Annotated in this window: 44 protein-coding genes (2 of these 44 cut by a window edge); 16 read left to right on the top strand and 28 right to left on the bottom strand. The window is 65.2% G+C overall.

Features of this window, described 5'->3' with window-relative positions:
• From EPN59_RS07750 to EPN59_RS07735, 4 genes are all read right to left on the bottom strand, one after another.
• Window positions 1-765 carry the 5' portion of an alpha/beta hydrolase gene (locus EPN59_RS07750; RefSeq protein ID WP_293036669.1) on the bottom strand. Its footprint begins 18 nt before the window's first position, so only the first 765 of its 783 coding nucleotides appear in the window; the start codon lies at window positions 763-765; its stop codon lies beyond the left edge, outside the window.
• A 390-nt stretch (window positions 766-1,155) separates the two neighbouring features.
• Window positions 1,156-1,575: a type II toxin-antitoxin system HicB family antitoxin gene (locus tag EPN59_RS07745; RefSeq protein ID WP_293036671.1), complete on the bottom strand. Its 420-nt coding sequence runs from the start codon at window positions 1,573-1,575 to the stop codon at window positions 1,156-1,158.
• A gap of 97 nt (window positions 1,576-1,672) precedes the next feature.
• On the bottom strand, window positions 1,673-1,858 hold the full coding sequence (locus tag EPN59_RS07740; RefSeq protein WP_293036672.1) for a type II toxin-antitoxin system HicA family toxin: 186 nt from the start codon (window positions 1,856-1,858) through the stop codon (window positions 1,673-1,675).
• Window positions 1,859-2,068: 210 nt separating this feature from the next.
• Window positions 2,069-2,722: a dienelactone hydrolase family protein gene (locus EPN59_RS07735; protein ID WP_293036673.1), complete on the bottom strand. Its 654-nt coding sequence runs from the start codon at window positions 2,720-2,722 to the stop codon at window positions 2,069-2,071.
• Window positions 2,723-2,954: 232 nt separating this feature from the next.
• On the opposite strand from EPN59_RS07735, the gene EPN59_RS07730 reads away from it, so the two are divergent.
• On the top strand, window positions 2,955-4,499 hold the full coding sequence (locus EPN59_RS07730) for a DHA2 family efflux MFS transporter permease subunit (protein WP_363928550.1): 1,545 nt from the start codon (window positions 2,955-2,957) through the stop codon (window positions 4,497-4,499).
• A 60-nt stretch (window positions 4,500-4,559) separates the two neighbouring features.
• Here the strand turns inward: EPN59_RS07730 and EPN59_RS07725 are convergent, their stop codons facing one another.
• The 3 genes from EPN59_RS07725 to EPN59_RS07715 form a co-directional block, all read right to left on the bottom strand.
• A complete protein-coding gene (locus EPN59_RS07725; protein ID WP_293038940.1) occupies window positions 4,560-5,678 on the bottom strand; it encodes a 3-deoxy-7-phosphoheptulonate synthase in 1,119 nt (372 codons plus the stop codon).
• Between the two features lie 220 nt (window positions 5,679-5,898).
• Window positions 5,899-6,903: a sterol desaturase family protein gene (locus tag EPN59_RS07720; protein WP_293038938.1), complete on the bottom strand. Its 1,005-nt coding sequence runs from the start codon at window positions 6,901-6,903 to the stop codon at window positions 5,899-5,901.
• Between the two features lie 45 nt (window positions 6,904-6,948).
• Window positions 6,949-8,019, bottom strand: coding sequence for a YncE family protein (locus tag EPN59_RS07715; protein ID WP_293038934.1), 1,071 nt, complete (start codon window positions 8,017-8,019; stop codon window positions 6,949-6,951).
• Between the two features lie 195 nt (window positions 8,020-8,214).
• Here EPN59_RS07715 and EPN59_RS07710 point away from each other — a divergent pair, with 195 nt between their 5' ends.
• Both EPN59_RS07710 and zwf read left to right on the top strand, forming a co-directional pair.
• Window positions 8,215-9,531, top strand: a complete 1,317-nt coding sequence (locus EPN59_RS07710) for an Nramp family divalent metal transporter (RefSeq protein WP_293045820.1) — start codon at window positions 8,215-8,217, stop codon at window positions 9,529-9,531.
• A 260-nt stretch (window positions 9,532-9,791) separates the two neighbouring features.
• The gene (zwf, locus tag EPN59_RS07705) at window positions 9,792-11,267 is read left to right on the top strand and encodes a glucose-6-phosphate dehydrogenase (RefSeq protein ID WP_293038161.1); all 1,476 of its coding nucleotides are present in this window, start codon (window positions 9,792-9,794) and stop codon (window positions 11,265-11,267) included.
• Between the two features lie 180 nt (window positions 11,268-11,447).
• On the opposite strand, the gene EPN59_RS07700 is transcribed toward zwf, so the two are convergent.
• Entirely contained in the window at window positions 11,448-11,864 is a 417-nt protein-coding gene (locus EPN59_RS07700) for a MarR family transcriptional regulator (RefSeq protein WP_293038159.1), read from the bottom strand.
• A 263-nt stretch (window positions 11,865-12,127) separates the two neighbouring features.
• On the opposite strand from EPN59_RS07700, the gene EPN59_RS07695 reads away from it, so the two are divergent.
• The 6 genes from EPN59_RS07695 (at window position 12,128) to EPN59_RS07670 (ending at window position 19,731) form a co-directional block, all read left to right on the top strand.
• Window positions 12,128-14,122 carry an acetoacetate--CoA ligase gene (locus EPN59_RS07695; protein ID WP_293038156.1) on the top strand — a complete coding sequence of 665 codons (1,995 nt, stop codon included), beginning with the start codon at window positions 12,128-12,130 and terminating at the stop codon, window positions 14,120-14,122.
• 254 nt (window positions 14,123-14,376) lie between these two features.
• Window positions 14,377-15,114 (top strand): DUF3348 domain-containing protein, encoded by a 738-nt coding sequence (locus EPN59_RS07690; RefSeq protein ID WP_293045817.1) that lies wholly within the window; start codon window positions 14,377-14,379, stop codon window positions 15,112-15,114.
• 12 nt (window positions 15,115-15,126) lie between these two features.
• Window positions 15,127-17,223: a DUF802 domain-containing protein gene (locus EPN59_RS07685; RefSeq protein ID WP_293036731.1), complete on the top strand. Its 2,097-nt coding sequence runs from the start codon at window positions 15,127-15,129 to the stop codon at window positions 17,221-17,223.
• The gene (locus tag EPN59_RS07680) at window positions 17,220-17,879 is read left to right on the top strand and encodes an OmpA family protein (protein ID WP_293036732.1); all 660 of its coding nucleotides are present in this window, start codon (window positions 17,220-17,222) and stop codon (window positions 17,877-17,879) included. Before EPN59_RS07685 ends, EPN59_RS07680 begins: the two co-directional genes overlap by 4 nt.
• Window positions 17,872-18,495 (top strand): DUF2894 domain-containing protein, encoded by a 624-nt coding sequence (locus EPN59_RS07675; RefSeq protein WP_363928549.1) that lies wholly within the window; start codon window positions 17,872-17,874, stop codon window positions 18,493-18,495. Before EPN59_RS07680 ends, EPN59_RS07675 begins: the two co-directional genes overlap by 8 nt.
• 177 nt (window positions 18,496-18,672) lie before the next feature.
• Window positions 18,673-19,731: an alcohol dehydrogenase gene (locus EPN59_RS07670; RefSeq protein WP_293045862.1), complete on the top strand. Its 1,059-nt coding sequence runs from the start codon at window positions 18,673-18,675 to the stop codon at window positions 19,729-19,731.
• A gap of 974 nt (window positions 19,732-20,705) precedes the next feature.
• Here the strand turns inward: EPN59_RS07670 and EPN59_RS07665 are convergent.
• Together EPN59_RS07665 and EPN59_RS07660 are read right to left on the bottom strand one after the other, a co-directional pair.
• On the bottom strand, window positions 20,706-20,924 hold the full coding sequence (locus tag EPN59_RS07665; RefSeq protein WP_293045814.1) for a hypothetical protein: 219 nt from the start codon (window positions 20,922-20,924) through the stop codon (window positions 20,706-20,708).
• Between the two features lie 115 nt (window positions 20,925-21,039).
• A complete protein-coding gene (locus EPN59_RS07660) occupies window positions 21,040-21,504 on the bottom strand; it encodes an RbsD/FucU domain-containing protein (RefSeq protein WP_293036405.1) in 465 nt (154 codons plus the stop codon).
• A 266-nt stretch (window positions 21,505-21,770) separates the two neighbouring features.
• On the opposite strand from EPN59_RS07660, the gene EPN59_RS07655 reads away from it, so the two are divergent.
• Window positions 21,771-23,213, top strand: a complete 1,443-nt coding sequence (locus tag EPN59_RS07655) for an NAD-dependent succinate-semialdehyde dehydrogenase (protein ID WP_293045811.1) — start codon at window positions 21,771-21,773, stop codon at window positions 23,211-23,213.
• A gap of 255 nt (window positions 23,214-23,468) precedes the next feature.
• Here EPN59_RS07655 and EPN59_RS07650 read toward each other — a convergent pair whose 3' ends face one another.
• Genes EPN59_RS07650 through EPN59_RS07640 form a run of 3 tightly spaced genes read right to left on the bottom strand, consistent with a single transcriptional unit; the run spans window position 23,469 to window position 27,708 of the window.
• Window positions 23,469-24,959, bottom strand: a complete 1,491-nt coding sequence (locus EPN59_RS07650) for an efflux transporter outer membrane subunit (protein ID WP_293036402.1) — start codon at window positions 24,957-24,959, stop codon at window positions 23,469-23,471.
• A gap of 18 nt (window positions 24,960-24,977) precedes the next feature.
• Window positions 24,978-26,549, bottom strand: a complete 1,572-nt coding sequence (locus EPN59_RS07645) for an MDR family MFS transporter (RefSeq protein ID WP_293036400.1) — start codon at window positions 26,547-26,549, stop codon at window positions 24,978-24,980.
• 22 nt (window positions 26,550-26,571) lie between these two features.
• Entirely contained in the window at window positions 26,572-27,708 is a 1,137-nt protein-coding gene (locus tag EPN59_RS07640) for an HlyD family secretion protein (protein ID WP_293036398.1), read from the bottom strand.
• A 94-nt stretch (window positions 27,709-27,802) separates the two neighbouring features.
• Between EPN59_RS07640 and EPN59_RS07635 the strand changes: the two genes are divergently transcribed.
• Together EPN59_RS07635 and EPN59_RS07630 are read left to right on the top strand one after the other, a co-directional pair.
• Entirely contained in the window at window positions 27,803-28,516 is a 714-nt protein-coding gene (locus EPN59_RS07635) for a CerR family C-terminal domain-containing protein (RefSeq protein ID WP_293036396.1), read from the top strand.
• 68 nt (window positions 28,517-28,584) lie between these two features.
• On the top strand, window positions 28,585-29,220 hold the full coding sequence (locus tag EPN59_RS07630; protein WP_293036394.1) for a LysE family transporter: 636 nt from the start codon (window positions 28,585-28,587) through the stop codon (window positions 29,218-29,220).
• Between the two features lie 81 nt (window positions 29,221-29,301).
• Here EPN59_RS07630 and recD read toward each other — a convergent pair whose 3' ends face one another.
• From recD to EPN59_RS07605, 6 genes are all read right to left on the bottom strand, one after another.
• Entirely contained in the window at window positions 29,302-31,527 is a 2,226-nt protein-coding gene (gene recD, locus EPN59_RS07625) for an exodeoxyribonuclease V subunit alpha (protein WP_293036392.1), read from the bottom strand.
• Window positions 31,524-35,381 (bottom strand): exodeoxyribonuclease V subunit beta, encoded by a 3,858-nt coding sequence (gene recB / locus EPN59_RS07620; protein WP_293045808.1) that lies wholly within the window; start codon window positions 35,379-35,381, stop codon window positions 31,524-31,526. The genes recD and recB overlap by 4 nt, the downstream gene beginning before the upstream one ends.
• Complete coding sequence (gene recC / locus EPN59_RS07615; protein ID WP_293034506.1) at window positions 35,378-39,019, bottom strand: exodeoxyribonuclease V subunit gamma; 3,642 nt, start codon at window positions 39,017-39,019, stop codon at window positions 35,378-35,380. The genes recB and recC overlap by 4 nt, the downstream gene beginning before the upstream one ends.
• A 218-nt stretch (window positions 39,020-39,237) precedes the next feature.
• The gene (locus EPN59_RS07610; RefSeq protein ID WP_293034489.1) at window positions 39,238-40,500 is read right to left on the bottom strand and encodes an autotransporter strand-loop-strand O-heptosyltransferase; all 1,263 of its coding nucleotides are present in this window, start codon (window positions 40,498-40,500) and stop codon (window positions 39,238-39,240) included.
• 156 nt (window positions 40,501-40,656) lie between these two features.
• Window positions 40,657-40,821: a hypothetical protein gene (locus tag EPN59_RS19710; protein WP_363928548.1), complete on the bottom strand. Its 165-nt coding sequence runs from the start codon at window positions 40,819-40,821 to the stop codon at window positions 40,657-40,659.
• Window positions 40,822-41,291: 470 nt separating this feature from the next.
• A complete protein-coding gene (locus tag EPN59_RS07605; protein ID WP_293034507.1) occupies window positions 41,292-42,158 on the bottom strand; it encodes a glutamate/aspartate ABC transporter substrate-binding protein in 867 nt (288 codons plus the stop codon).
• Between the two features lie 542 nt (window positions 42,159-42,700).
• On the opposite strand from EPN59_RS07605, the gene EPN59_RS07600 reads away from it, so the two are divergent.
• Window positions 42,701-43,246, top strand: coding sequence for a nucleoside 2-deoxyribosyltransferase (locus EPN59_RS07600; RefSeq protein WP_293034490.1), 546 nt, complete (start codon window positions 42,701-42,703; stop codon window positions 43,244-43,246).
• Window positions 43,247-43,271: 25 nt separating this feature from the next.
• On the opposite strand, the gene EPN59_RS07595 is transcribed toward EPN59_RS07600, so the two are convergent.
• The 3 genes from EPN59_RS07595 to senB form a co-directional block, all read right to left on the bottom strand.
• Window positions 43,272-44,927, bottom strand: a complete 1,656-nt coding sequence (locus EPN59_RS07595) for a peptidase S1 (RefSeq protein WP_293034491.1) — start codon at window positions 44,925-44,927, stop codon at window positions 43,272-43,274.
• Window positions 44,928-45,076: 149 nt separating this feature from the next.
• Window positions 45,077-46,675, bottom strand: coding sequence for a S53 family peptidase (locus tag EPN59_RS07590; RefSeq protein WP_293034492.1), 1,599 nt, complete (start codon window positions 46,673-46,675; stop codon window positions 45,077-45,079).
• Between the two features lie 212 nt (window positions 46,676-46,887).
• Window positions 46,888-47,910 carry a selenoneine biosynthesis selenosugar synthase SenB gene (gene senB / locus EPN59_RS07585; protein ID WP_293034493.1) on the bottom strand — a complete coding sequence of 341 codons (1,023 nt, stop codon included), beginning with the start codon at window positions 47,908-47,910 and terminating at the stop codon, window positions 46,888-46,890.
• Here senB and EPN59_RS07580 point away from each other — a divergent pair.
• Together EPN59_RS07580 and EPN59_RS07575 are read left to right on the top strand one after the other, a co-directional pair.
• Window positions 47,909-49,162, top strand: coding sequence for an SUMF1/EgtB/PvdO family nonheme iron enzyme (locus EPN59_RS07580; protein ID WP_293034494.1), 1,254 nt, complete (start codon window positions 47,909-47,911; stop codon window positions 49,160-49,162). The genes senB and EPN59_RS07580 overlap by 2 nt on opposite strands.
• A gap of 87 nt (window positions 49,163-49,249) precedes the next feature.
• Window positions 49,250-49,753: an isoprenylcysteine carboxylmethyltransferase family protein gene (locus tag EPN59_RS07575; RefSeq protein WP_293034495.1), complete on the top strand. Its 504-nt coding sequence runs from the start codon at window positions 49,250-49,252 to the stop codon at window positions 49,751-49,753.
• 13 nt (window positions 49,754-49,766) lie between these two features.
• Here EPN59_RS07575 and EPN59_RS07570 read toward each other — a convergent pair whose 3' ends face one another.
• The 3 genes from EPN59_RS07570 to EPN59_RS07560 form a co-directional block, all read right to left on the bottom strand.
• Complete coding sequence (locus tag EPN59_RS07570; protein ID WP_293034496.1) at window positions 49,767-50,012, bottom strand: hypothetical protein; 246 nt, start codon at window positions 50,010-50,012, stop codon at window positions 49,767-49,769.
• Window positions 50,013-50,038: 26 nt separating this feature from the next.
• Window positions 50,039-50,926 (bottom strand): UTP--glucose-1-phosphate uridylyltransferase GalU, encoded by an 888-nt coding sequence (gene galU, locus EPN59_RS07565; protein ID WP_293034497.1) that lies wholly within the window; start codon window positions 50,924-50,926, stop codon window positions 50,039-50,041.
• 247 nt (window positions 50,927-51,173) lie between these two features.
• Window positions 51,174-51,317, bottom strand: coding sequence for a hypothetical protein (locus tag EPN59_RS07560; protein WP_293034498.1), 144 nt, complete (start codon window positions 51,315-51,317; stop codon window positions 51,174-51,176).
• 225 nt (window positions 51,318-51,542) lie between these two features.
• Between EPN59_RS07560 and EPN59_RS07555 the strand changes: the two genes are divergently transcribed.
• A complete protein-coding gene (locus EPN59_RS07555; protein WP_293034499.1) occupies window positions 51,543-52,700 on the top strand; it encodes an acyltransferase in 1,158 nt (385 codons plus the stop codon).
• A gap of 72 nt (window positions 52,701-52,772) precedes the next feature.
• Here the strand turns inward: EPN59_RS07555 and EPN59_RS07550 are convergent, their stop codons facing one another.
• The 3 genes in view from EPN59_RS07550 to EPN59_RS07540 are tightly spaced (at most 33 nt apart) and all read right to left on the bottom strand, a layout consistent with a single transcriptional unit that may run on beyond the window.
• Window positions 52,773-55,271 (bottom strand): glycosyltransferase family 4 protein, encoded by a 2,499-nt coding sequence (locus tag EPN59_RS07550; RefSeq protein ID WP_293034500.1) that lies wholly within the window; start codon window positions 55,269-55,271, stop codon window positions 52,773-52,775.
• A complete protein-coding gene (locus tag EPN59_RS07545; RefSeq protein WP_293034501.1) occupies window positions 55,268-56,734 on the bottom strand; it encodes a flippase in 1,467 nt (488 codons plus the stop codon). Before EPN59_RS07545 ends, EPN59_RS07550 begins: the two co-directional genes overlap by 4 nt.
• Window positions 56,735-56,767: 33 nt before the next feature.
• Window positions 56,768-57,671, bottom strand: the end of a protein-coding gene (locus EPN59_RS07540; RefSeq protein WP_293034502.1) for a hypothetical protein. The gene runs 1,283 nt beyond the window's last position; 904 of the gene's 2,187 nt are visible here — the last part of the coding sequence; the start codon falls outside the window, past its right edge — the gene reads right to left on this strand; the stop codon is at window positions 56,768-56,770.

The raw sequence follows: 57,671 nt of genomic DNA, 5'->3' as shown, positions 1-57,671 counted from the left end.
AAACCGGTCGACGATTGCATTAAACGCCGCGGGAAGCGCGAGATTCATGCCGTGCGACGCACCCATCACGGTGGCGCGCCGTGCATCCCCGAGCCATTCGTCTAGCGCTTCCACCGTGCGATGAAAGACCAGCGGACTCAGCTCGCCGTCGATGAGCAATACGGGGCACGCAATTTCAGCGGCTTTTTCACGCGTGTACGCAGGCAGCGGATCGTGGAATTGCGGCCCGAGCGTGTGTGCGTTATCCGTTGCCATCTTGCGAAACGCGCGCGTGCTGCGCGCCCAGAAGCCCGGCTGGCTGACCGAATCCACGAACAGTTCGAGCCCCGCATCGACTTCGCCGGACTCGATCAATTGCACGGCACGCGCACGCAGCGTATTGACGATCTCCGGCAATTGCACGTGCGCCTGCCCTGGCAACTGGACTGACCCGCCCGGGTCCGCCAGCGTGAGCGTACGCACGAAATCCGGATGGCGCCGTGCGAACTCGAACGACACGCTGCCGCCGCGAGAATGCCCGATCACGTGAGCCGGTCCGGCACCGAATGCTTCGATAAATTCAGCGATTTCGTCCGCGTGCCGGCTCCAGCTAAAAGGCTGATCGTGCACCGCATCGGCTGCGGGCCAATAGTGCGAGAGGCTCACGGAAACGCAGCGGTAATGCTTCGAAAGCCCCGCAAGCTGTGGCTGCCAGTAGCGGTAGTCGCACAGCGAGCCGTGCACGAACAACAGCAATGTCCCTTCGCCGCGCGCGACGAATGGCATGGGCATGCCCCCGGACAATTCAATGAACGATCCGGGCGCGGGAAAAACGGCTTGACTCACGGCACGAAGGAATGAAAGCGGAATAAAAACGGCAGAGCGGCACAGCGAAACGACGAAAGCACCGCGTGTGTCCGTCCGCGAAAAAAGGGGCTATTGTCCCACGACGGCGCGCGCCGCGTGCGACGCACCATTCATCGGATCAATGCCGCTTATCGATGCCGCCTATTCGAATGCATGCGCGAATGCGTGCGCGCCATCATCACGAAGCGGCGCATCATGTGTCCCGCAGCGGGGAAATCGGCGATTACGCCGTTGATTTGACCAGCCTGTTGTGGGGGTGCTCGTTTACGGCTCCTTGATTTTTAGGGACGTGCCCAATAAAAAGATTGCTTAGACAGCTCGAATTTCCAGGCGTTTACCTAATGCGGCAAATGCAGACTCTACCATCTCGATTTTTGAAGAATGATTAAGCTTCAATAACCTGTCCACCTGCACTTGATTTATTTTAAGCCGCTTAGCCAGATCAGATTTGCGCACTTTTTGATTTAGCATTTCATTGGCAAGCAACACCTTGGATACCACCAAGGCTGGTAACGTCACAGTGGGTTGAGCGCGCCCGGGTTTCGAAGGCATCGGAATCTGACGTTTCTCAGAAAAATAGATTTCAAATGCCGCCTCAAGTGCATCAAGTGCTTGTGCGCGCGCATCTTCTTCGCTCTCTCCAACGGTGATTGCTTCCGGCACGTCGGGGAACGTGACAAGCAGCGTGCCGTTTGAATCCGGCGTCAACACGATGGGATACGACAACATTACCTTCTCCAGTATATTTAATACAAATATATAGATTATCAGTTGATACAACCCAATACACAGCGATTTGCAAGCCAGCCCCAGCGGGGCCATACGATCATTTAATCCCGAGCTGCTTCTTGATCGCCTCAACTAACCCCGTACCTATTTCCTTTGCACCGTGGTCAGGAAAAATTGTTGATTTACCATTCAGCGTAACTCGGTAGTGGCTTGATCCGCTTCGGTGTTTTTCGAACTTCGCACCCTGCTTCTTGAGCCACTTCCGGAACTCGCTGTACTTCACCGATTGCTTCTCCTTTTGTCGCGAGGCAGAGGAGAAACTACAACATTTTTGTTGTGTACGTCAAGCGATAAATACAACATATATGTTGCATCAATACGGCCACGCATTTTCACGCTCATGGGCCGTCAGCACTCGGAGAGAGGTTGCCAAAGCCGTAACAAATTTGTTGTTTTTAGGCGCTGCTTTATTTGCCCCACCTTACTGGCGCGTTTATTTGCACACTTCGAGCGCGCGCACGAGCGCTTCGCGGCCAAGCAGCACGCCCTGCGGCGTAATCGCATGGCCCACGCCCGGCAGGACGTACGCGGCCACGGCATAGCCCGCGTCGCTGAACGCGATGGCCGCGCGCTCCAGTTCCTGTGCCGGAATCACCTCGTCGTCCTCGCCGTGCACGAGCGTGAGCGCCGTGCGGCTCTTCACCGCAACGGGCGTCACGAGCCGCCCCGCAAAGGCGACCACCACGGCGGCCCCCTCGGGCTGCGTCGCGACGTGATAAAGCGACATGATCGAGCCTTGCGAAAATCCGACCAGCCCGAGCGCGTCGTAGCCGAGGCTCCAGTGGGCCAGTTCAGCGTCGAGCCGCTTGCGCAGCACCGCAGCCGCCGCGACGACACGCTCTTCGCGGTTGTTCTCGTTGATGTCGCGCAGGCTGAACCATTGACGCCCGCCGAACCCGCCATCGAACGGCTCGCTGCCGTCGAGCGAAACGAACGCAACGCCGGGCAAGGCGTCGCGCCACGTCTCGGCTAGCGGCATCAAATCCTGTGCGTTGCTACCGACGCCGTGCAGCAGCACGACCACCGCCCGCGCAGCGCCCCCCGCTGGCGCAAGCCGCCAGCCCCCATCGAACGATTCCCAGCCCATTGGAAAATCTCCCTTGTTGGCCCGCAGGTCGCAGGAGCGCCGCGCCAGCGGCGGTCGCCGCCCGCCCATTGCGCCCCATCGCGCCCGCATGACAGCCGCAAGCATACGCCGAGCGCAAACGGGTTGGTGCGGGCATGGGCAGACGCCAACCGATTGCGGTTATGCTTGCCCCAAACCGGCGCCGCGCCGTGCACGTTTTATTGTGCAGCCAACGAATCCGCGGAGAACACGCTTGAGCAAGCCCGCCCCGCCGCCCCTCGAAGGCGGCCGCCTGATCCTCGCGACGATCGCAGTCGCGCTCGCGACGTTCATGAACGTGCTCGACACGTCGATCGCCAACGTCGCGATCCCGACCATCTCGGGCAATCTCGGCGTTTCCGTCGACGAAGGCACGTGGGTCATCACCGTGTTCGCCGCAGCCAATGCCGTCTCGATTCCGCTCACCGGCTGGCTCACGCAGCGCTTCGGCCAGGTCCGGCTCTTCGTCGCGTCGATCCTGTCTTTCGTCGTGGCCTCATGGCTGTGCGGCATCGCGCCGAGCCTGCCGTTCCTGCTCGTCGCGCGCGTGATCCAGGGCGCGGTCGCCGGGCCGCTGATTCCGCTCTCCCAGGCCATTCTGCTCGGTTCCTGGCCGAAGGAAAAATCGGCCACGGCGCTCGCCTTCTGGGCCATGACGACGACGGTCGGCCCGATCGCGGGCCCTGCGCTCGGCGGCTGGATCACGGACAGCTACAACTGGTCGTGGATCTTCTACATCAACATTCCGGTGGGTTTGTTCGCGAGCTTCGCGACGTGGTCCATTTACCGCCACCGCGAATCCGAAACACGCAAGCCGCCCATCGACGTCGTGGGCCTCGGGCTGCTCATCGCGTGGGTCGCGTCGCTGCAGATCCTGCTCGACAAAGGCAAGGATCTCGACTGGTTCAATTCGCCCGTGATCGTCGCGCTCGGCGTGACTGCGCTCATCAGCTTCTCGTTCTTTCTCGTCTGGGAGTTGACCGAGGAACATCCGATCGTCGATCTGCGCCTTTTCAGGCAACGCAATTTTCTTGGCGGCACGATTGCGATTTCGGTCGCGTACGCGGTGTTCTTCGGCAATCTCGTGCTGCTGCCGCAGTGGATGCAGGAGTACCTGAATTACCGGTCGGTGGACGCGGGCCTCGTGACCGCGCCCCTCGGCATATTCGCCCTGATTCTCTCGCCGGTGGTCGGCCGCATCCTGCCGCGCTCGGACGCACGCGTGATTGCGACGATCGCGTTCTTGATGTTCGGGGTGGTGTTTTTCATGCGCTCGCAGTACGTGATCGAAATCGACACGTTCCATCTCGTGCTGCCGACCCTGCTCCAGGGCATTCCAATGGCGCTCTTTTTCGTGCCGCTCACCGCGATCATTCTTGCGGGCCAGCCGCCGGGCCGCGTACCGGCCGCAGCAGGGCTCTCGAACTTCGTGCGCGTGTTCTGCGGCGCGGTGGGCACCTCGATTGCGACGAACGCCTGGAACAACCGCACGGTCCTGCATCACGCGCGGCTCACGGAACAGGCTTTCGCCGAAAACCCGGTATTCCGCGATTCCATCGAAAACGTGCAGACGCTCCTGCATGTGAGCGAGCCCACTGCGCGCGCGCTGTTCGATTTCCAGTTGAACGCGCAGGCCGCGATGATGGGCCTGAACGATATCTTCTATATTTCCGCGATCATCTTCGTCGCCATCATCCCGCTCATCTGGATCACGAAATCGACGACGGGCTCGGGCGGCGGCGCGGCGGGCGCGCACTAAGGCCTGAACAAGGCATAACGAGCCGGGCGGCAAGCGAATACGCCGCCGCCCGCGCGCGCCTTACACCTTTCTGCGCGCACGCACCGCCTGCGCGAGCGTATCCAGCACGGGTCCGGTCTGCGCCCAGCTGATGCAGGCATCGGTAATCGATACGCCGTACTTGAGCGGCACGCCCGGCTTCAGATCCTGGCGCCCTTCTTCGAGGTGACTTTCGATCATGACGCCGGTAATCCGCGTGTCGCCGTCGGCGAGTTGCACGGCGATATCGCCCGCCACTTCGATCTGGCGCTGATGCGCCTTGTTCGAATTCGCATGCGAGCAGTCGATCATGACCGACTCGCGCAAGCCCGCCTTGACGAGCGCTTCGCAGCAGGCCGCCACCGAAGCGTGGTCGTAATTCGGGCCGCTCTTGCCGCCGCGCAGGATCACGTGGCAGTCGTCGTTGCCGCGCGTTTCGAAGATCGCGGCCATGCCCATCTTCGTCATGCCCATGAACGCGTGGCTCGCACGCGCGGCGACGATGGCGTCGGCGGCCACCTGCACGCCGCCATCGGTGCCGTTCTTGAAGCCGATCGGGCACGACAGTCCCGACGCCAGTTGCCGGTGGCTCTGGCTCTCGGTCGTGCGCGCGCCGATCGCGCCCCATGCCACGAGGTCGGCAATGTATTGCGGGCTCAGCAGATCGAGAAATTCCGTCGCCGTGGGCAGACCGAGCGCGTTGATGTCGAGCAGCAGTTGCCGCGCGGCGCGCAGGCCTTCATTGATGCGGAAGCTGCCGTCGAGACGCGGGTCGTTGATGTAGCCCTTCCACCCGACGGTCGTGCGCGGCTTCTCGAAGTACACGCGCATCACGACGAGCAGGTCGTCTTTTAGCGCGTCGGCTTTTTCCTTGAGCCGCTTCGCGTACTCGATGGCCTGGCCGTGGTCGTGGATCGAGCACGGTCCCACCACGACGACGAGGCGGTCGTCGCGCCCTTTGACCGCGTCGGCGATCTGCGCGCGGCTCGTTTCGACGAGCGTCTGCGTGTGCTCCGGCACCGGCAGTTCGTCGAGCAGCAGCGCGGGCGAGATCAGCGGGCGCACGGCGCCGATGCGAACGTCGTCGATGCGGGTGGAGTCAACGGTGGCGTCGGCGACGCCGACTTCGTGGTCGTGCTGCGGGTTGTCGATGCGGATCAAGATGCTCTCCTGCCTCGCGCGTGGCGCGGGTCGTGCGGTCCGGAACGGATGAATTCGCGATTATCGCATCCGGCGGCGCGCAGCGTTGGCGAGCACCCGGGCGGGGTTCCAGGCGGACTACCGCATACAAGCCGGGCTTCAAGCCGGACTTCAAGGCGGCATTGCACCGCCCCGGGTGCGCGGGCCGCGCGCGAAGCATGCGGCCTGCGCTTGCCGCGCCTCAGGACGCGGCTTGCTCCCGATAACGCGTGCCGCGCAGACGCCGCGCAATGCGCACGAGCGCACGCCATTGCTGCGCGATCACGCTTTCGCCGTAGTCGCGCCCGTGGCCGAGCGGCGCGGGCAGCTGGTCGCGAATGCCGGTCGGCTCCACTTCAGCATTCCACGACGCGGTGCGAAGCAGCATGTCCCACCACGGAAACAGCACGCCGAAGTTGCAGCCGTAATGCATGCCTTCGTGGCCGTAAACGACTGCGTGATGGCGGCGGTGAAACGCCGGGCTCACGATCAGGCGCTCCAGCACCGGGCCGAACGGCAGACGCATGTTGGCGTGCTGCACGCTCTGCATGAAGTTGCCGATCGCCACGAGCACGACGAATTGCGCGGGCTCGACCCCGATGAAGAGCGAAATGCCGGCGAGAAACGCCGCGTTGAGGATGTCGTCGAGGAAGTGATTGCGGTCGTCGCACCAGAGCGACATTTGTTGCTGGCTGTGATGGACCGCGTGCAGTTCCCACCAGATGCCGATGCGATGCTGCCAGCGGTGATACCAGTAGCCCGCGAAATCGAGCACGACGAGGTAGATCAGGAACGAGACGAAGGGCTTGTCGGTGACGCCGGGCCACAGGCTGTCCACGTCGATGTTCGGCACGTTGTACATCGCCATCAGGCTCTGCCAGTGGTTGAACACCGGCTGCAGCATGAAGAAGAACGCGAGATTCAGCACGCCGAGTTTCGCGATCCACGTGTACCAGACGTCCGCGCGCAGCGCCTTGCGGTCGGCCCACGCCTCGGCGGGCCGCAGCGCTTCGAGCGGACGCAGGACCAGATACGTGAGCACGACTTCGAGCACACCGACGATCACCCAGTAGAGCGCGTCGTAGGTGTCCTCGTCGTAGCTCATGAAGCCGAATTTGTAGAAAAACGGCTGCACCACGTCGACGTAGACGAGCGTTTGCAGCCACGATACGGCGTTATCGAGTTGCGAGACGAGGGTGTCGATCATCGAGTGCCTCGAATGAGTCCTTTGATTGGTGCGGAATGCGTCCGCTCAGTCCGGATTCGGTGCATAAACCGGCGCGCGATTGGCGAAATAGATGCCGTGCGGCGAGCGGCCCACGGGGATCGTGTCGATCAGCTGGCGCGTCGCGAGGTCGATGATCCCGATCTGCTTCGCGAAGCGAAACGTCACCCACAGATAGCGTTTGTCCGCGGCAAGCTCCATGTCGTCGGGACCGGGCAAAAGACCCGTGACGTCGGCGACCTTCTCGAGCTTCCGGTAGTCGAGGATGCTGATCGTGCTCTCGACGCGGTTCGACACGGCCACATGGCTGCCATCGTCGAGATTGCGGAAGTTGTGCGCGCCGCGCCCGGTCTGGATCCGTTTCACGACCTTGCGGTTGCGCCAGTCGATCACGGCCACGTCGTCCTCGCCGGTCATGCCGGCGAGCAGGTATTTATCGCCGGGCGTCATCCACAGGCCCGCGGGCGTGTCGCCGACCGGCAGCTTCCAGAGCACTGTCTGCGTGGCCAGGTCGATCGCGGCGATCTCGCCCGTGCCCTGCAGCGTCACGAACACGGTCTTGCTGTCCGAGGTGAACGTCATGTGGCTCGGCGTCTTCCCGAGTTCGATGCGTTTCACGAGCGTGAAATCGTGGTTGTTGTAGCTGTAGATGTCCATGCGGTCGAGGCGCAGCCCGGTCGTCAGGAACCACTTGCGGTCGGGCGAAAAGGCGAGCTGATACGGATCCTCGATGCCCTCCACGCGGCGCTGCACCTTGCCCGTGACCGGGTCGAGGAACATCAGGTCGTTCGAGACCGAATCCGCGACGATCAGCGACTTGCCGTCGGGCGTGACCATCAGGTGGTGCGGCTGCTTGCCGGTCGGCTCGGTGCCGACGACGGTGCGGCTCGCCTCGTCGATGAGCGAGAGCGCCGCCTCGCCGGAATCGAGCACGATGACACGGTTGCCCGCGCTGTTGACCGCGCTGTTGGCTGCGTTATTGCCGGTGTTGACGACCCTGTCGCCGGCATGGGCGAGCGTGCTGCAGGCGAGCGCGCCCATCAGCACGGCGAAGGCGAGACGGGCCTTGTTTACGGCGATGATCGGGAGTACGGGCATTTCGTCGGACAAACAAATCGAGACAGGCGCGAACCACCGGTTTGTGCTGTGATAGCGAAATCCATCGGCGGCTCGTGCATGGATTTCCTCCTTAACGTGCGAGGGCCGCAATCCGATGACGCGTTTTTGCATGATTCGCGTTGCCGCGCGATGGCGCCCGCCGTTCCGTCCCCCCAAATTTCCGAGGAGCCGTGCATGCACCATCGCACCCGCGACGAACCCGTGCACGACGGCCTGACGAAGCGCACCATTACCGCCGTGCGCGAGGCGCTCGAAGGACGCCGCCGCGGCACCGCGCTGCTGCTGCCGCTTGCCGGTCCGGCCGTCGTGGTGTCGGTGGCGTACATGGATCCGGGCAACTTCGCCACCAATATTCAGGCGGGCGCACGCTATGGCTACGCGCTCCTCTGGGTGGTGCTGCTCGCCAACATCGTCGCGATGCTGTTTCAATCGCTCTCGGCCAGGCTCGGCATCGTCACGGGCCGCAATCTCGCCGAACTGTGCCGCGAACGCTTCCCCGCGCCGGTCGTCTGGGCGATGTGGGTCGTGAGCGAAATCGCGGCCATGGCGACCGATCTGGCCGAATTCCTCGGCGGCGCGATCGGGTTCTCGCTGCTCTTTCACCTCCCGCTCATTGCAGGCATGGCCATTACCGCCGTCGTGACCTACGGCCTGCTGCTGTTCGAGCGCACGGGCTTCAGGCCGCTCGAACTCGTGATCGGCGCGCTCGTCGGCATCATCGGGTTCTGTTATCTGCTCGAACTCTTCATCGCGCCGATCGAATGGCCGAGCGTCCTGCGCCATACCTTCACCCCGAGCCTGCCCGACGCACCGGCCGTGATGATCGCCGTCGGCATCATCGGCGCGACGGTCATGCCGCACGCCCTCTTCCTGCATTCCGGCCTGACCCAGGCGCGCGTCGCGCCGCGCAACGAGATCGAGCGCATGCGGCTATTGCGTTTCTCGAATATCGAGGTCGTGATCGCGCTCTCCATCGCCGGGCTCATCAACATGGCGATGGTCATCACGGCGTCGGGCGCGTTTCACCAGGGCTTCCCGGATGTGGCGGAAATCGAGTCGGCCTATCGCACGCTCGTGCCGCTCCTCGGCGCCAGCGCGGCGGGCATCTTTCTGGTCTCGCTGATCGCCTCGGGCATCTCGAGTTCGGTCGTCGGCACGATGGCGGGACAGATGATCATGCAGGGCTTCGTCGGCTTCCAGATTCCGGTGTGGCTGCGCCGCGCCGTGACGATGGTGCCGAGCTTCGTGGTGGTGGGCTTCGGCATGAACGCCACCGAGGCGCTCGTTGCGAGCCAGATCGTGCTGAGCCTCGCGCTGCCCGTGCCGATGGCCGCGCTCGTCTGGTTCACGAGCCGCGCCGACGTGATGGGTTCGTATCGCAATCGCCCGCTCACGGCCGGGTTCGCCGTGGCGGGCGCCATGGCCGTACTCGCGCTCAACGTGGTCTTGCTGCTCGATACCTTTGGCGTGCCGGTGCCGGGGCTCGGCTAGCGGCGGTGCGCGCTGGCCATGCACCGGCAATACGCTGGCCATGCGCCCGCAATACGCCAACAGCGCGCCAGCAATATGCCAACGGCGGCCAACGACAGCCAACGGCGGCCAACCGCGCGCGATGAATGCCGTGCGCGTGCAAAATCCCCGGAAACCATGCAGTATTAGTTCTTTTCGCCGCTCCCCGTCGCCCGTCCGACGCGGCTTTTTCGAAACCGGTGCGCCACCTGCGCGCCACCATGCGTCACATTCAATCCGCCATGACGAAACAGCCTGTCCAAGCCGTGCCCAACCTGCCCCTCGACATGATCATCTTCGGCGGCGGAGGGGATCTTGCCGCACGCAAGCTGCTGCCCGCGCTCTATATGGCGCACCTGCACAACAATCTGCCCCGCGACACGCGCATCGTCGCGGTGGGCCGCAAGAACTGGACGATCGAGGAATACCGCGCGTTCATGGACGAGCAGTCGCGCCCGTTCGTCGACGCCAAGGCGTTCAACCAGGAGGCATGGGACCGCTTCCTCGGCCTGTTCAAGTACGTGATCATCGACGTGAACGCACCCGCGGACTACGCGCATCTGCGTGAAGCCTCGCGCGCGGACGCGCTGCGCGTGTTCTACCTCTCGACCTCGCCCGAACTCTTCACGACGATCTGCGACAACCTCTCGTCGGCATCGCTCGTGGACGAACGTTCGCGCGTCGTGCTCGAAAAACCGCTGGGGCACGATCTCGCATCGGCGAAAGAGATCAACGAATCGGTGGGCCGCCATTTCGCGGAGTCGCAGATCTACCGCATCGACCACTATCTGGGAAAAGAGACCGTGCAGAACCTGATGGTGCTGCGCTTCGGCAATCCGATTTTCGGGCCGCTGTGGCAGGCGCCGTACATCCGCAGCGTGCAGATCACGGTGGCGGAGACTGTCGGCGTGGGCAGCCGCGCCGGCTTTTACGACCATACCGGCGCGCTGCGCGACATGGTGCAGAACCATCTGCTGCAACTGCTCTGCATCGTCGCCATGGAGCCGCCCGTCTCGCTCGACCCGGACGCCGTGCGCGACGAAAAACTCAAGGTGCTGCGCTCGCTGCGCCCGATGTCGGTCGCCGATATCGCGCGCGACACCGTGCGCGGCCAGTACGCGGCGGGCGCCGTGGACGGCCAGCCGGTGAAAGGCTATCTCGAAGAGGACAACGTGCCGCCCGGCAGCCACGCGGAGACCTTCGTCGCGCTGCGCGCGCACATCAATAACTGGCGCTGGGCCAACGTGCCGTTCTTCCTGCGCACGGGCAAGCGCATGCAAAAGCGCCAGTCGGAGATCGTCATCGAATTCGCGGATCTGCCGTTCTCGATCTTCCCGAGCGGCCCGCGCAATTACGGCAACCGCCTCGTGATCCTGCTTCAGCCCGAAGAGTCGATCCAGTTGCAGATGCTCGCGAAGGAACCGGGCAGCGGCATGAACATCCTGCCCGTGAACCTGAACCTCGATCTGAAGCAGGCAATTCCCGAGCGCCGCGCCGAAGCTTATGAGCGTCTGCTGATCGACGTGGTCCGCGGCCGCCTCACGCACTTCATGCGCCGCGACGAACTCGAAGCGGCCTGGACGTGGGTCGAGCCGATTCTCAACGGCTGGGAGCAGCTCGGCGACCGGCCGCGCACCTACACCGCGGGCACGTACGGGCCGGCGGCTTCGTCGGCGCTGCTGGCGCGCGAAGGCATGTCCTGGCCCGAGGAAGTCTGAGCTTGCTGAATCGCGCGCGGATCGCCTGCGGATAAAGCACGATCCACGCGCGATCCACGCACTTCAGGCCCCGTGTACGCGCGTGTCCATCATCGTCTCGAACGCGTCTGAAATGCGCTGCACGTAAGGGTTCCAAACCCGCAAACGCGATCACGCCGCCCAGCGTCGGTCATCGGCAGATCAGCCCAGCGTCGCGCGCGCCGTGCGCAAACGCGCGACCGTCGCTACGAACGCCTCGCCACCCAGCGTGCGCTTGATTCGCCCGGTCACGGCCGCGCTCGCGCCGTTGAGCGCCTCGCGAATGGCGAGCGCCCTGGCCGTCGGCACGATCGCCACTTCACGGCCGTCGCCTTCGGTGCGCTGACGCTCCACGTAGCCGCGCGCTTCGAGGCCGTCGAGCACCCGCGTCGCCGTGGGCCGCGCGATTGCCAGCAGATCCGCGAGTTCGTGCTGAAGCACGTGCGGACGATCCAGCACGGCGCGCAGCATGAAAGCCTGCGGCGGTGTGAGGTCGAAGGGCTCGAACGCACCGGACCACTCGCGTTCCAGCCGCCGCGCCAGCGCCGCGGTGTTGAAGTAGAGACACTGATCGAACATTCGCCAAGCATAGCCCCATTTCACGCACCACGTCCCCGCCCCGATAAACGGTAAAAAGCGGAAAAAAACGGGAAAAAAACGGCGATAAAGCCCGCGACCAGGCACGCAAACAATGACGCAACCGAGCACGACAAACCGCGCGGCACACGTGATCTCGGCGTTTAACCGGGTGGCGGGCCGGGCGCAAAAAATGGTACCCAATGCCATTGAGCGCGCCCGTGAATGAGCGCCGCCCCATTCGTAACCGCCAGGAAACCGAAAACGTGAGTCCGTCCCCCGAAGCAAACGCACCGCTCGCCTGGGCGCCGTCGCCCGAAACCGTTGCGAATGCACGCATTACCGAATTCATGCACTGGCTCGCGCGCGAGCGCGGCCTCGCCTTCGACGATTACGACGCGCTCTGGCGCTGGTCCGTCGACGACCTCGACGCTTTCTGGTCGGCGATCTGGGACTGGGCCGGCATTGCCTCGGATACGCCGCGCGGCCGGGCGCTCGCCGATGCCGCGATGCCCGGCGCGCGCTGGTTTCCCGGCGTGCAGTTGAACTACGTCACGCAGGCGTTCCGTCATGCGACATCCGCGCGGCCCGCCATCGTTCACCGCAACGAGGCGGGTGAGGACGGCGAAATAAGCTGGGCCGAACTGGAGCGCCAGGTGGCCGCGCTCGCGGCAACGCTGCGCGGCATGGGCGTGCAGCGCGGCGACCGCGTGGCGGCATTCATGCCCAACATCGCGCAGACGGTCGTCGCGTTCCTGGCCACCGCGAGCGTGGGCGCAATCTGGTCGGTGTGCTCGCCCGACATGGGCCGCCTCGCGGTGCTCGACCGCTTCCGCCAGATCGAGCCCGCAGTGATGATCGCAGCCGACGGCTACCGGTACGCAGGCAAGCCGTACGACCGCCGCGCGCTGCTGCACGAACTCCTCGGCGAGCTGCCGAGCGTGCGCCACGTCGTGCTCGTGCCGAATCTCGACGCGCAGGCGAATGCCGCCGAATTCCCGCACGGCGTCGCATGGGCCGCGGCCATTGCAGGCGACGCGAGACTCGAAACCGAATCGCTGCCGTTCGATCACCCGCTGTGGATCGTCTATTCGTCGGGCACGACCGGGCTGCCCAAGCCGATCGTCCACTCGCACGGCGGCATCGTGCTGGAGCAGGTGAAGATCGCGGCGCTGCATTTCGACCTGCGCCCCGGCGACCGCTACAACTGGTATTCCAGCACCGGCTGGATCATGTGGAACTGCCAGGTGGGCGGCCTGCTTGCGGGCGCAACCTTGTGTCTCTACGACGGCAGCCCCGGCTATCCCGATCCCGGCGCCTTGTGGCGTTTCATCGGCGACGCGCGGGTCGACTTCTTCGGCGCAGGCTCCGCGTTCTATCAGTCGTGCCTGAAGGCGGGCATCGAGCCGCGCCAGCTGGCCGATCTGTCCCGCCTGCGCGCGGTCGGCGCGACCGGCTCGCCGCTGCCGCCCGAGGCCTACCGGTGGATTCTCGATCATGTCGGCGACGTGTGGATCGACGCGATTTCCGGCGGCACCGATTTCGCCGGATGCTTCCTGGCGGGCGTGCCGACGCTGCCGGTTCGGCTCGGCGAAATGCAGTGCCGCTGCCTCGGCGCGCGCGTCGAGGCATTCGACGACGCGGGCAAGCCGCTCATCGACGAGGTCGGCGAACTGGTCTGCACGGCGCCGATGCCGTCGATGCCGCTGCGCTTCTGGAACGACGCCAACGACACGCGCTATCGCGACAGCTATTTCGACGTCTGGCCGGGCGTGTGGCGTCACGGCGACTGGGTGCGCATCACGGCGCACGGCGGCGCGGTCATCTATGGCCGCTCCGATGCGACCATCAATCGCCACGGCATCCGCATGGGGACGAGCGAGCTTTACCGCGCCGTGGAAGATCTTCCCGAGGTGCTCGACAGCCTCGTCGTGGACCTCGAATACCTGGGCCGTGAGTCGTACATGCCGCTCTTCGTCGTGCTGCGGCCCGATCACGTGCTCACGCCGGAATTGACGGCGGCGATCCGCGAGCGCATCAAGGTCGCACTCTCCGCGCGGCACGTCCCCAACGACGTGTTTCAGGCGCCGGGCGTGCCCCGCACGCTCTCCGGCAAGAAGATGGAACTGCCGATCAAGAAGCTGCTGCTCGGGCAGCCGCTCGACAAGGTCGCCAACCCGGGGACGATGGCCAACCCCGAGACGCTCGCCTGGTTCGATGCGTTCGCACGCGCGCTGGAACAGCGGCGGGCGAAGGGCTGAGGCGGCCAGACCGCGCGAGGCCCTTGCATCGTCTTGCATCGCGCCCGTTTCGGCGTGTTTTGAGCGGGGCTTTTTGCGGGGCTTTTTGCGCGGCTTCAATCACTGCTTCGATCAATGCTTTGGTCACTATTCCGCGCGCTCAAAACACGCTGCCCGCAACGCCAAAATGCCCCGTCAACCCCCTCCGCCGATGAGGCTCTCACGGCCCGAACCGCGCCAGCGTGTAAACTGCTGCCTTTTTTGCTTCTCGCAGCATGGTGCAAGCCCCCCGGCGACCGGCGCTGAGCGGACCAACGCTCGTACGCCTGCTCGCGCAACTCGCCGATGCCGACTTCGCCGAACCGCCGCAGTCGCTCTCGGACCGCCTGAGCCAGTGGCTTGTCTGGACCGACGCCATCGCGCTGTCCACGGCGCTGAGCGGACAGCCGCCAGCCGTCGCAACGGGTACGGCGGGCGCGCGCGCGTTCGGCGGCGACGATGCGACAAACCTCTGCACGAGCGTGCGCAGCGCGCTGACGAAGGTGATCGCCCGCGAGCACGCGCCCGCCCAGCGCGGCGTGCGTGCCGCAGCCCACGTTGCGCCGATGGACGAACCTGCCGGCCAGGTCGACTACGGCGAATATCGCCAGCGCCATCTCGCGATCCAGCAGACGCTGGAAACCGAAATCGGCCAGTTGCGCGGCCGCCTGCGTGCGATGCTGGCGGCAAAAACGCCGGCGCTCGCGCGCCTTGCGGCGGTGGACGCGATCATGGAGCGCTCGCTCGGTACGCGCGAGCGCAGTCTGCTGGCTTCGGTGCCCGCCTTGCTCGGCGCGCACTTCGAGCGGCTGCGCGCGGCACAGGCCGCGGGCGAGCCGGAAGCCGCCACAGCCACCCCGACTGGCGTGTGGCTCGACAGGTTCTGCAAGGACAGGCAGAGCGTATTGCTCGCCGAACTCGAAGTTCGGTTTCAACCGGTGGAAGGACTGCTCGCAGCCCTTCGCGCCCGCTAACCCCATAGTTTTATGTCCCGATTTCGTTTCGACCTCGTTGTATTTCTCGCCGGTTGTGCGGCGCTCTGCTGGATCGCCTTCGGCTATCTCGGCACGAATCCGCTGGCGCTCGCCGTCACGCTGCTGATCGGCGCCTGCTATTTCGCCGGCGCACTCGAACTGTGGCGCTATCGGCAGGCAACCGCCACGCTCGAACACGCCGTGACCGCGCTTGCCGAGCCGCCCGCCACGCTCGGCGCGTGGCTCGAACGGATCGATCCCGGCCTGCGCGGCCCGGTGCGCCTGCGCGTGGAAGGCGCGCGCGCGGCCTTGCCCGGCCCTGCGCTGACGCCTTATCTGGTGGGCCTGCTCGTGCTGCTCGGGATGCTCGGCACGCTGCTCGGCATGGTCGCCACGCTCAAGGGCACGGGCGCGGCGCTGGAAAGCGCCGTCGATCCGCTCGCGATCCGCGCTTCGCTCGCCGCGCCGGTCAAGGGGCTCGGCTTCGCCTTCGGCACGTCGATTGCGGGCGTCGCCACGTCGGCCATGCTCGGGCTGCTCTCGGCGCTCGTACGCCGCCAGCGCAGCGACGCGGCCCAGCAACTCGACACGCGAATCGCCACGACCTTGCGCGTTTTCTCGCATGCGCATCAACGCGAAGCGAGCTTCCAGTTGCTGCAACGCCAGGCCGAGGCCATGCCCGTGCTCGTGGATCGCCTTCAGGCGATGATGCAGGCCATCGAGCAGCAAAGCCTCGCGCTGAACGAGCGGCAGATCGCCAGTCAGCAGCAGTTCTTCGGCAAAGTCGAAGCCACCTACGCGGAACTCGCCGCATCCGTCGCGCGCTCGCTCAAGGATGGCGCAGCCGAAAGCGCGCGCGCCGCAGGCGCGGCGATCCGCCCGGCCGTGGAAAGCATGGTGCAAGGCGTCAAGGCCGAAACAGCCGCGCTGCACGCTGCCGTCACGCAAGCCGTCGAGCAGCAGATGGCCGGACTCTCGACCAGCCACGAAACGACGGCGGCCACCGTTTCGACGCTCTGGCGCGAGGCTCTCGCCGATCATCGACAGTCGAGCGCAACGCTGGCTGCCGATCTGCGCACATCGTTCGAGCACTATGCGGCAACCTTCGAAGCACGTTGCGCGGATCTGATCGATGGCGTCGCCGCCCGCCTTGATCGCTCGGCGGGTACGGCAGCCGAAAACTGGAGCGCGGCCCTTTCGCAGCAAACGCGCGCGAACGAACAACTCGCCGCCGATCATCAACAGGCCTTGTCCGTTGCAGCCGCAACATTCGAGCAGCACGCGGCTGCGCTGCTGCGCAACGTGAATGCATCGCACGCGCAGTTGCAGGCGGGGCTCGTGTCGCAAGACGAGGCGCGGCTCGACGCGTGGCGCGAGAGCGTCGCATCGATGAGCGCGACGCTCTACGCACGCTGGGACGACGCAGCCGTGCAGAACGCAACCCGCCAGCAGGCCATCTGCGACACGCTGGAGCGCACCGCGAGCGCCATCGCCGCGCAGACGCAGGCCCAGGCGCGCGACACCGTCGCCGAGATCGCGCGGCTCGTCGAAGCCGCCTCGGAAGCGCCGCGCGCCGCCGCTGAAGTGATCGCCGAACTGCGCCAGAAGCTCTCGGAGAGCATGGTGCGCGATACCGCGATGCTCGAAGAACGCAGCCGCCTGCTCGCCACGCTCGAAACCCTGCTCAACGCCGTGAATCACGCGTCCACGCAACAGCGCGGCGCAATCGATGCGCTCGTCACCACGTCGGCGGAACTCTTCGAGCGCGTCGGCGCGCAATTCACGGAGCGCGTCGAATCGGAAACGAACAAGCTCGACGGCATCGCCGCGCGGATCACACACGGCGCCGTCGAAGTGGCGAGCCTCGGCGATGCGTTCGGCGCATCGGTGCAGGCGTTCGGCGAATCGAACGCGCAACTCGTCGAGCAACTGCAACGCATCGAAGGCGCGCTCGACAAGTCGCTCGCGCGCAGCGACGAACAGCTTGCGTACTACGTTGCGCAGGCACGCGAAGTCGTCGACCTCAGCATGCTGTCGCAAAAGCAGATCATGGAAGGTCTGCAGCAGCTTGCCGCGCGGCGCGCAGCAGCGGGAGCCGAAGCCGCATGAGCGAGGACATCGACGGCGGCATCGACGGTGGTTTCGAACCTGCGACGCCCATCTGGACCGCTTTCAGCGACCTGATGTCGGCGCTGCTGGGCGCGTTCGTGCTGATCCTCGTGGCGGTGACCGGCGTGCAGCTCGAACTCTCGACCAAGCTCGACCATGAGATCAAGCAGCGTCAGCTCGAAACGCAGCGGCGCAAGACACTCGAACAGGCGCTCGCGGGGCCGCTCGCATCGGGCCGGGTCACGCTCGTCAACGGGCGCATCGGCATTAGCGGCAGCGTGCTGTTCGCCCTGAACTCCGACCAGTTGCAGCCCGAAGGCCGCACACTGCTCAAGAGCCTGGCCGGGCCGCTGGCCGCGTATCTGAAAGCGCGAGACGAGACGCTGATGGTGAGCGGTTTCGCCGACGACCAGCAGGTGCACGCGGGCAACCATCGCTTCGCCGACAACTGGGAACTATCGGCACAGCGTGCGTTGACCGTGACGCGCGCGCTCATCGACGAAGGCGTGCCCGCCTCGTCCGTGTTTGCGGCGGCGTTCGGCTCCGAGCAGCCGGTGAGTTCTAACGCGGACGCCGTTGGCCGGGCGAAGAACCGGCGCGTGGAAATCGCGCCGGTCCCGCGATCGACGGCCTCCGGCGGTGAGCGCGGTGAATAACGACGCCAGGGACGCTAACGAAGCGATGCCGGACAAGGCGTCATCGAACGAAGCGCAGCGCGGCGCGGATCGGCTCGATCCTGTGCGCGCCCGCTTCATCGAGGCGCTGGAACGGCGCACGGCAAATCAGAGCGGCAAAGCGCGCGAATTGCTGAATGCCACGCTATCCGAATTGATTGCGCAAAATTCGGTGTCCTCTGGCGACGCCGAATCTTCCGTGTCTGCCGTAGCGCCGATCGATCGCGCGCCCGCTCCGGGCCCGCTGCGCGAACTGGCCGACCTGATGAACGATCCGGCGAACTGCCGCGCGCGGCCCTCCGCGCCCGAAATGCTCGACTACTTCCGCCGGACCTGGGCCACCGTGCGCACGGAAAGCCAGTTGCGCCAGTCGCTCGTGCAGGTTCCGCAAAACGCGGGGCCGCTCAATTCCAGCAGCCTCGTGCATCGTGCGCTTTCGTTGATGCGCGAGCTTTCGCCCGGTTATCTGCAGCATTTTCTTTCCTACGTGGACGCGCTGTCCTGGATGGAGCAGCCAGGCATCGCCGACGCGGTTGCCAGCAAGGAGACGCCGCGCACGACCGGCGGCAGGAAGAGCGCGCGCAGCAAGGCACGCTAGTCCGCGCGCCCTTCAGCCGCCCGGGTGTTCGCAACACGCGTTCGCTAAACGGGTTCACGACCCGCATCAAACCACCCGGCCCCCACGCACGGGCGATCCGCTATGATGCGGATGATTCGCCATCGCTTTCCTCATCGCTTAACCGTCCTACTTTCATTCACGGAGATATCGATGCAGATGCGCTGCTTTTGCGTCACTGGCCACGGCCAGCCGCTCGAACTGATTCACCAGGACATCCCGCAACCCCAAGGCACTGAAGTCCTCGTACGCGTGAAGGCGGCGGGACTGTGCCACTCGGATCTGCATATCTGGGAGGGTTACTACGACCTCGGCGGCGGCAAAAAACTCTCGCTCGCCGACCGCGGCATCAAACTGCCGCTCACACCCAGCCATGAAATCAGCGGCGAGGTCATCTCCGCAGGCCCCAATGCGGGCCCCGTGCAAACCGGCATGATCGCCGTCGTGCATCCCTGGATCGGTTGCGGCGCATGCCCGGCCTGCCTGCGCGGCGAAGAGAATATCTGCGTGAGGCCGCAATCGCTCGGCGTCATGCGGGCAGGCGGCTTTGCCGAATATGTGATCGTGCCGCACCCGCGCTATCTGGTCGATCTCGGCGGGCTCGACCCCATCAAAGCCGCACCGCTTGCCTGCGCAGGCGTCACCACGTATTCGGCCATCAAGAAGTTCGGCGACCGCATTCATGAAACGCCGGTCGTCGTGATCGGCGCAGGCGGTCTCGGGCTCATGGCCATCGAGGTCATCAAGGCGCTGGGCGGCAAGGGCGCGATTGTCGTCGATATCGATGCGGACAAGCGCGAAGCCGCGCTAAAGGAAGGCGCGCTGGCCGCCATCGACGCACGCGCGCCCGACGCCGCGACGCAGATCGTCGAGGCCGTGGGCGGAACCTGCGGCGCGCGCGCCGTGCTCGATCTGGTCGGCTCGACATCGACCGTTTCGCTGGCGCTCGATTCATGCGCACGCGGCGGCCATGTGGTGATCGTGGGCCTGATGGGCGGCGACATAACGCTGGCCTTGCCGATCATCCCGATGCGCCCGCTGTGTATCGAGGGCAGCTACGTCGGCACGCTCGCGGAGTTGCGCGAACTCGTTGCGCTGATGCGCGACGGCAAGATCCGGCCCGCGCCGGTGACGACCCGTCCGCTCGACGAAGTCAACGACGCGCTTCGTGCGCTGCAGCAAGGCCGTGTGGTGGGACGGCAAGTGCTGATTCCCTGAGCCGCGTCAAACATTGTTCGCAGCGCTTGTCGTGCTTCGCGAGACAGGGCTGCGAATGGGGCAACGGGGCTTGCCGGTCGCAGTGATCAGGTCGCGCAGCGTACGCGAGACTTCCAATTTGCGAATTTCTTCGGCTGCGCCGGATTACCCGCATGTAAACCGGCTGTAATGTTCCGTCGATAACCTGGGTCCGCGACAAGATTCTCACAAGACGAGACATCTTGAGATTGCCGCGATGCTCCGCACTCCAAATTTTCCTAATGAACAAGAATGACCTCAATACAGAAACAGATGCCTATTTTCAAACGCCTGCGGCCATTCTTGGGGAAGTCAGAACTATAGTGTCCAAGATATTAAAGTCGCAGGTCGAATATATCCGTGCGATGCGCCTTGAACCGCCTGACTTCAGCAGCGTCATTGAGTCGAGTAATGTTTAACCTTTAATTTGATCATGGATTCTGCCAGTGCGAAGAAATTCCTCGTCCTGTACTAAATATGTCCATCGTCTCATACGTAGCCTGATAGTCATGCTTCTCGTAATTTCCGGGTTCCGAGTGGCTGCATGGTCCGCAAGTCATCCAACGCCCGAAGAATCCCCGCAAATCCCCGGATATTCATCAAAAAGCGGAAACGCCTTCGTGTACCAAAAAGTACCACTCGGCGATTCCACAGAACCCGAGTATGTGTTTGTCTGGTATTTGGGGGAAGAGTCGGGCGGTCCATTGATTCGATACCAGGATGGACCGATGACAGCCACACTATCGTGCTACGAAAACTGCCGATACGTGAGATGGAGCAGAATTTCAGAAGGCAAGGTCATATCAAGTGGCAGGATTCGTGTAATCAACGATCCCTTGATTCATTCCATCATCCGCGACGCAACATCGGGCCTGCTAAATTGACACCATCATGCAACTGCTGTCAGTGCGCCGCCCTCGCCGCCCGTCTCAGCGCCTGTTTGACATCCGGCGGTGCTAATCCCAGAAATTACGAAACGCCACCGCAACGATTACAGGCACGCAAAGCACCAGCGGGATCGCGAAATACGGAATCTCCAGATCGACGATCCAGCTATAAACCAGCCAGCCGACGCCCAGGCCGAGCGTAAGCAGCCCCACGAGCGCCGTAAGGGTGTTCAGCACCCAGGGAGGTGGCTGCTTGCGCCTGGGTTCGTTCTTCGGGGCGGGATTCATCTTGGAGGCAATAGAAAAAACGTCTTGATCCGGGCATTCGATGGCGCATATCTTACTCCGCCCGTCACGGGTGAGGCGCAACGGCGCGCCGCCTCCAGCCCGGTTTCGCGCACGGTTACTGACGTGGCTCGTCCGCTGCCAGCAGCACGCCCTTCTTGAAGACGAAGCAGCCGTAGCCGCGCTGCTCGCCGGTACCAATCACGCAATACGCGCGGCGCGCACGCTCATAGAAAGCAAAACGTTCGAGCGAAGCAAACGGCACCTCGCGTCCCTCGCCCGCATTGACTTCGTTTTGCGCCTCGCGCTGCACGGCGGGAATCGCGCCCGCATCGCCCACCACTTCCATGCGCAGCGCCGGATGATCGACAAACGTGTCGAGCGGCAACACCGAAAGCACCGCGCGCACCGCACGCGGCGCGTCCACGCCGTCGAGCCGCAGCAGCCGGCCAAGCACGCTCTCGCGCGCGAGCGCGTCGGCGGGAAAATTCGCGTCGCAGATCACGACTTCGTCGCCGTGCCCCATCGAAGCCAATGCGTGCAGCACATCGGCATTGAGCAGCGGATCCAGATTCTTCAGCACGGCGCCTCCTCCTTCGGGTTCGATTAACGACGCAGCGCGTGCGCGCCGAAGACATCGTAGCCGGGCGGCGGCGCCGTCACAAGCGGCGGTCCTTGCGCCGTCCGCCACGCCTCAGATGCGCCGCACGCCATGGCAAGCGGCACGTCGCACGCGAAGCGCAATGCGGTGGCACAATGTCCGGTCTGCATCTTCCAGCGGCCCACGCCCACGCAATCGTGCGCGTGCGCACGTCCACTACAACCACTGTCGAAGAGGATTGCCCCATCATGACGTCCAGCGTGAAGCCGTACCCGGATACCCAGATTTATGTCGACGGCGCATGGCGCGGCGGCGACCGCACGATTGCGGTGATCGACCCCGCCACCGAAGCGCAGATCGGCCGCCTGAGCCTTGCGAGCGAACAAGACCTCTCCGATGCCGCCGAAGCTGCCGCACGCGCGTTTCGCGACTGGCGCAAGGTTTCGCCGCTCGAACGCAGCAAGCTCATGCGCCGCGCCGCACAGTTGCTGCGCGAGCGCGCCGACGATGTCGCCGCGGTCATGACGCGCGAGCAAGGCAAACCGCTCGCCGAAGCAAAAGCAGAAACGCTCGCGGGCGCCGACGTCATCGACTGGTTCGCCGAAGAAGGCCGCCGCGCCTATGGCCGCGTGATTCCGTCGCGCGCCGATGCGGTTCGCCAGATCGTCACGCGCGAGCCGGTCGGCCCGGTTGCAGCTTTCACGCCGTGGAATTTCCCGCTCAATCAGGCGGTGCGCAAGGTGTCGGCGGCGCTCGCTTCGGGTTGCACCGTCGTGCTGAAGGGGCCGGAAGAAACGCCCGCGAGCTGTGCCGCGCTCGTGCAGGTGTTCATCGATGCGGGGCTGCCCGCTGGCGCGCTGAATCTCGTATACGGCGTGCCTGCCGAAGTGTCGTCGTATCTGATCGCGCATCCGGCGATCCGCAAGATCTCGTTCACGGGTTCGACGCCGGTCGGCAAGCTGCTCGCGGCGAAAGCCGGCGAACATATGAAGCGCGTCACGATGGAACTGGGCGGACATGCGCCCGCCATCGTGTTCGCGGACGCCGACGTGCCGCGCGCGGCCAAACTGCTCGCGCTCGCGAAGATCCGCAACGCGGGCCAGGTCTGCATTTCGCCCACGCGCTTCATGGTGCAGGACGCGGCATACGACGAGTTCGTCGAGCATTTCGTCGCGACGCTCCGCTCGATCAAGGTCGGCAACGGCCTCGAAGAAGGCGTGCAGATGGGTCCGCTCGCCAACGACCGCCGTCTCGCCGCAATGGAACGTTTCGTCGCCGATGCGCGCGACCATGGGGCAAAGGTGCTGACCGGCGGCGAGCGCATCGGCCGCGAAGGCTATTTCTTCGCGCCGACCGTGCTGACCGATGTGCCGCTTTCGGCCAGCATCATGAACGAAGAACCGTTCGGCCCGCTCGCGCCCGTCTCGCGATTCTCGACCTATGAAGACGCCATGACCGAGGCGAACCGCCTGCCGTGGGGCCTTGCCTCGTACGCGTATACGCGTTCGAGTGCGACGTCCGCCGCCCTTTCCGAGGACATCGAGGCGGGCATGCTGTCGATCAACCACCACGGCCTCGCGCTGCCCGAAACGCCGTTTGGCGGCGTAAAGGAATCCGGCTACGGTTCGGAAGGCGGCACCGAAGCGATGGAGGCGTACCTGGTCACGAAGTTCGTCTCCGAGCATCGTTGATCGTGGGTTGATCGTGGATTAATCACCCAGTGCGCTGCTCCGGGTGTGCATACGCACGGAGCAGCGCGGCGCCTGCGTCCGGGCGTCAAACCTCGGGATAGGCACGAGGGTATTGCGCAAGCCCATTCGCCAGTTGCACCCATGCGAGCTTCTGTGACACCCACGTATGATGCGCGGGCGGAGCGTCTTCAGGCCGGTCGAGACTGCCCGTCGTCACGTCGATTTCATTCCCGCGCGGATACGAAACCGCGCGCCCTAACTTTGTGTCGCCGGTTTCCAGCCGAGTCCCAAACTCTTCTGCAGCGCAACGAAATCCTTGAGCAGTTCCGCCTGGCCTGAGATCACGTTCTGCTGTGCAGCAAATTCGGCGCGCTGCGTATCGAGCAGATCGACAAGGCTCGACGCGCCCGCGCGATAGCGCTCGCGCATCAATGTCGCCGAGCGCTGCGCCGACGCCTGCACTTTTTGCAGCGTCACCAGATGCTCGCGCTGATAACCATAGCGCGAGAGCGCGCCATTCGCATCCTGCAGCGCACCCAGCACGGCCTTTTCGTAGCGCGCTCCGGCTTCGTCGCGCGCGGCCTCGGCGCCGTGCACCGCGCCAAGCGTCCGGCCAAAATCGAGCACGTTCCATTGCAGATAAGGCACGCCCACCCAGCTGAAATTGCTTTTACGCACCAGATGACCGGGATTGGCCGCCGTGAATCCGAGATCGCCGAAGAGCGTGAGCTTCGGCAGGAAGTCGGCGATGTGCTCGCCGATCTGCGCGTTGCTCGATGCGAGACGGCGCTCCGCCGCGCGAATGTCGGGCCGTTGCGCGATCAACCTTGCCGGATCGCCAACGGGCACGGACGCGGGCAGCGCGGGCAACGGCTGCATCGCAGCGAGTTCCGCGTCGAGCGCACCAGGCGCTTTGCCGGTCAGCACCGCAAGCTGGTCGAGCGAAATTTCCACCTCGGCGGCGAGCGGCGTGAGCGTCGAACGCGTGCTCTCCACCTGCGTCGTCAGCCGCTCGACGTCGACTTCCGCCGCCGTGCCGCCTGCGCGGCGTTCCTCGGTCAAGGTCAGCATCTGCCGTTGCAGGTCCGCCGTGTGCTGTGCAATCGCGAGGCGCTGCTGCTCGTCGCGCAAGTCGATATACGCCTGCGCGACCTCCGCCGCGAGCGACACCTGTGCATCGGCGAGTTCAGCATTGACCGCATCCGCTTCGTCGCTCGCGGCTTCCACAGCACGCCGCGTGCCGCCGAACAGATCGATCTCCCACGACGCGTCGAAATTCGCCGTGTAGAACTGCAGCGGACCGCGCCCGCTTGAGCTACTTTGGCCACCCGACCCGCCCTGCGACTGCGACGAAGCAAACGCGCTCAGATCCGGCTCGCGCATGCGCACGGCCGCCGCGGATGCAGAGACCTTCGGCAACTCCGCTGCGCGCTGCTGCTGCAACTGCGCACGCGACTCGCGCAAGCGTGCCCCGGCCATCCGCAGATCGGGGTTGTGCGCGAGCGCAGCGGCAATCAGCGCGTTCAGTTGCGCATCGTTCAGCGCCAGCCACCAGTCGTTCGGTGCAGGCACGCTCGCCATGCCTTTCGCGGGCGTACGCACGAATACGGCCGCACCCACGGAATCGGCGGCCACGGCGGGCGCCCCGCGGTAATCCGGGCCAACCGTGCAGGCAGCGAGCGCACACGCGGCTGCGACCAGGGTCAGCGACGCGAATGGGAGACGAAAAAAGCGAAAGGCCGTCATGAGCAAAAAAGTTGAACCTCAATGGCCCGCAGACGACGCCTTCGCGCCGGGCTGCGGTTTCTTGAGCAAAAGCGCGAGGGGCACGCAGGCGGCGAGCGCGATGCCGAGCACCCAGAATGTCTCGGAATACGTGATCACCATCGATTGCTGCTGGATCTGCGCGGCGATCTGACCGAGCGAGCGCAGTTGCGAATACGCCATGTCGCCGGTCTGCGCGAACCAATACGCAGCACCGGAAGCAACACGCTCCTGCCCGATCAGCGAATTCGCGCTGATCGATTCGCGCAGCATCGCGGTATGGAACGTCTCGCGGCGGTCGATCAGCGTGCCGATGATCGCGAGCCCCACCGATCCGCCCAGATTGCGCGCCATGTTGTAAAGACCCGCGGCGTCGCCGGATTCCTCGCGCGCGACGGCGGCCATCGACGCCTGATTGAGCGGCATCATCGCCAGCACCTGCGCGGTGCCGCGAACGAGCTGCGACCAGACGAAATCGTGGCCGACGCTCTGCGCAGTCAGTGAAATATCGAGCATGCAGCTCAGCGTGAACAGCAGCAATCCGCTTACCACGAGCACGCGAAAATCCATCTTGCCGAGCACGCGCGGCAGAATCGGCATCATGAGAAACGCGGGCAAGCCGGAAAGCAGCATGATCGAGCCCGACTGCTGCGCGTTGTAGCCCGCGACGAGGCTCAGGAACTGCGGCAGCAGATACGAAATGCCATACAGCCCCGCGCCCACCGCGAACACGATGACGATCACGCTCGCATAGCGCGGGTTGCGCATGAGCGACAGGCGCAGAATCGGCTTCTTCGCCGTGATCTGCGAGAGCGCGATCAACGCCATGCCCGCGAGCGAGACCCAGGTGAGCGCAACGATCATGCTCGACTCGAACCACCGTTCGCGCTGGCCCTCTTCGAGCACGACAGTCAGCGAACTGAGTCCTGCGGCAAGGCCCGCGATCCCGAGCCAGTCGGCCTTGAAAAACGCCTCCCAGTGCGGGCGGTCGGGCGCGAGGCCCACCACGAGCAGCGTGATCAGCGCCAGACACACCGGCAGGTTGATGAAGAAGCACCAGCTCCAGCTGATGTTCTCCGCGAGCCAGCCGCCCACGACCGGTCCAAGCAACGGCCCGAGCAGCACGATCAGGCCGAATACGGTCATGCCGACCGGCAATTGCGACAGCGGCAACCGGGTGCGGATGATGGTCTGCCCGGTCGGGATCATCGCGCCGCCCGTGAAGCCCTGGCCGATGCGCCCGACGATCATCACGGGCAGCGTGTGCGACCAGCCGCACATCATCGAAAACCCGATGAAAAGCGCCGAATTCGTCAGCAGAAAATTGCGCAGTCCAAAGACGCGCGTGAGCCACGCCGCGAGCGGGATCATCACGATCTCGGACATCAGGTAGCCCGTGGAAATCCACGTGCCTTCGGTGCCGGTCGCACCGATCTCACCCTGGATCTGCGGCAACGCCGAGTTCGTGATCGAGATGTCGAGCGTGGCCATCAGCGCGCCGAGCGCACCGGCGGCAACGGCAATCCAGTCCGCCGTGCTCGCGCGCGGCGCGGGCGGTACGGATTCGCTCATGGCCGCGTCACGGACGGCCGCGTCAGCCACGGTGATTCTCGGCTTCGATGCGGCGCTCGTCGTCGCGTGCCGAACGCGTATCCACGTCGACGGTCACCGACATGCCCGGCAGCAGCACACTGCGCGTTTGCGGGCCGGTATCGAGACGGATGCGCACCGGCACGCGCTGCACGATCTTCGTGAAGTTGCCCGTGGCGTTTTCGGGCGGCAGCAGCGCGAACTGCGCGCCCGTGCCCGGCGAGAAGCTGTCCACGACGCCATGCAACGTATGCCCCGGCAGCGCGTCGACCGAAAGCTCGACGGGCTGGCCCACGCGCATGCGGCCGATCTGCGTTTCCTTGAAATTCGCTTCCAGATAAGTGCTTTGCACGGGCACGACGGTCAGCATGCGCGTGCCGGGCTGCACGTACTGGCCAACGCGCACCGTGCGATCACCCACGCGTCCCGCAAGCGCGCTCCTGACCACCGTGTTGTCCAGATCGAGCTGTGCCTGCGCCGCATTCGCGCGCGCGGCTTCGAGTTGCGCGCGGGCCTGGGCAAGCTGCGCGGTAAGCGCGGTAATCTGCGCACGCGCGGCTTCGACAGCGGCCGAATCGGCGGCCAGCGTGGCCGCGGCTTCATCGCGCGTGCTCGTGAGTCCGGCCAGGCGTTCGGTGGTTTCCGCGCCGGCCGCGGCAAGCGGCGCGTAGCGCGCTACCTCGTCGCGCGCATGGCGCAGGCTCACACGCGCGACGTCCTGCTGCGCCTGCGTCTGCGCGATGTTCGCGCGCTGCTGGGCGATCTGCGCCTGTGCATGCTCGATGTCGGCGACGCGCGCGTCGACAGTCGCGCGGGCTTGATCGAGCGCCACCTGATACTGGCGCGCATCGAGCTTCACGAGCGGATCGCCCGCCTTCACCGCCTGGTTGTCGGCGACATAGACGTCGGTCACGTAGCCGCTCACCTTCGGCGCGACCGTCACGCTATCGGCTTGCAGATAGGCGTCGTCGGTCGATTCGATGAAGCGGCCCACCCTCCACCAGTGCCCGCCCCAGACCGCCCCGGCCACCACCACGGCCAGCAAGGTTCCGATCAGAAAATTCCGTTTCGTGCCGCGTCGCGCCGACGCGTTGCCCGCGTCCGCTGCATCGCGTGCGGGCACGCCTGCTGTCGTTGACATGTCTTCCGTCTCAATTTTTCCGGTTGGCGGAATTATTCCAATTGGGAAAATTGTGTCAAGTGATATATTTCCGGGCTGCCAGGCAAGGAGACCCATGAGCGAAAGCAAACGACTGCGCCGCCCGACCGCCGGAGGCTATGCACGCGGCGACGAAACCCGGCGCAAGATCATTGAGGCCGCAATCATCCTGTTCGGCCAGCACGGCTTCGAAGGCGCGTCCACGCGCGAGATCGCCGCGCATGCGGGCGTCAACGCGCCCGCGCTGCAGTACTACTTCGAGAACAAGGAAGGGCTCTACCGCGCGTGCGCCGAGTCGCTCGCGGACGAATCGTGGGAGGCTTTCGAGCCCGCCGTGATGCGCGGCCGCGAAGCGCTGGCGAGCAACGCCGGCGCCGACGCGCTCATCGAAGCCTTCATCGGCATCCAGATGGTCGTCGCGGATCGCACGTTCGTGAAGCACCGCGAACCCGACGCACGGCTCTTCTTCGCACGCGAACAAGGCGGCGGCGAACCCGAGATCGGCTCGCAGGTGCTGCGCGAGCGCGTGCGCGATCCGCTCAACGCGGTCAATGTCGCGCTCCTTGCGCGCATTACCGGCGTGCCTGCCGATGACCCGCTTACCGTCGTGCGCATGTTCAGCCTGTACGGGCAGTTTCTGCTGTTCCACGTTGCGCGGCGCTCGACGCTCGCGCTGCTGCAGTGGGACGATATCGACGCGGAAAAAGCCGAGTTCGTGAAAACGAACATCCGCGAGCAGACGCGCGTGCTGCTCGCGCACTGGAGCCGCGAACGTCTGCGAGCATCTTGATCCAGCGTGACATTTGCTCCTATTTGTCGTGCTACCGTAGCCAGTTCCTCTCTCACGAAGGCCCTGTCATGACTCCGTTCGCCGCCGTCGTCAGCATCCTCGCCGCCATTCTGCTGGGCGCCATGAGCCCCGGCCCGAGCTTCGTGCTCGTCGCCCGCAGTTCAATCGCCCTGTCGCGCCGCGATGGGGTCGCCACCGCGCTCGGCATGGGCGCAGGAGCGATCTGCTTCGCGGGCGTCGCGCTCGCCGGGCTCTATACCGTGCTCTCTACGGTCGAATGGCTCTACATGGGGCTCAAGATCGCGGGCGGCGCCTATCTGCTCTATATCGCCTCGCGGATCTGGCGCGGTGCGAGTCAACCGTTCACGGTGGGCAGCGCCAAAACCGCCGCCAGCCGCCCCGGCAAATCGTTCTGGGTGGGCCTCACCACGCAGTTGAGCAATCCGAAGACGGCCATTGCCTACGGCAGCATCTTCGTGGCGCTTCTGCCGCAGCATCCGCCGGTGTGGTGCTACTTCGCGCTGCCGCCGTTCGTCTTCATCATCGAAACCGGGTGGTACACGGTGGTTGCGCTCTGCTTTTCGAGCCAGCGGCCGCGCGAACTCTATCTGCGCGCGCGGCGCTGGATCGACCGCACCGCAGCCGTCGCCATCGGCGCGCTCGGTTTGCGTCTGATCCTGACCGCTGGTCAGCGGGGACTCTGAGTCGCGCCAGAAAAAAGGGCGGGCCGCGCTCGCGGCTCGCCCCTTTTTATCGCTCGCAGCCAAGCGCCACATCACTCCGCGTCAGGCCGCATCCGCATCGTCGCCAAGGCCCGCCATCAGGCCGCTCGCGCGCTGCACCCGGGAGACCACCGCGCGGTCGAGCACAGGCCGTCCCTCCGGTACCGCAAGCGTCAGAAACTCGCGCGCACGCGTGATGCCGGTGTACACAAGTTCACGCGTGAGAACAGGGCTATAGGTATCCGGCAGCACGAGTGCGGCGTGGGTGAATTCGGAACCCTGCGACTTGTGCACGGTGAGCGCGAACACGGTCTCGACGCTTTGCAGGCGGCTCGGCGACACCCACTTCACACCGCGCGATCCATCCATGGCGGGGAACGCCACGCGCAGCACGGCCGGCTCGCCGTCGCGCACGGGCAAGGCCAGCGCGATGCCGATATCGCCGTTCATCAACCCGAGTTCGTGGTCGTTGTGCGTGACGAGCACGGGCCGCCCCGCATACCAGTCGCCGCGCGGATCGATCAGCGCGCTTTCGTGCAGCAGCCGCGCCACGCGCTGGTTCAATCCTTCGACGCCCCACGGGCCGCGCCGCAGCGCGCACAGCAGCTGAAACTCGCCATGCGCCTTCAGCACCGCAGCGGCCCATTGCGCGAGCGCTTCAGGCGATGCGCCAGGCTCGGGCCGCAGCGCACGCATCGTCTCCAGATAGTGCCGATAGCCGTGACGGCTCACAGCCGCGCCCTTGCTGGCGCACACAACGTCCGTATTGCCCGTATTACCCGCGCGTCCCTCGACGATCAGCGCGCACAGCGGCGCGTCGTCCGCCGTCGAACACGCAACGCGCGCGAGATCGGCAAAACCGCGCGCCCAGATCTTCGCGACGCCCGCCGCATCGCCCGTATTGACCAGTTCGGCAAGCGCGCCGATGCCGCTATCGGCTGCAAAGCGATGACTCTCGCGCAGCATCGCGACCGCCTGATCAAGCGGCGTGCCGTGCGCGTCGAGCATCGCAGCGTCGATGCGCTCGCCCGTCGCCGCTTCGAGCCACGCGCGCGTGGCCTCCGTATAGTGGCCTTCGCGCGCGCGCTCGCACAGTTCGCCGAGCACCGCGCCCGCCTCCACCGAAGCAAGCTGGTCCTTGTCGCCGAGCAGGATGAGGCGCGCCGTGGACGGCAGCGCATCGAGCACCGCGGCCATCATCTCCAGATCGACCATCGACGCCTCGTCGATCACGAGCACGTCGACGGGCAGCGGATTGGCCGCGTCATGGCGAAAGCGCCGGCTGCCGGGCCGCGTGCCCAGCACGCGATGCAGCGTCGTCACGACCGTGGGAATCGCGGCGCGCAGCGCTTCGCCGTTCGGCAAAGCGTCGAACGGCAAGCGCTTCACCGCGCCCGCAATCGATTCGTTGAGCCGCGCCGCCGCCTTGCCGGTCGGTGCGGCAAGACGGATACGCAGGGGCCGTGCGCCGCGCGTGCCCGCTTGTCCGAGCGCGAGCGTCTGCAAGAGCGCCAGCAGTTTGACGACAGTCGTCGTCTTGCCGGTGCCGGGCCCGCCCGTGACGATGCTGAATGCGCTGCGCGCCGCCAGCGCGCAGGCGAGTTTTTGCCAGTCCGCACGCGGCGGCTGGCCCGCGTCGCTTACGCGCGCGGGAAACAGTGCGTCGAGCGCACGGCGCGCCGCGTCAGCGGGCAACGCAGCCTCGATTTGCGCGCGGCGCGCAAGCCGCCGCTCGATGCCCGCGCGCACGTCCTGTTCGTATTGCCAGTAGCGCCGCAGATAAAGCCGCCCGCCCGCGAGCACGAGCGGCGTATTACCGGCCTCGATGCCCACCATCTCAGGCGCGTCGAGCGCCGCGCGCCACTGCGCGAGCGTCACGCCCGCGAGCACTTCGGCAGGCGGTTGAACCGGTTCGGCAACGGGCCGTTGCGGGCCGTCGGGCGGCAACGAGAGCGCGAACGCGGGATCGTCGAGCGTGGCCCGAAGGTCGAGGCAGACGTGACCGCGCCCAAGCTGATGGCTCGCCAGCGCGGCGGCGAGCAGCAAGAGCGGCGCGGCCTGCGGCGTTTCGGTCCAGAGAAAGCGCGCGAACGCGGCATCGAGCGTGCGCAGCCAGCCACGCTCGACCCAGCGGTCGAGCACGGCGAGCATCTGCTGTGCCGATTCGCGCGCGCGCGGCGTCCTGCCCGCATCCTGTCGCGGCGTGTCTTGCGCCGCCGCTTCGAGCTCCTGTTGCGCGAACAGATCGCCGGTCACGCCGATCATGTCCTGCGTGCGTCGCTTCGTCATGCCATGCCCTCTGCCGCTTCGTGACGCGCGAACAGCGCATCGATTCGTTCGATCAGTTCGCGTGGCGGACGCTCGATATGCAGCCCCTGGCCAGGCGCACGTCCGCCGCGCAGGAAGATATAGACGGCGCCGCCCACGTGAAGGTCGTAGTCGTAGTCCGGCAAGCGCGCCTTGAGCAGCCGATGCAGCGCGAACAGATACAGCACGTACTGCAGTTCGTAGCGGGAATGCAGGATCTGCGCGCGCATTTTTGCGGCCGTGTATGAAGCATCGTCGGGCCCGAGCCAGTTCGATTTGTAATCGGCCACGTAGTAGCGGCCTTCATGTTCGAACACGAGATCCATGAAGCCCTTGAGCATGCCGTTCAGACGCGTGGCGTCGAGCGCGGGACGCGCCTCGCCGTCGAGCGTCATCGACGTGACGAGCGCATCGAGTTCGAGCGTATCGACCGCGTGCGCCGTCACCCAGAACTCCATTTCCGCCATATATGAGGCAAGCTTCGCGAACACGGCCGGCGACACCGTTTCGCCCTCCACGGGCGGCAGCCTCAATGGCGTCTTCACGAGATGCAGCAGCCATTCGGTGAGCGGCTCAACCCAGCGCGACCAGCCGCGCACGTTGCAGCGCCGCGCCACCCTATCGCGCACGCTTTCGGCATCCTGGGCAATCTTGTCGAAGCCCTCATTGGCCGCCCATTCCATCAGGTCGTGCAGGAAAGTGCCCGCGTCCGCGCCGCGCTCGAAGCCGTGCATGGTGTCGCCCGCCAGCGCGACAGCCTGCGCTTCGTCCGCTTCGTCGGCTTCGTCTGCTTCTTCTTGCAGCGGCGTGGTCGCGTCGAGCAATTCGAGGAACACGTCCTCGCCGCGCGTATCCGGCGCGGCGCGCGCGCCATCCGGATCGGGCGCGGCGATGCCGCCCGGCGCAGCCTCGACCGTCTTCAGACTCGAATAGCTCGCGACCCACCAGCGCTCGCGCTCGCGATACGCCATCGTGCGCGCATGGCCTCGCGCGGCGCGCGGCCCGCGCATCGCAAACAGCTCGCGGCCGGGTTCGGGCGCGGGCGCAATATCGATGTCGGTCGAGTCGCCGCGCAGCGCTTCGAGGCACGCTTCGGACTGGTCTGCCGGAAGCGGCTCGCCGCCGCTCATGAGGTAGCCGAACGCGCTCGATTCGACGCCCTGCAGCGGTGCGTAGCCCACCCATGTCGCGTAACGCGCACGCGTGAGCGCGACGTAGAGCTTGCGCAGGTCTTCGCCGAGCCGTTCGCGGTCCGCCTGCTGAAGCTCGCTGCCGCGCGCTTCGAGCGTGATCCGCAGTTCGCCCTGCGCGTCATGCCATTTGAGCGGCACTTCGTCGGGTTTGACCGCGCGATACGCGCAGGCGAACGGCAGGAACACGAGCGGATATTCGAGCCCCTTCGACTTGTGGATCGTGACCACCTGCACGAGCGCCGCATCGCTTTCGAGGCGCAATTGCCGCGCGTCGCCGCCACCGCCCGCGCTCTCGTCCTCGCGTTGTTCGTCGAGGTAACGGATCAGCGCGTGCTCGCCCTCAAGCTGCGTGCTGGCCTGTTGCAGCAGTTCGGCCAGATGCAGCAGGTTCGTGAGCGCGCGTTCGCCGTTGACGCTCACGCCCGCCGGCTCGCCGAGCAGCCGCTGCGGCACGTGAAAGTCGTTGAGCAGGCGCCGCAGCATCGGCAGCACGCCCTTCTTGCGCCAGCAATCGCGATAGCCGCGAAATTGCAGCACGCGCGCTTCCCATGCGAGTTCGTCGTGACCCAGCGCGTCGAGTTCGCTCCAGCCGAGCCCGAGCGTCGATGTCGCGAGCGCTGTTCGCACGCGACGTCCATCGTCGGGTTCCGCACAGGCGGCGAGCCAGTAGCGCAGTTCCTCGGCCTGCGGCGTGAGGTACACGGAATCGCGATCGGAGAGGTAGACGCTGCGCACGCCGCGTGCGCGCAGCGCCTGGCGGATCGCGCTTGCCTCCTCGCGATTGTTCACAAGCACGGCCATATCGGAGGGCTTCAATGCACGCAGGCCGTGCTCGCTTTCGAAGCCTGCCGCGTGCGACTCGCCGAGGTTCATGAGCCGCACCATCTCGGTCGCGCAGCTCGCGGCCATGCTCACGAGGTACGACGCCTTGCTGGACGGCGGCTTGCCGTCAACGCCTGGCGGCAGCCACCAGACGTTGAGCGCAGGCACCGCTGCGCCTTGCGCGACGAGTTTTTCGGCGCGGCCATGCGCTTCAGCACGTATGAACGGAAGCGCATTCGCCTCGCCGTCGTTACTGCGGAACAGGAAAGCGCCGTTGCCTTCGGCACGCGATTCCGCCGCGTCGAAGCAGCGGTTGACGGCCGCCACCATCGCGCGCGTGGAGCGATAGTTCGTCTTCAGCGTATAAAGCCGCCCTTCGCACGCCTGCCGGGCACGCAGATACGTGAAGATATCCGCGCCGCGAAAGGCGTAGATGGCCTGCTTCGGGTCGCCGATCAAGACGATTGCCGTATCGGCGACGTTCTCGGCAATGCGGTAGATCCGGTCGAAAATCTGGTACTGAACCGGGTCCGTGTCCTGAAACTCGTCGATCAGCGCCACCGGATACTGCTTGCGGATGATCGCCGCAAGACGCTCGCCGTTTTCCTTCTTGAGTGCCGCAAGCAGGCGCGTAAGAAGGTCGTCGAAACCCATCTGCGAGCGGCGCGCCTCCTCGTCTTCGAAGCGCCGCGCAATCCAGCGCGCCGCGTGGCACAGCAGCGCCTGGCGCGCGTTCGGCCGCGCGGCAAGCTTGTCGCGCAACGTCTCCATCGCCACGAATGCCGGATGCTCGGGCGGCTCGCTGCCGGGCTGCCAGATCTCCTGGAGTCCGGCGGGCGTAAGACGCGTCCAGACCGCAGCCTTTTCATCAAACGCGGGCTGCACGAGTTCGGGGTCGTGCGCCCACGCGCGCAGCTTGTCGATCCACGTATCGCAGTTGCGCGTGTTGAGCTTCCTGGCGTCGAACTGCTTCCTGGCGCGCGCGGCGTCGAGCAGCGCCTTTACGTCGTCGATCCAGCCGCGCCACGGCGCCTTGAGCGCTTCGAGTTGCTCGCGCGCCTGCGTGCGCGCGGCAAGCAGCGAGGCAGCCGGCTCGCTTGCGTCGGGCAGCAGGTCCGCATGCGCGAGCAGGCCGAAGATGGCCTTGCGCAGTTCGTCGGGATGGCGGAACCAGGCGCGCACTTCCTGGGCCGATTGCACGTCGAGCGGCGCCATGTAGGTGCGCCAGTAATCGCGCACGACTTCCGCGCGCAGCTCCGACTGGTCGGTGACGAGCGTCTGCGAAAAAAGGCTGTCGCTGTCGAATGCGTGCTCGCTGAGCATGCGATTGCACCAGCCGTGGATCGTCGAAACCGCGGCTTCGTCCATCCACTCCGCGGCGAGTTGGAGTCGCCGCGCGCAGGCAGGCCACGCTGCGGGATCGTAGTCCGCACGCAGTGCGTGCAGCAGATCACCGTCCGCTTCGTTGGCGAACACGTCGTCGGGATCGGCGCGGAACGCTTCGGCCGCTTCGATCAGCCGCGCGCGGATACGCTCGCGCAGTTCCTTGGTCGCGGCATCCGTGAACGTGACGACGAGGATTTCCGGCGGCGTAAGCGGCCGCGCGCATTCACCCTGCCCGGCCTGCTCATCATGTGCCTCATGCGCCTCATGCGCTTCATGGTCGTTTGCCGCACCATGGCCCAGCACGAGCCGCACATACAGCATCGCGATGGTGAAGGTTTTGCCCGTGCCCGCGCTCGCCTCGATCAGGCGGCTGCCGTACAGCGGAAAGCGCAGCGGCTCCAGCACGTGGGCCGTAACGTCGTGCGCCTGGGTCATGCGGTGTCTCCGGCAGCAGAAGTGGTAACAGCGGCATCGCGCGGCGCTCGCGATGCGGCCAGCGGGGCGCGCTGCACGGGCAGCAGCAGCCGCGTTGAAAGCGTGATGAATGCGTCGTCAACGACCAGCGCGTCGAAATCGGCGAACGCGCGGCGCAGCCAGGGGTTCGTCTCGCACTCGCCGGGGGAACGCACGTTGCCCTCGAAGGTTGCGCGCGCATCCTCCCACGCCTCGGCGGGCACGCTTGCCCGGCTGCCGTCGAACGCGTCCGGCAGGCGGCGCAGCCACGCGAACGCCGTCTTCACCGCAAGCGGCAGCGGCCTGCGCAAGCCCGCGTCCCACGCGCCGAGCAGCGCAATCAGATAGTCGCGCGCGACCTCCGGCGCGACGGGCGAAAACTCCGCCACGCCCGCCTTGCTGACGATCACCGTCGTCACCTCGCCCGCCGCCAGTTGCGCCGCAACGTGCGCGACCCAGTAGGCCGCCAGCCGTTCGCCGCGATATTTGTTCGCCTTGACGAGCGTGCCTGCGTCGAGAATCACGCGGCCACGCGTTCCGTCCGGGCCCGCGCGCAGATCGTCGATCCAGTCGTCGATCGTCAGCGTGCGCCCGTCGACGGACGCTTCAAGACGAATTTCGTATTGATGTTCGAGCGGTTCCGGCCAGCGCGCGAGCGCCTTGCGCCAGGCGGCGAACAGATCGCCCATCGGCGCGAGCAGTTCCTGGCCGATCACTTCGCCAAAGCCGCCCGCCGCCAGATCCCCGCTGCGATGCATCCGTTCGAGCCGCTCGAGCGCCACGCGTTCGAGGTCGTCGTCGCCGCGCTCCATCGCAGCCGCCTGCGCACGAATCAGTTCGCTCTGGAGTTGCCACGCCTGCAGCGTGTCCACTTCGAACGGCTCCTGATTCTCGCTTGCCGCATCTTCGGCTTCGAACGCGACGCGCAAACGCTGCTGGAAAAAGCTGCGCACCGGGTCGCGCAGGAACGCCGCGAGTTCGGCGATCGAAAGCGGTTCGTCGCGTTCGGGCGGCGGCAGCGCCGCCGCATGCGCCGCAGCGTCCGGCACCGGCGCGGGGCGGCTCCATTCGTGCGAATAGGTATAGAGCGGCGAGGCGTCCGGCTGCGCGGGAAAGTAGTCGGCGCTGAAGGGCTGCAGGCGATGCTCGATCGTCAGCGCATCGAGTAGTGAATCGGGCAATGCGTCCGGCGCTTCCGGCGTTTCCGGCGCTTCCTCATCGCCTTCGAGCCGCCAGCCCGTTTTCAGGTGATCGCGCAACTGTCCCACCAGCACCGAAGGCGGCCTCGGCGTGTTGTCGGTCACGCTGCGGCCAATCCACGAAATGTGCAGATGGTCGCGCGCGGAGAGCAGCGCTTCGAGAAACAGATAGCGGTCGTCCTCGCGCCGCGAGCGGTCGCCGGGCCGGTAATCGCGGCGCATCAGGTCGAAGTCGAGCGGCACGCGATTGCGCGGATAGTCGCCGTCGTTCATGCCGAGCAGGCACACGCGGCGGAACGGAATCGCGCGCATCGGCATCAGCGTCGCGAAGGTCACCGCGCCCGCGAAAAAGCGCTGCTGCAAACCGCCGCCCGCCAGTTCTTCAAGCCAGTTTTCGGCGACGATCGCCAGCGGCAGCGTGTCCGCGAGCCGCGCTTCGGCACAGGCTTCGCGCCATGTTTCGAGCGCGCCGTCGAGGCGTTCGAGCGTGTAGGCGTCTTCGGGGTCGTCGGTGGCGAAGAACGTCGCTTTCAGCGCGCGCAGCCGCTCGCACCAGACTTCGACCGTCGCCGGTTCGCGCAGCGTTTGCCACGTCGAATCGAGCGCATCCACGAGGCGCGTCAGCGGCCCGAGCAGCGCGGCATCGAGGCCGCCGATGTCGGCGTACGGCTCGATTCCGCGCCACGCACTCGCGCTGTCGCCCGCCGCATAGCCGAGCAACATGCGCCGCAGCCCGAAGGCCCAGCTGTTCGGCGCGTTCATCTCGTCGGCCTGCGGCAAGCCGAGGCTCGCGCGCTGCGTGGCATGCAGGCCCCAGCGGATATTCGCGCCGTCGATCCAGTTGCGCAGTGTCGGCACGTCCTCGGCGTCGATGCCGAAGCGCCCACGCACGGCGGGCACTTCCAGCAGGTCGAGCACGTCGCTCACGCTCACGCGCGACTGCGGCAGCGCGAGCAGCATCTCCAGCGCGCCGACGAGCGGATCGAACGTGCGCTGCGTGCGGTCCGCGACGCTGAACGGGATGTAGCGCGGATCGTCCGCGTCGAGCAGGCCGAACACGGCCTGGATGTGCGGCGTATAGACCTCGATGTCCGGCACCATCACGATCACGTCGCGCGGCCGCAAGGCGGGATCGGCGGCAAACGCCGCCAGCAGCCGGTCGTGCAGGATCTCCACCTCGCGCTGCGCGCTGTGGGCGACATGAAAGCGGATCGATTCGTCCGTGTGCGGATCGACGGCGGGCCATTGCTCGCGCGTTTCGTGCAGCGGGCGCAACTCGCGGATATCGTCCTGAAGCTGTTGCAGCAGCGTGTGCGCCTCGGCGCCGTCGAACAGATCGATGCGCTGGCCGATGCGCGTGAAATGCGGCGCGTAGCTCGCGCGCGCTTCGTCGCTGTCGTATTCGTCGAGCAGGCCGATGAAGTCGCGCCCCTGCTTGCCCCACGCCGCCAGCAGCGGCTGCGCATGGAGGTGCAGCAGCGAATCGTCGAGCGCCGCGGGCGCGCCTGCGCGGCGGCGCTGCCGCGCGTGCCGCGCGCGCAGCAGATCCTGGTCGGCGACGATATCGGCCCAGTAATGCATGCACGGGTTGTGAACGCACAGGAGCACCTGGGTCCAGCGCGCGAGTGCCGCGAGCACTTCCACCGACTGGCGCGGCAAGCTCGATACGCCGAACACGACGATGCGGCGCGGCAGCGCCTTCGGCCTTGTGCTGCTGCCGTTGCCGCTGCCGTCGTCACCATCGCGCCAGCTTTCCGCGCAACGCATGAACGCCGCATGGACCGCCGCGCGGCCCGTCTGCCGCAGATCGATGCCTTCTTGCGCATCGTCGCCCACGTCGTCGAGCAGCGCGCGCCAGAGCGCGGCCTGCCAGCGTGCGTCGGCGGGCAGCGGCGCGCGCTGGTTGCGGGCGTCGATCACCACATCGTCGTGCGCGGCCCATGCAGCGAGCCAGTCCGCGCGATACACCTGGTACTGGTCGAACAGATCGGCCACGCGCTGCGCGAGCTGGAAACGCTTGCGCCGATCGTCGTCCTGCGCCATGAAGCGCTTGAGCGGCTCGTAGCCGGGCGTATCGAGCAATGCGGGCAGCATGCGCATCAGCCGCCACGTGAGCCGCGATTTGTCGAACGGCGAAACGGCCGGCACCGCCTCCGGGCCCAGCACCGCGCGATAGACCTGCCAGAGAAAACGCGACGGCAGCGACATTTCGAACGCCGCCGCCACGCCGCAGCCACCTTCCTCCGGGTCCGCCGCGAATGCGAGCTTGAGCCACTGCGCGATGCCGTTGCTCTGCACGAGCATCACTTCTTTTTCGAGTGGAGCGACCGGATTCTGGCTGATCCATTGCACGATCAGGTCGCGTAGCCGTTCAGGCTGATTGCCGTGAACGAGCATGAGCCCCGTGGGCAGTTCGCGCACGCTCAAGCGAGGCTCCTTCGCGGCGCCATTGCGCGCGATGCGGGAATGGAAAGGGTGAAATGTGCGGCCATGTCGCGAGGTCGTAGTCCGGTACGAATGCAAAGCGGGCCGGCAATCCGGCCCGTCGCGACAGTTTACGACATCGGCGGCGCGTATGAGCCTGCGTCGCGACCGGCGCGTACGAGGCGCCTGTCGTGCGGCAGATGCTTTTTGTACCGCTAGCGCAGGCCGGTCACGACGAGCGGATCGATCACACGCATGACGTGCTCGGGCGTGATCGCCGAGGTGCACTGGTAGCGGCCCGATTCTTCATCGGCATGGCGCGGGCACCAGTTGAAGTCGGCCCGGTCGAATTCGACCGTCGTGTCGTTGTAGCAGCTATTGCACGCGTTGAAATTAATCACGCGCCACGGCGTGCTGAATTCGCTCTTCGGGTGCGCATAGCCGCTGATCAGCACGACCGGCGTTCTGACCGCCCACGCAAGCCAGGAAAGACCACTGCCGAGCCCGATGAAGAAGTCGGCGTGGGAGAGCAGGCTCGCGCGCTCCTGCAACGGGCGCTCGCCGGTGAAGTCCTCGACGCCCGCGGGCATCTTGTTCAGCGCGCCGGGCACGCCGTACTCGCGATCACGGTCGATGCACAGCACGCGATAGCCGCACGCCCGCAGATGCGCGACGAGCGCGGTCCAGCCGCGTGGATTGTTCCAGTACTGGCATTGCGCCGAAGCCTGTGTGGCGATGCACACGTAGCGTTCGCGGATGGTGCGCTCGCTGCTCGCGACCACGACATTCGGGCGCCGCTCGATCGCGGGGACGCCGAGCATGTACGACGCGAAGTCCTGGCGGCTGCTCACGCGCACATCGGTTGGCTGAAGATCGCGGTCCGCATACGGCAGGAAGCAGTTGAGCCGGTACGACGCATAGAAGTTCTCGCCTTCGAGTTCGGCCTCGCCTGCCGCGCTGTCCACGAACTGCAGCGCCGGATAGCCTTCCTCGAACAGCGCGCGAAGCCCCGGCTTGAGCCGCACGGTCACCGTGCATTCGTGCTGCTGCCGGAACGCCTCGACCGAGGGCATCCAGGCAATCGCGTCGCCGAGCGCACCCGAGCCGATCTCGATCATCACATGCCGCCACGTCGCGTCGTAGGCATGGGAGAACACGAGGCGCGCACCGTCGAACACGTCGAACTGGAAGCGCACGAAGTACTTGCGGCGGCTCGCTGCAATCTCGCCCGCACCGAGCGTTTCGTCGTAGACAATGCTGTTCGTGTCGAGGTCGCGCATGCGCACGCGCCATCCCGCCACGGGCACCTGCACGCGGCAGCCGTGGTTGAAGTCGTAGCGCACGCCCTCCCGGCCCATCAGCGCCGGGATATCGGAACGCGTGAACGAAGCCGCGTAGCCGCCAGGCTGCGCGCTCGCGCGCGCGGCTCGGGGCATCGCTGCCGGTGAATCGATCAGTATCTGGGCGGGCGTAATCATCGTGCGGGACTCGTCATCGGCGGAGGACTGGCCGATGCGACCCTGCCGCACCGGCATGGCGCCGTGAACGCGAACATGAACCCGTACAAAACACGAACATGCAGCGGCGCCGCCTGGGATGATAGTCCGCCGCGCAAAACCGTACTGCTACGCACGTCAATAATTTGTCAAATAGTGCCCGACAAAAAAACGCTCCGGATGCCTCGCCCGCTCAGGCCAGCGCCGCCGCCGCGAACGTGCCGGGATCTGTCGCCGGATCGCGCAGTCGCCGATCGCGAAGATATCGGGGTCCGATGTGCGCGCATCGGCATCGATCTGCACGCCGTTCGCGCAGACAATACCGGCCGCTTGCGCAAGCGCCACTCGGCATCACGCCGATGCCGACGAGCGCCACCGTCGCCGGTACGACCTCGCCCGATGCCAGCCTGACACCGCCCAGTCTGCCGCCCAGCCTCGCGCCGGGTGCGCCCGGTACTCCCGGTGCGCCGGCTATCCCCTGCGCGCCCTCGGCGACGAAAGATTCGATCTTCGCGTCAAGGCGCCGATCGGCCCGATCCGCCCTTCGAAACCGTATTGCCGCAGGAGCGCGGCGGCATTGCCGCCCGCATGCCCCGCACCGACTATCGCCACCGTGCCGTCCGATCCTTCCATGCCCGCCCCCGAGTGTTGTTCGCTGCACGCATGAGTCGCGGCCATTCATGAATGCGCCGCAACGCTCGCCGCCCGGTTCTGTGCAGCGCATGCGGCGCAGAACCGGGCAAGCGATCATCTCATGCTTCAGGAACGGGAATTTAATCGAACGGCTTATCGTTCGGCGCTGCAAAGAGCGCATGTAATTGCGGACTCATCGGGAATGCGAAATTAATGCCTTTCGGCGGAACCGGCTTCTCGAACCAGCGCGTATACATCGCATCGATTTCACCGCTCTTCATGATCGAGGTCATCGTGTCGTTCACGAGTTGCCGGAACGCGGGGTCGCCGTTGCGCATCATGAAGCCGTAGGCCTCCGACGATTGCGGCGTGCCCACGATCACCCAGTCGGACGGATTGGCCGTGAGCGAGCGCGTGCCCGCCAGCAGCACGTCGTCCATCATGTAAGCCACCGCGCGCCCCGATTCGAGCGCGACGCGCCCCTCGCCGTAATCCTTCGCGCTGATGATCCGCATGTTCATCTGCTTTTCCTCGTTCATGCGGCGCAGGATGCGCTCGGACGTCGTGCCCTGGTTGGTCAGCACGGTCTTGCCCGCGAGATCCTTGAAGTCGTGGATGCCCGAGTCCTTGCGCGTGAGCAGACGCGTGGTCGCAATGAAGAACGTCACGGAAAACGCCACCTGGGTCTGACGCTCCTTGAGGTTCGTCGTGACGCCGCATTCCAGATCGACGGTGCCGTTCTGCACGAGCGGAATGCGGTTCTGCGAGGTGACGGGGATGAAGCGCACCTTCAGGTTCGGGCGATTCGTCTTCGCCTTCACCGCGTCGATCACCTTGTTGCAGATGTCCTGCGAAAACCCGATGACCGTGCCGTCCGCGTCCATGTACGAAAACGGCACCGATGTCTCGCGATAGCCGATCGCAATAAGGTTCGCCGACTGGATTTTTGCCAGCGTCGGCTGCGCAACCTGCGCGTCGGCGGACTGGGTCAGCAGAAGACCCGGCATGGCAATCGAGCAGGCGAGCGCCAGCAGCCTTGGTCGTTTCATTGCCTCGTGCCTCCTTCTCGTGATACCGGACGATACCGGACTGCCCGCAAGCGGGCGGCACATTGTACGAAACACCGGCCAAATAAGGTACTGAGCGCAAAATGACGACCGGTTCCGGGTAAAGCTAAACGACAGCATAGAACGAAGCGGTCTCGCGCAGAAGGTGAATCGAAAGATTACACACGCCGAAAACCGTACTCCGGAACAGATCCGGATTTTGCCGATCGGCCTTCGATTAGCCGTTTGCAAAGGTGCGCATGATCTCCGCCTGCTTCGGATACGCGCAGCCCGCAGCGCTTCTGCGAGTCCGGGCACGCAAATCGCAACGTCACCGCTGCTTTGCCCGGGCCGATGCGTTTGGGGGATGAACAACAGTAGCGACTTACGACATTCGTTGACATCCATTCGTATGCCGATTCACACGAAGCGCGAGTGGGCGGCGGGCGGGCTAGAATCGCCGCGTCGGCTCCCGCCGTGCCATGCAATTCGAGGACACCGCCATGACTCACAGCCTGTCGCCCCGCCCGCCGCGCGTCTATCTCGCGGGCTTCGACGTGTTCCGCCGCGACGCGCGCGCATTCGGCGAGCGCCTGCGCGCCGCGTGCGCCGAATACGGCTTCGAAGGCGTCTATCCGCTCGACGCCGAAGCGCCAGCCGGCCTCGAAGGCCCGCGCAAGGCCGCCTGGATCTATCGGTCCAACATCGACGCGATCCGCTCAGCCGACATCGTCATGGCCAATGTCGATGATTTTCGCGGTCCGGGCGAACCCGATTCCGGCACCGCGTTCGAAATCGGCTTTGCAGCCGCACTCGGCAAGGAAGTCTGGGCCTATACGACCGATGCGGGCACGCTGGCCGAGCGCGTGCCGTCGCAGCCCGGCGCGCAAGGGCGCGAATGCGCGCGCGGGTTTCTCGTCGAGGATTTCGGACTCCAGAAAAATCTGATGATCGCGTGCGCCGCGCGCATCGTGAACGGCGACGCGCGTGCGTGCCTCGCCGCCATGGCGCAGGAACGCGAATGCGCAGAGGCGGCGAGCGAGCGTTAGGGCCTGTTCACATGAATAACGGGCCCTAATGATGCATCGTGCTCATGCGCTGCAGGGCGCGAATGCGCGCAACCGCGTGCGTGTCCGCCACCGCGCTCTGATACAGCTTCGCGAGGTCGCTCTTGAGCGCGGTGCGTGACGCATTGTCGAGATACACCATGTGCCCCGAGGGGTAAAAACGCGCGCTGAGATTGTTGCGCACGCTCTGGTCGGCGAGCGGCATCTTCTGCAGATCGACGACGGTCTGATAGAACGGCGTTACGAAGTCGTAGTAGCCGTTCGCCGAAAGCACGCGCAGATCCGGGTTCAGCGCCATCACAGCCGCAAGATCGCCCGCCGTGTAGAGCACGATGTTGCCCTGCGCGTCGATGCCCTTTTGCGCGCCGGTCGGGTCGATATGGCTGAAATTCCAGTTGCGGAAGGCCTGATCGTTGAGGTCCGTGAACGACGAATTCGAACGGAATTTCAGTTGCTCGTTCAGGTAGCTGTTCCACATCGCCGTATAGACGCCGGTTACGGCGGTCATGGTCGGGTCGTTGCCGCCGGAATTCGGATCGATCTTGCCCGCGATGCCGGTATCGATGGCCGTCACGCGGCCGTCGTAAGCGCCGAGCGCCACGCCCTTGTCCTTGAGCAGCGTCGTGAGGAAAAGCGCATTGCCGCGGCTGTCGTAGGCCGCGATATCGAGGCTCCAGGACGCGAGCGCGAGCGTATCGATGCCCGTGTACTGCGAGAGCGTCTTGAGCGTCGCCTCGATGGCCGGGTCCTTCGCATCGGGAAACGTTGCGAGCGCGGCGCGGTAATCCGTGCGCGCGAACTGCGCGACCTGCGCGACAAACGCCTGAAGATCCTTCGGCTTCGGCGTCACGCCCACGCGGTCGTGGTACCACGCATCGGCGGCGGCCGTGGGCAGCGCGCCCATCGGGTCGCCGCTTTGCGTGTAGTCGAGAATCGACGACTGAAGCGTGATGCCGTTGAGGTCCACGCCGTCCTCATGCAGCCGGTACGCGAGCACGCAACTGCGCGCCGTGCCGTACGACTCGCCGTAAAGAAACTTCGGCGAATTCCAGCGGTCGTTTGCCGTGAGATAGCGCTTGATGAATTGCTTGAGCGAATCCGCGTCCTGATCGACGCCCCAGAAGTCGCGGTTGTGATGCGGCGCGACCGCCGACGAATACCCCGTGCCCACCGGATTGACGAACACGAGATCGCTCTTGTCGAGCAGGCTGTCCGGGTTGTCTTCGAGCGTATAGGGCGCGGGCGGCGTGAAACCCGGCATGGACGTCCTGATGCGCTTCGGCGCATACGAGCCGAGCAGCACGAACACCGCCGACGAACCCGGCCCGCCGTTGTAGAAGAACGTGACGGGCCGCTCCTGCGCCTGCGCGCCGTCCTTCGTGAACGCCACGTAGAAGATCTTCGCGTTCGGTTGCGAGCTGACCGGATCGACGGTCACGAGATGCCCTGCCGTCGCCGTGTACGCAATCGCCTCGCTGCCGATCTGCGTCGCGTGATGCGTGATCGCGGCGTTTTCGGTCGTGTCGGTGACGAAGTCGTCCGGGCCGTTGCCGTAGGCGGTAGGATCGAAGCACGGCTGATCCGCCATGCTGCGATGCTTGCCGTTGCCGCCTGAGGCGTGACGCTTGCCGTTGCCATGCGTGGATCGAACCGGTTCGTTCATGTCGTCTCCTGGCTTATCGTGGCTTATCCTGGCTTGCAATGCGAGTGTGACGTCTTCGACGTCCTTCCACTATCCGCGCTATCCGCATCGACTGCGTTGAGGGCGTTGAACGCATTGAACGCGTTGGCCGCGCACGATGCCGCCTCGTGCTACGCCGACGCAAGCACCGCCGCCACTTTCGCGCCCACCGGCGTGCCGAGCCCCGAGCACGCGTCCCAGCCGGGCGCCGCCGCATAGTCGCCGTTGTTGCCGCTCGTGATGTCGTTGAACGCTGCGCGCTGCGCGTAGAGCAGCGCATTCACGAAACCCACGGGCTTGCCGCGCGCGGCGTTGATGCGCGCGATCAGCGCCGCCCACAGCGGCGCGACCGCACTGGTGCCGCCCACCACGGTGTCCGTGCCGTCGATGTGCACGACATAGCCCGTGGCCGGATCGGCGTCGGCGGACACATCGGGCACGCCGCGCCGCGCGAGCGCACTCGCGCCGCCATGGGTGCTCACGACGGACAGCCCCTTCTGCCACGCGGGCAGCGCGAACGTCGCACTCACGCCGCCGCCCGACGCGCCCTCGTTGCCGCTGTCCCACACCGTTTCGCGCACGATCTGCCCATTCGATGCCGTCATGCTCGTTCCGCCGCAGCCGAGCGCATACGGGCTCGACGCGGGGAAGTCCACGTGATCGGCGCCATCGCCCACGCCGTCCGACGAGCCGCTGTCGCCCGACGCCGCGCACACGGTCACGCCGAGCGCCACGGCCGATTGCAGCGCGTCGTCGAGCGCGGCGAGCGTCTGCTGCGACCACGCCGATTCGGGCGCGCCCCAGCTGATCGAAATGACCGAGGGCTTGCGCACGCTGTCGTGCAGCGCGGCGCTCACGGCATCGACGAAACCCGCCTCGCTGTTCGGCGCGAAGTACACGGCGATCAGCGCGCCGGGCGCGAGCGCGCCCGCGATCTCGACGTCGAGCTCGACTTCGCCATCGGCGCCGTTCGGGTCGCCGGTCGGCGCGTTCTCAGCCTGATCGACCAAGACGGATTCCACCTTCGGCAAAGCCACGCCGAGCGCAGTGAAATACGCTTGCAGATCCGCATCGCGATAGCCGCCGCCCATCTCGATCAACGCAATGCATTGGCCGCTGCCGTCACCGGACGGGAAGCCGTAGAGCTGCGCGAGCTGCGGCGGCGTGAACGATGCGCTCACGGCGCGCGCGGGGCGAATCGGCGGGCTGAATGCCGGATGAGGCGTGGGGTTCAGACGAAAGTGCGGCCGCGCTTTCGCGCGGTTGTCGAAGCCGAGCACGGCGGTAACGACTTCGTGCACGTCCTCGGGCAGATGTACCGGGCCGCCCGGCTGATGAAAGTGATAGGTGGACTGACCCACCTGGTGCTCGAAGCGCTGCAGATCGATGCCGAAGGCGGCGTTGTACTGCTGCACCGTGCCGGACAACACGACGCGGCGTGCCGCCAGATCCGAGCGCACGAGCGTGAGCCCATTGGATGCCGCAAAACGTTCGACGCGCCGCACGTCATCGGCAGACGCGCCGAAGCGCTGTTCGTACGCCTCGCGCGAGACCGGCTCGGCCGTCGCATCGCCAGCCTCGATCCGCTCGACCAGATCGCGAAAAGCCGCGCTGTCCTGGCGCCGCAGGATCACGACGATTTCGAAACGTTCCGTGGGATCGCACGCCCCCACGCACTTGATGTCAGCCGGTGCCGGATGGCTGCTGCCTGCCAGAGGACGCCTCATCATGGCCTTTCTCCTCGCTCTAGCGCGCCTCTTGGGCGTTGGATACGCAACAGTTTGCCGGATTTCCGGATTGCACACTCGCTGGCAGCCGCGCGCCGTGCAAGCGCCCAGATCGAAGCGGTGGGAAGCGGTGGCCAGCAAGCAGTATTCCCAGAGTCGGAGCTCCAGTGTGCGCTGCCGCCGTTCAGCGCGCTTGAAGGGAGCTACCCCAGCCGCTACCTCGAATCGATTGCAGGTCGCCCGGCCAACGCATCCTCAACGAGCGCGAGGACGTTCGCTTGCTCCCGCTCAGGCGCAAACAACGGCGCACGTCGCGCGCACTGCTGCTGCAACGTCGCCAAAAAATCACGATCGCTGCTCACCCGTTCGAGCAGCCGGGCCAGCGCCCGGTCGTCGCCAGCCGGGAAATAACCCTCGTAGTCGCGGCCCAGCATGCCGATGTTGCCGGGTATGCGGCTCGCCAGCACCGGCACGCCCGCATTCACCGCTTCGATGATCACGTTGGCCCCGCCTTCCATGATGCTCGAAATGATCATCGCCTGAGCGCTGGCAATGTGCCGCAGCGTCGCCGCGTGCGGCAGTCCCGCGTACCAGACGTAGCGCGCAACCGTGGGCCATGCCCGTGCTTGCAAGGCCTGCGCCGCGAGCCGATACTCGTCCGCAAGCGCCTGGCCGATATGAATCAGCCGGACCGGCGAATCGTCCGGCAGCCAGTCGAGCGCACGCATGGGGGTTTGCGGGTCCTTCTCCGCGCGCATATGGCCGACCAGCACGACGTCGAACGTTCGCCTTTTGCGCGTGGCGGCAACATCGTGCTGGTGCGCGGGAGCAGACTGATAGATCACACGGCATTTCGCGCGATGCGCAGCCGTCATTTCAGCGAGCCCTTCCTCCTGCAGCACGACCAGATGCGTGGCAAGATCGAGCGAGCGTCGCGCGGCTGCATCGACATGGATATCGCGATAGAGATCGGTGCCCGTCAGCACGACCACGAGCGGACGATCCCGACAGGCGTCGGCGAACCGCGCGATAGACGGCGCCGAGCGCCGGGCGTGCAGTGCAATCAGACAGTCGGGCGGCGCGTGCCGATGATCTTCCGGCGGCCATTCGGCGCCGAGCGTCACGTCGCAGGCTGTTTGCAGGAACTGGAACCAGCGGTGAGCAGTCTGCCAGTTGCCGTTGTTGGCGCTGCGCAGTGCCGGGCTGGCGATATGAATTCTGGCCATAGGAGGTCGCATGGTGTTACGGATTGATGGAGCGGCAACGCGCAGACTCGACAAATCACAGCTCGATGCAGCATTTGCCGAGGCTCATCGGCAAACATGGTCGATTCTCGAAAACCTGACACCCGCCCAATGGCAGGTCCCGTGCGATCCCGGCATCAATCCGCCACTGTGGGAGTACGGGCATATTGCCTGGTTTACCGAGCACTGGATACTGCGCGATCCACAACGGGGTCCGCAGGGCCGCTTCGTCGCGACCCGCCCATCGCTGCTGGCGAACGCGGACCGATGGTTCGACTCGGCGCGCATAGCCCACGACGACCGCTGGCATCTGGACCTGCCGCCGCTCGCGCAGATTATGGCCTACGTGGAGACCGTGCTGTCGCAGGTGCGCGCAAAGCTCGCGACGGTTTCGGACTCGGACGATGACCTCTATTACTTCCGCCTCGCCTTGTACCACGAGGACATGCACGCCGAAGCGCTGACCTATATGCGGCAGACGCTCGACTATGCGCCGCACGCGCCGCTCGCGATGGCGCCGCTCGAACGGCTGGCTGGCGCGCGCGACGTTGCACTGGGCCGCGAAACATTCATGATGGGCGGCGCGCGCGACGCAGGATTCGTCTTCGACAACGAAAAATGGCAGCACGCGGTCACGGTCGGCCCGGTGCAGATGGACCGCCAATGCGTGAGCAACGGCGACTATGCCGAATTCGTCGCGGCAGGCGGCTACCGGGATGAGCGCTGGTGGTCCGGTGACGGGATTGCGTGGCTCAAGCGCAGCGGGCTTGCTGCGCCGCGAAGGTGGCGCAAGGCGGAGCACACGCCGGAACGCAAATCGGAACACGAATCAGAAAACGAACCGGCGCGTGGCGGCGCGCAAAACTGGGAGCAGCGCTGGTTCGGACGATGGGAGCCGCTCGCGCTTGCGCTGCCCGTTTGCCACGTCAATGCGTACGAAGCGGAAGCTTTTTGCCGCTGGAAGGGCCGTCGCCTGCCGACCGAAGCCGAGTGGGAGTACGCCGCGTGCCACGATCTGATCGACTGGGGCGGATCGGTCTGGGAATGGACCGCCGATCCCTTCGTGCCGTACGCGGGCTTTTCAGTGGATCCTTACGCGGATTATTCTGCGCCCTGGTTTGATACGCATCGAAGCGTACGTGGTGCATCATTCGCCACATACGTCCGGATGTGCAATCCTCGCTATCGAAACTTTTACCTGCCGCACCGCAATGACGTCTTTGTGGGCTTTCGCACCTGCCGTTGAGAACGTACCGAGGTTCCCGGCGGCGCTAAAGCGAGGTCGCGCAACGACTGGCATCTGCTATGTTGCGGACATTTCGAGGAGATGCACTTGAGCGTTCTTGAGTCGAATAATTCCCGGGGATCCACCATGAAACCGCGCATTCCACCCCCTATCGTGACGTTGATCGCAGCGGCCCTCATGTGGGCGCTGCATCGCTGGGCACCGATGTCAGTCTGTTTCACCGCGCCCTGGAACCTGTTGGGCGTCCTTCCGGCGCTGGCCGGAATTGCCACTGCCGCAGCGGCCGTGAGGCGTTTTCGGCGTGCGCAAACCACCACCAATCCCCTGAACCCGAGCAAGGCTTCGCATCTCGTGACGGACGGGGTCTTCCGGTTCAGCCGCAACCCGATGTATCTCGGGCTCACGTTGTTCCTGACCGGCTGGGCGATCTGGCTCGGCACCGCCAGCCCGTGGTTCATCGTGCCGCTGTTCGTGATCTTCATCACCGTCGCGCAGATTCGTCCCGAGGAACAGGCACTGGGCCAGATCTTCGGCGAGGAGTACGCCGATTACCGGCGACACGTTTCGCGCTGGATCGGCCGCGCGTCGTAACGCCTGCGTCGCTTTAAGCCGCTTGAAGCCGCTTGAAGCCGCTTGAGGCGAGCCGGTCTTGAGATTGGCTAAAAAGAAACCTCAATATTGAACGCCGCGCGTGCACACTGCTTTTCAGCAGCATTTCCAGCGTGATGCCCACGCGTATTTTGTGCCGTGAGGCGCGCAAAAAACGCACGGTTGTGCGCGCAAGCGTGCGGCGCGCGAGGTTTTTTGCCTGCTGCCGGAGTTGGCAGCAGGCGATTTCAAGCGGTTTCAAGCGGTTTTAGTGGCTCCAGCGTCGCTTCAAGCAGCGGCCAGCGTCACAGGCAGGTGATTCTGCAAATACGCTTCGAACTCGTCCCGCACCTCCGGGTGGCGCAACGCAAACTCCACCGTGGCCTTCAGATAACCGAGCTTGCTGCCGCAGTCGAAACGCGTGCCGGTATAGCGATACGCAAGCACCTGCTCATCGGTGAGCAGCGACTGCAGCGCGTCGGTCAGTTGCAACTCGCCGCCCGCGCCGGGCTTGAGCGCGCGCAGATGATCGAAGATCGTCGGCATCAGCACGTAGCGGCCCACCACGCCGAGATTCGACGGCGCGACTTCGGGCACGGGTTTTTCGACGATGCCCGAGAGCTTGAACACGTCTTCCTCCCACTCGCGTCCGTCGACAACGCCATATGACGCACTGTTCTCGCGTGCAATCGTTTCGACGCCTACAACGGAGCTGTGATAGTGGTTGAACACGTTCACGAGCTGCTTCATGACCGGCGTGGGGCTGTAAAGCAGATCGTCGGCGAGAATCACGGCGAACGGGCCGTCACCCACGAGTTTTTCGGCGCACAGCACCGCGTGGCCAAGCCCGAGCGCCTCGGCCTGGCGAACGTAGAAGCAATCGACATTGCCCGGCTTGATGCTGCGAACGAGATCGAGCAGCTTGTCCTTGCGGCGCGCCTCGAGTTCGGCCTCGATCTCGTACGACTTGTCGAAGTGATCCTCGATCGCCCGCTTGCTGCGGCCGGTCACGAAGATCATCTCCGTGATGCCCGCGGCAATCGCCTCCTCCACTGCGTACTGGATCAGTGGCTTGTCGACGATCGGCAGCATTTCCTTGGGGCTGGCCTTGGTCGCGGGCAGAAAGCGCGTACCGAGACCCGCAACAGGAAATACCGCTTTGGTAACTTTGAGCATGGTGTTCATTCCCAGATCGATCGTTTGAATAACGGCCTCGCAGCAAGGCAAGCCCGGCGTCCCCGGTGATTGTGCTGGCGCAGCAGTTTTTATATTGAAGGGTTCGACTCCGTGCCGTTATCGGTCATAACAGGCGCACACGGAATTCGAGAAAATGAGTTCAACTGGATCAGCGGAAATTATTTCCATCGCTGCCGGATAATCGGCACGAATTTCCCGATCCATTCAGACGCATTTAGACGTGCCTCTACTCGACATCGTCGATGGTGGGCAATTTGCCCGAGCGCGCGCGAACGCGGCGGATAGGCTCGTTTCTGAGGGCCTCGCGGTACGCCGATACCGCGACGAGTATCAACAGTACGGCAACGCCAGCCAGCAAATGCAGATTCATCGAAATCTCCTGCGACCATAGACCAAAAACAGATGCTTCTACGCTAGCACCACAAATTCCACAAATAAACTCGTTTACCCCAATATCGATTTATTTATGAATTTCTCTCGTTTCGAGCGGCATTTCGAATCGTCCCGCGCGAATACATTTTGAAAATCTTTCGCATACTTTCGGTGCGCGGCGATCCCTATGATCGCGAGGTAACCTGACGAAAACTGCACACCGATGAGCGATCCCGCACTCGATACTGTTTTGCCACGAGCATCTTCCGTACCCGCCGCGCCCGCGCGTCCTGCCGCCGGTGCGCTGGCGGGCGATCACGCGATCGAAGCGCTGCGCGGCTTCGCCGCCCTGCTCGTCGCGTATTTCCACTGCCGCCAGGTCACGTGGATCGGCATGGGCGCATTCCATACGTCCCACGCGAGCCTCGCCAACCCCGGCACGATTGCCGCCTGGCTCACGCTGCCGGTCGCATGGGGATCGGCGGGCGTGCCGATTTTCTTCGTCATCAGCGGCTATTGCATCCATCGCAGCGGCGCCGCAAGGCTCGCCGCGAATCCGGATTTCCGGCTCGACGCCCGTCAATTCTGGCTGCGTCGTTTCGTGCGCATCTATCCTGTTCTGCTCGCCGCGCTGTTGCTCACGTTCGCGGCCGATTCGATCAGCCTCACGCTCGCGCCGGTCAGCCACAAGATTCTCGACATCGGGCCGCGCGCGTTTCTCGTCAATCTGTTTTCGCTGCAAGGCGTGGCGGGCAAGACGTACGGCTCCAACGGCGCGTTGTGGACGCTTTCGCTCGAAGTGCAGTTCTATCTGCTCTATCCGCTCGTTTTCGCGCTGCGCCGCCGCCTGGGTCTCGGCGCGGTCGTCACGGCCATTGCGGCCCTCAACGTCGTATCGGCGCTCACGCTCCAGCGGCACGACCTGATCTTTTTCACGTCGTACTGGTTTTCGTGGATGCTCGGCGTGTGGGTTGCCGAAGCGCGTGTGCGTGGGTCAACCGGGTTTGCGTTCGCCTATGCCGCCGCTGCGTTTTTCGCGGTGGCTGGCTGCGTCGCGTTTCACTTTGGGCAATACGGCGCATTTCAGCTTTGGGCCATTGCCTTCGCGTGCTATCTCGTGAAGGTTCTGTCGCGGCCCGCTGCGACAGGTGGCTTCTTGACGTCGGTGTTCGCGAAGATCGGCGATTTCAGCTACTCGCTCTACCTGATCCATCTGCCGCTTTTCGTGCTGCTCGCCTCGCTGCTGTATCGTTCGGCATTGCAGCCATCCATCTGGCCTTCGTTCGGCTTTACGCTGGCTGTATTGCCGGTGGCCTGGGTCTTTTATCGTCTCTTCGAACGTCCCGCGCAAAACATCACGAACCGGCTGCGGTCCAGGTAAAAACGCGATAAAAGCGCGTTAAAAAGCGCCCTAAAAGGCGCGGTAAAAGCAGCCGGTAAAAGCGATCCGCTTTTACCGGCTACGCGTAGCAACATCCTTCAGCACGCGCTCGACTGCCTCCACGTACTGCACCTTCCCGAAGCGCGCGCGCGCACGTTCCAGCCCCTGAGCGACGAGACGCGCGCGCAATGCCGCGTCGTCATGCAGCAAAGCCAGCGTAGCGGCCAGTTCGGCGGCGTCGCCCGGCGTGCACAGCAGGCCGCTCTCGCCGTGCTCGACAATTTCAGTCACGCCGCCGTCGCGCGAAGCCACAACCGGGCGCTCCGCCAGCAGGCCTTCCACGACAACACGGCCGAACGGCTCAGGCGTGATCGACGTGTGAGCGATGACATCGACAGCACGCATGCAGGCTGCAATGTCGTGGCGAAAGCCGAGAAAGTGCACGCGCCCGGACAGGTCATGTGCATCCACGAACGCGCGCAGTTCTGCCGCATAGGCGTCTTCGCCGAACAGCGGCGCGCCCACCAGCACGGCATGCATGCGCGTGTCGCGCCGCACCGCTTCGAGCAGGACGTGCTGCCCCTTCCAGTGCGCGAGACGGCTGAATGCGCCGACCAGGAAAGCGTCGGCGGGCAAACCTGTTTGCTCGCGCAACTGCTTTTGCTCAACATCCTTCAGCGCGATAAACGGCGCTTCATCGACGCCGTTGTGCACGACTTCGATGCGGCGCGCGTCGAACCCGGTGAGCTGCTCGAACGCTTCTGCGGACGCATGCGAATTGGCGATCACCTGCGCGAGGCCATACTTCGCGCACATCTTGATGATTGCGCGCTGTGCACGACCGAAGTGCGCCTCGCTCACGATATCGCGCAAATGCCAGACCACGGGCTTGCGCGCGAGCCGCCCGGCGAGCACGCCGATCACCATCGCTCGCTGCGTGTTGGCGTAAAGCACGTCCGCGTCGCGCGCGCGGCGGCGCGTCTCACGCACGAGCGATACGACACCGGCAAGCACGCCGAGCCTCGGCGCAGCGCCGCCATCGCGCCGCACGTTGTGCAGCGCACCCGAATCGAGCACATCGACGCGTGCGCCAGCGGCGGCAAGCGCTTCGCGAAACGGTCCGTCGTTGAACAGCAGCACTTCGATGCGCGCGCGCAGCCCCTTCACCACTTCGAGCAGCGACAGCTCCGCGCCGCCCAGCACGCCGCTCTGGTCGATGGCGAGCACGCGCGGCGCGCGAACAGCGGCGTGAGCCTGTTCGCCACACGCGGGCGCCACACGCGCGACCTCGCGCATCACAATTTCCGGCACGGCTTGCGCCACGCGCGCAAACAGTTGCTCGCGAAACTGCGCGGTCGAAAACCGCATGGCATTCGCCCGGCAGTCCTCGGCGCGAAAACGGCCCGGCTCGCGCTCGAACGCATCGACAGCAGCGATGATCGCCTCGGCACGCTGTTCCGCGAAAAAGAGGCCCGTGGGCCGCACCCTACCGGACGCGATGTCGCGCACCGTTTCCAGTGCGCCGCCCTTGCCGTAGGCGATGACGGGCGTGCCGCACGCCTGCGCCTCGACAACCGAAATGCCGAAATCCTCCTCCGCGGCGAACACGAAAGCCTTTGCACGCTGCATGCGCTCGCGCAGCACGGCAAACGACTGATAGCCCATGATCTCCACGTTCGGCGCGGCCTTCGCGCGCACCTTGCCCATGTCCGGTCCATCGCCGATCACCACGAGCCTGCGTTCCGGCATACGCGCAAACGCCTCGACGATCAGATCGATCTTCTTGTACGGCACGAGCCGCGACGCGGTCAGATAGAAATCTTCCTTCTGCGTTTCGAGTTCGAACGCATCGATATCGACGGGTGGATACACAACCTGCGCTTCGCGCTGATACACCTTGCGAATGCGCCGCGCAATGAACTGCGAATTGGCGACGAACTGATCGACGGAATTCGCCGTGCGCACGTCCCAGTTTCGGATGTAGTGAAGGATGAGCCGCGCCAACGCCGATTTCGGCCCGCGCGTCAGATTCGATTCGTTCAGGTACTGATGCTGAAGGTCCCACGCGTAGCGGATCGGCGAATGAACATAGCTCAGGTGAAACTGGTCCGGGCCAGTCAGCACGCCCTTCGCCACCGCATGGCTGCTCGAAATCACGACGTCGTAGGCCGACACGTCGAGTTGCTCGATGGCGAGCGGCATCAGCGGCAGCCACGCGCGGTATTTCTCGCGTGCGAACGGCAGCTTCTGGATAAACGACGTCGTAACCGGCTTGCCGTGCAAGAACGCACGATCCTTCTCATCGACAAAATCGACCACGGCGAAGAGATCCGCCTCGGGAAAACACGCAATGATCTGTTCCAGCACGCGTTCCGCGCCTGCGTAAGTGACGAGCCAGTCGTGCACGATCGCCACGCGCGGCGCGCGCCTGAGCGGCGCTGGCCGCAGTGCGGTCACAGGCGCTGTCACAAGCGCGGCCTCGCCGCGTTTCGATGGAGACATCTCGCGCCGGATAGCGGGCGCTGCGACGCGTCCGGACGGCGCCGCTTCGTCAATCAGTTCGTGACTCATGCGCTTTTCCGTGAATTCAAACGAAACAGAAGAGAACGGGCATAGCCGCGCAGCATCGGCGTGGTCGCCACCGACCACACGACATTCGCCGCCGCCAGCACCACGCCCGCGCCAATCGCGTAAACCGCGCCCGGCAGCCACCACGCGAGCGCGAGCGCGGCCGCGAGGAAACTCAAATGCGCGAACATGTCGACCAGAATCGTGCGGGCATGAATGCGCGAGAGATACAGCAGCACCAGGTAGTCGAACAGCGCGCGCGCCAGCACCGCTGTAGCAGCGCCAGGCAAACCGGCGCGATTGATGCCGAGCCACAGCAAGCCCGCGAACAGCGGCAATTCGACGAGCCCGACGCGCGCCGTCGCCGCCGGATTGTTCTGCGCCTGGATCAACACGCGGGTAACGCTGGCCTGTCCGATCAGCCACACGGCGACAATCAGCAAGCGGCCCACGGGCGCGCCATGCTCCGCTAGCACGGGCCCGACCCACGCGTGCAGGAACGGGCCGAGCACGACAATCGCGCCGATGGCGACCGGGGTGAACACCGCGTTGAGAAACTGCAGCGACTGCGCGGCGATTTCGTCGGCATGTTCGCGGTGCAGCGCCGAAAAACGCGGAAACAGCGTGCGCACGAGCGCGTTCGGCACGAGGTTCAGGCGTGTGACGAGGTTTTGCGGCACGGTGTAGTAGGTGACGAAGCGCGCGCCGAGGCCGCCGCCGAGCATCATCCGATCGAGCGAATCGGCCACCATGGTGGTGATGCTCGATATCAGCATCCACCCGCCGAAGTTGAAGAGCGCCTTCGACGTATCGAAACGCGGCGCGCGCAGCGTGCGGATGTTCAGCACGCGCAGCGCCGAGCGCCCGAGCATCGCGCCCGCAATGAGCCGCGCGAAGACGGCGGCGGCGAGCACGGTCTGCAGGTTCGGCGCGACGGCCCACGCCGCGCCGAGCGGCAGCAACTGAAACAGGAACGTGCCGATGGTCTGGTTCGTGTTGTAGATGCCGAAGCGCTCGGCCCCGTTGATTGCGCCCGCAAACACCCACGTGACGTTCGCCAGCGGAATCGCCACGGCGAGCCACGGCAGCGCGAGATACACCTCGTGGCGCAGCTCGGCCGAAACGTGCGTGAAATACGCGGTATAGAGCGCGCCGCCCGAATAGATCAGCAGCCCGCCGATCACGCCGGTCGTGAAATTGAGCCAGAACGCGCTCCAGAACACGCGTTCGCAGGCTTCGGCGTCGCCGGACGCATGCGCCTTCGAAATCTGATTCTGTGCGGCCATGCTCATGCCGAGATCGAGCACGCTGAAATAGCCGATCAGCGTCCACACGAGCGCAATCACGCCGTAACGCTCGACGCCGAGCAGGCGGATATACGAAGGCACCGTGACCAGCGACACGAAAGTCGGCAGTACGAGACCGAGCAGATTAATCGCGACGTTACGCAGTATTCCCTTGTCCATGAAGATTCCAGTAGCGGCAGATTCGATGCTGCGTCAGGCTGGTTTCCAGCGGTACATGAGCACCTTGCCGCGCGCATCCTCTTCGACGAAAACCAGATATTCGCCATTGGGCTGCCGGTGTGCGCTGATGCCGAACGGCACGTCCACCCAGCCCGACGCGCGCCCGACTTCCGGGCCCGGCCCGAAGGCGCCGATCTCCTTCGCGCTGGTTTTGTCGTACACGTGGACGTTGCCCGCGGGCTCGACCACGAACACGTATTGCCCTTCGACAGTCAATCCAGCCGGCGTGACAGGCGGCTTCGCTTTCGGGTCCCACGGCAGGCGCAGCACGTAGCGCTGTTCCGGGTGACCGCTCGACCAGTGGTCGTAGCGCACGAGCACGCGGCCCGCCTCTTTCCAGAAACCAGGATCGTGCGGCGCATCGGCGGTGTAGCCCGTCACGTAGAGCGAATCGCTATCCGGCTCGTAGATCGCGCGATGCACTTCGGTAAACGGCGCGGGCACGTCGTACTTGTCGAGCTTGTCGTACGCGTAGATCGGGTTGCCCTTCGCGTCGAGGCCGCCGAAGCGAAAGCGCCAGATGCCCTTGTCGTCGCGTGCGCGCCAGATATCGCCCCGCGTGTCGATCCACCAGCCCCAGCCGCCGCCCAGCTTCTCGCGGCCCGTATTGCGCGTGAATTCACCCGCATCGAACGCGCCATTACCGTTCGTGTCGCGCCAGATCCAGTCGCCGCCGGGCGGTGCATTCGGCACGTGCAGCACCGGCCGCTCGCGTCCTGCGATAAAGCCCGAGGGAATCGCCGTCTCGCCGTCGTGCTGCGCATCGAAGCGATAGATCTTCAGGTGATCGGCGTACATGTCGGTCAAATAGAGGAACGTGTGTCCCTCCAGCGCGCGTGCGGTCGGCAAGCCCGGCCATTGATCGGTGTGAAAAACC

The sequence above is a fragment of the Paraburkholderia sp. genome (assembly GCF_004298475.1).
GTDB classification, from domain to species: Bacteria; Pseudomonadota; Gammaproteobacteria; order Burkholderiales; family Burkholderiaceae; genus Paraburkholderia; species Paraburkholderia denitrificans.
Note: the sequence above shows the minus strand (reverse complement) of the source record. Positions and strands in the feature narration are given on the sequence as shown.

Coding starts and splice junctions, on each gene's coding strand:
- EPN59_RS07560 (WP_293034498.1), bottom strand. CDS start 51,317: ATGAATCTGCATTTGCTGGCTGGCGTTGCCGTACTGTTGATACTCGTC.
- EPN59_RS07635 (WP_293036396.1), top strand. CDS start 27,803: ATGAGCGAAAGCAAACGACTGCGCCGCCCGACCGCCGGAGGCTATGCA.
- EPN59_RS07600 (WP_293034490.1), top strand. CDS start 42,701: ATGACTCACAGCCTGTCGCCCCGCCCGCCGCGCGTCTATCTCGCGGGC.
- EPN59_RS07610 (WP_293034489.1), bottom strand. CDS start 40,500: ATGATTACGCCCGCCCAGATACTGATCGATTCACCGGCAGCGATGCCC.
- EPN59_RS07670 (WP_293045862.1), top strand. CDS start 18,673: ATGCGCTGCTTTTGCGTCACTGGCCACGGCCAGCCGCTCGAACTGATT.
- EPN59_RS07580 (WP_293034494.1), top strand. CDS start 47,909: ATGGTGTTACGGATTGATGGAGCGGCAACGCGCAGACTCGACAAATCA.
- EPN59_RS07640 (WP_293036398.1), bottom strand. CDS start 27,708: ATGTCAACGACAGCAGGCGTGCCCGCACGCGATGCAGCGGACGCGGGC.
- EPN59_RS07590 (WP_293034492.1), bottom strand. CDS start 46,675: ATGATGAGGCGTCCTCTGGCAGGCAGCAGCCATCCGGCACCGGCTGAC.
- EPN59_RS07715 (WP_293038934.1), bottom strand. CDS start 8,019: ATGCCCGTACTCCCGATCATCGCCGTAAACAAGGCCCGTCTCGCCTTC.
- EPN59_RS07700 (WP_293038159.1), bottom strand. CDS start 11,864: ATGTTCGATCAGTGTCTCTACTTCAACACCGCGGCGCTGGCGCGGCGG.
- EPN59_RS07650 (WP_293036402.1), bottom strand. CDS start 24,959: ATGACGGCCTTTCGCTTTTTTCGTCTCCCATTCGCGTCGCTGACCCTG.
- EPN59_RS07720 (WP_293038938.1), bottom strand. CDS start 6,903: ATGATCGACACCCTCGTCTCGCAACTCGATAACGCCGTATCGTGGCTG.
- galU (WP_293034497.1), bottom strand. CDS start 50,926: ATGCTCAAAGTTACCAAAGCGGTATTTCCTGTTGCGGGTCTCGGTACG.
- zwf (WP_293038161.1), top strand. CDS start 9,792: ATGACGAAACAGCCTGTCCAAGCCGTGCCCAACCTGCCCCTCGACATG.
- EPN59_RS07550 (WP_293034500.1), bottom strand. CDS start 55,271: ATGAGTCACGAACTGATTGACGAAGCGGCGCCGTCCGGACGCGTCGCA.
- EPN59_RS07735 (WP_293036673.1), bottom strand. CDS start 2,722: ATGGGCTGGGAATCGTTCGATGGGGGCTGGCGGCTTGCGCCAGCGGGG.
- EPN59_RS07605 (WP_293034507.1), bottom strand. CDS start 42,158: ATGCCGGGTCTTCTGCTGACCCAGTCCGCCGACGCGCAGGTTGCGCAG.
- EPN59_RS07555 (WP_293034499.1), top strand. CDS start 51,543: ATGAGCGATCCCGCACTCGATACTGTTTTGCCACGAGCATCTTCCGTA.
- EPN59_RS07595 (WP_293034491.1), bottom strand. CDS start 44,927: ATGAACGAACCGGTTCGATCCACGCATGGCAACGGCAAGCGTCACGCC.
- EPN59_RS07665 (WP_293045814.1), bottom strand. CDS start 20,924: ATGAATCCCGCCCCGAAGAACGAACCCAGGCGCAAGCAGCCACCTCCC.
- EPN59_RS07685 (WP_293036731.1), top strand. CDS start 15,127: ATGTCCCGATTTCGTTTCGACCTCGTTGTATTTCTCGCCGGTTGTGCG.
- EPN59_RS07545 (WP_293034501.1), bottom strand. CDS start 56,734: ATGGACAAGGGAATACTGCGTAACGTCGCGATTAATCTGCTCGGTCTC.
- EPN59_RS07745 (WP_293036671.1), bottom strand. CDS start 1,575: ATGTTGTCGTATCCCATCGTGTTGACGCCGGATTCAAACGGCACGCTG.
- EPN59_RS07655 (WP_293045811.1), top strand. CDS start 21,771: ATGACGTCCAGCGTGAAGCCGTACCCGGATACCCAGATTTATGTCGAC.
- EPN59_RS07630 (WP_293036394.1), top strand. CDS start 28,585: ATGACTCCGTTCGCCGCCGTCGTCAGCATCCTCGCCGCCATTCTGCTG.
- EPN59_RS07645 (WP_293036400.1), bottom strand. CDS start 26,549: ATGAGCGAATCCGTACCGCCCGCGCCGCGCGCGAGCACGGCGGACTGG.
- senB (WP_293034493.1), bottom strand. CDS start 47,910: ATGCGACCTCCTATGGCCAGAATTCATATCGCCAGCCCGGCACTGCGC.
- EPN59_RS07680 (WP_293036732.1), top strand. CDS start 17,220: ATGAGCGAGGACATCGACGGCGGCATCGACGGTGGTTTCGAACCTGCG.
- recB (WP_293045808.1), bottom strand. CDS start 35,381: ATGACCCAGGCGCACGACGTTACGGCCCACGTGCTGGAGCCGCTGCGC.
- EPN59_RS07690 (WP_293045817.1), top strand. CDS start 14,377: ATGGTGCAAGCCCCCCGGCGACCGGCGCTGAGCGGACCAACGCTCGTA.
- EPN59_RS07710 (WP_293045820.1), top strand. CDS start 8,215: ATGCACCATCGCACCCGCGACGAACCCGTGCACGACGGCCTGACGAAG.
- recD (WP_293036392.1), bottom strand. CDS start 31,527: ATGACGAAGCGACGCACGCAGGACATGATCGGCGTGACCGGCGATCTG.